The following is a 43,841-nucleotide window of genomic DNA, read 5'->3' as shown; positions in this document are numbered from 1 at the left end:
CAATGCCAATCCATAACTGGAATCTGACATTGTCGCAATTGGCCATCCACTTCGAAGGTAGATTAGATGGTGTGCTAGATATTTAGCAATTTAGGCTGACACAGAATTCTGAACGCCCTCTCGTAGAAAGATTGAAATACTTTGGATTATATTTACTTTTTTCATTTTTAGCGCTTAGTGTTTCAATTAGTAATCTTTATTTTTATTCTAATTCTACGTTATTTATTTCTTATTTGTTTTTTTCCTTAGTGATAGCAGTTATCTCTTTAGTTGTAGCATTTTATTGTTTAAATAAATCAACTAAGGTTGATAGTGCTGAGAAATTAGTTAAAGAAATCTTACCTGACAGGGTGAGTATCTTTTGATAACTTCGGCTATCCTACAACTCCTTCACTCGTAAGCCATTTAAGTTACTCAAATTATGTATAAATTTAATATACCTAACTCTAAGTCCATCGACAAATTTAGCTTAAACGCTACAGCTAAGACATCCCCCCGTGATCACATCCGAAATTTAATTAATGATGAGTAATTAACAGCATGGATGCTGTTAAAAGCGTAGTTTGGCCAAGGATGGCCTATCTACGATGGTTACGTTCATATCATTAATTTAAATTGAGGAAATAGTGTGCTCCTCGGGGCGTCGAGAGATTCCAAAGAGAAGTCGGCGGTTACTTCTCTTTGGTTGCCATCGTCAACGCGATATAAGTAAATTATTTTAAAAGCTACGCTTTTCGCGTGAGCAAGCTTTGCTCCTACAGCCAATTTTAAGAACGCTGCTAAGATAACTCCCCCTTCAACTTCACCTGCAAACACATAATTAATGAGTAATTACCTCGCATGGCGGAATTTTGTTCCCGACAAATTCCAAGTACCTAAATCCCTTTAGGCAATGCGAGGAAAACGATGCTTGCACATGGATGTGCTTTCATCGCGTTTTCGTTCATTTTAATTTAGTGTTTAAAGATAAGTGAAATTGAGGGTCGCCGTGGGGTTCCAAGGGGCGGTCGGCGGTATCCGCCCCTTGGTTGCCATCGCCAACGCGATATAAGTAAATTATTTTAAAAGCTACGCTTTTCGCGCGAGCAAGCTGAGCGCCTACAGGTGTTTAGCTTGGCTATTAAGCTCAAAATGTCATTAACTTTCCATAAGTGATTTATGTTTTACTTATGGGGTTGTGTTTTATTTTACTGCCTATAAGTAAAGTAGGATTTACTTATAGGCAGTAAATATACATTCAAACTTAAAAGTAAGTTATGTTTGACTTTTGGGTGGGCTACCCTAAAATAAATTGTATAAGTAAACTATAGTTGACCTTTAATGAGTGAATTACCAGCAAAAAAAACACTTGGAAGAGTTGTTAAACGCACTGAAATGCCTGATCTATCAAAGCCGTTTTCGTCGGTGCGGCTCGCTAAAGCGATTACTTCAAAGCGAACTGGCATGAAGCTTACATTGGTTGATGTATCGCAAGCACTTAATATTTCAAAGCCTACGCTGATAAAAATAGAAAAAGGTGATGTTAATGTGCAGTTTTTTAATGTACTCAAAGTGATGGAATACTTGGGGTTGTCGTTTAGCCTTGTCAGTGATGACGAGTCGCACCACAACAACAAGGATGAGGTGAGCGATGAGCAATGGTATTAAAAAAAATAGCTTAGATGTATTTATTGGGCATACGCAGAAGATAGGTGCGATAGCCCTTGATATAGGCTCTGAAAATGAAATTACATTTACCTATGAGCCTGAGTGGATTAATAAGGGTTTTGCTATTTCACCACACTTACCGCTCGATGGTGATTTTGACTCACGTGCTGTGCGTAATTATTTACAAAACTTATTACCCGAAGGCAAAGGTCTTGATGAAATTATAAGTAGTACTACTATCTCTAAAAATAATACGTTTGGTTTGATTAAAGTAATTGGCGAGGAAACGTCAGGCGCTTTGTCGTTTAGAGCAAGTAACAGTACTTTAAAGCAAACATCTTTTCGTGAAGTAACTAATGATGAGCTAAGCCAAAAACTTAAACGCTTTGTACAAGTTGGAGAGCCAATTACTCATTGGGATGGCCGAACTCGGCTCTCTGTTGCTGGCGTTCAAGACAAACTAAACCTACTCGAAATCGATAGTAAATTAGGATTTGGTGAAGGGGAACTATGTTCTAATAAAATTTTTAAATTTGAAACAGGTACCGCTCCTTTTATTGCAGTAAATGAACTTTTTACCATGCTTTTGGCAAAAGAGTCGGGGCTCAATGTTCCCCATGTTGAGTTGCGCACTTACGCAGATGTAAGAGTGTTTGTAATAGATCGCTTTGATAGGCGCGTTACACAAGATCAAAGCCGTGTATTACGTCGTCATATTATTGATGGTTGCCAAGCCACTAATTTACCTCCTTCTTATAAATATGAGCGTCAGCATGGTGATGATGGGGATGGTATTTATATTCGAGATGGCGTTTCTTTTGCAAAACTCTTTAATGTTAAAACAACGAATGTACAAGCGTATGAGGCTCAGCTTATTCGTTGGATGACATTTAATATTTTAGTACGTAATTACGATGCTCATGGCAAAAACATTAGTTTTTTTGTTGGTAAAAATGGTTTAGAGCTTACGCCGTTTTACGACTTGGTAAATATAGAGGCTATTATTGAGCAGGGAAGCATTGACCGTGATATGGGCTATTTACAGCCCAAAATATCAAGGTGTTATGCTATGTCAGTGGGTGAGCATAATTCGCAAAGTGCAGGCAATTTTACTAATGAGATTACAGCTTATATGTTAGCTGATTTTGCTGATGAATTTGCTATTTCACTACCACGGATGCAACTACTTATGAGTCAAACCGTTGACTCTGTATTAGCTGCAATTGATACAGCTAAAGTTTCTGCTGTTAAAAATAACTTGTCTACTGCTGAATTAGCACACATTGATTTGTGCATAAAAATAATTAATAAAGCTGCAAATAAGCTGAGTGAGCAAATAATACAACTACCAAATATGGATGCATTTATTTAAATTTCAGAAAATAAATACACGTATTTTGAGTAAGTAATTCATATTTTGGTTGTCAGCATCAACGCGATATTTACAAATTAAAATTAAAAGCGCGATATAAATTCCGGCTTACAATTTAAAAGCTTCGCTTTTCGCGCGAGCAAGCTGAGCGCCTACAGGTGTTTAGCTTGTCCTTATTTAAAAGCCAAAGCGCGATATGAAATCGCCCCTACGCTTTTGTTAAGAGTGGTGTTTACATTAATGTAGGTGAGGTTTTATACCTCGCTTAAAAATGGATTGTTTTTACCATTGAAAAATGAATTACTGTTCAATGTAGCGCTTAAAAGTAATGAGGCAATTAACTCTTATATTCGCCTCATTGCATGAGGCAAATAAATAACATAGACTGAAGCTAATTATCTTTAGGACTAAAGACTATGTGGATATGGCAACAGCAAAACTGGCCAAACTTTACGTGGGATGATGCGGCGCTTGCTCCTTTACTAAGGGAGCTTTCATATAATCAAGGTTTATTAGTAGGGCGTATGGGCGTGCAAACTGCTCATCAAAAGCAGCAGGCCCTTGATACCTTACTTGCAAATATTATTCACTCCAGTGCGATTGAGGGCGAAAAGCTTAATGCATTTTCGGTTCGCTCTTCTCTTGCTAAAAAGCTAAATATTAATGAGCAACCTTACCCAACAACAGTGCAAAGCGATAATCTTGCAGAGATTATGCTTGATGCAATAAATAACACAGACTCACCGCTTAATTTAGAGCGAGTGCTTAATTGGCATCGCTTATTGTTTGCAGGTGAGCAAAGCTTATTTACTAAAATTGAGGGCGGGCAATTGCGTGGTGAAGAGCCAATGCAAGTGGTGTCGGGGCGCTTAGATAAACCGGTATTACATTTTACGGCGCCTCCTAAAGAGCGAGTAAATAAAGAGCTTTCGCTATTTTTTAACTGGTTTAACAAAACGCAAAACGAACCTCAAATAGATCCTTTTATTCGGGCAGCTATTGCACACTTATGGTTTGTAACAATACATCCACTTGAGGATGGTAATGGGCGTATTACACGCCTTATAACCGACCTGGCATTAGCGCAAGAACATGCTGAGTCAATTCGGTTTTACGCTATGTCGGTGGCTATTTTAGAAGACAGAAAAAGCTACTACGAGGTGCTTGAAGCCACTCAACGTGGAGATCTTTGTATTACAAAGTGGGTTAAATGGTTTTTATGTACGCTTAATAATGCGATACACCATACGCTTAATAATATTGAGCAAACAATTTTTAAAACCAATTACTGGGCAAGTAAAGATCAAACAAAGCTAGGTGAGCAGCAAGTAAAAGTGCTTAATAAGTTACTTGATGGCCAATTTGAACAGGGTATCAGTGCGAGTCAGTATCAAAAGGTAGCTAAGGTTAGCCGTGCAACCGCAACACGCCATTTATCGGACTTGCAAACGCTTGGATTTTTAACAAAAACCGCCGCAGGTGGGCGTAGTACACGTTACAAAATTGCCTAATGAGGCAATTACACATGTTATTTGCCTCATTGTGTGAGGCGAATAGGTATTTGAATTGTTGTAGGGGAGGTTTTATACCTCGCGGGTGTTTTTATAAGAACAAAGCGCGATGTAAAATCGCACCTACGGTTTTGTTCAGTGCGGTGGTTTAATTATTGTAGGTGAGGTTTTATCTATGAATCTTTGTTTAGCTCTGTAATCGCTTTAATACTAAATGCGTGCATAGTTGTGTAGTGTTGCTTTTTAATGATTGTTTTAACGATACTTTGGTCTATATTTAAGTAATCGTGAACAAGAGCATTTCGTAAGCCTATAATTTTACGCCATGACAGTAGTTCTGCCTCGCTCAAAAAGCCCAAATTAGTAAGTTCGCTAAATGTTTGATAGGCGTTGCTACTGGTACTACTTTTGTGCTGCTTTAGCCAATGCTTTGATAAACCAATACACACCGCGGTCATTAACTGTAGTAATCGCTCTGCAGCTCGGTAGTCTCTACTATTAAGTGAATCGATTTGACTGAGTTCGTCGAGTTCTTGCATATATTCGTCAATATGGCGTGTTACTTCACTTAAATAAAGTGTAATTCCGGTATCAGTCATGTTTACTCGCTATGGTTTCAAATTCGAACTGGCTATATATACGCTGCTGCTCTTTCATCGCTCTAACACTATTATTGCTTATAATTATTTTTCCATATTCAATAACGTTGAAAGCTAAATAACTTGGAATAATATTTATATCAACAATCGAAATAAGTTGTTCGTTAAGATTAAGTGCATTACTTATTTCAAGCTCAAGCTCTTTTGGCCTAAGGCGCTTATCGAACGATTCCAGATCAAAGTTTTTAAATGCTATGGCTAAGTCAATGTCACTATGAGGCTGAGCTGTCCCTTTTGCATGGGAGCCATATAGCCAAACTACATCAATGTCGGTGTTTTGATGTAAATACTCAATTATTTTTTGTATAACTTCATTTGCCACGAAAAGTAACCATTGATAAAAACAGTAATAATAACCTGTCAGTTTTATAGTGAACATTAAAACTGATATTTGTTTTATTTAATTTAAAAGCTTCGCTTTTCGCGCGAGCAAGCTGTGCGCCTACAGGTGTTTAGGCGGGCTTTGTGGTGTTTGAATTATTGTAGGTGAGGTTTTATACCTCGCATGGTGTTTTTTATAATGCCAAAGCGCGATGTAAAATCGCACCTACGGGTTTGTTCAGTGCAGTGGTTTAATTGTTGTAGGTGAGGTTTTATACCTCGCATGGTGTTTTTATAAAGCCAAAGCGCGATGTAAAATCGCACCTACGGTTTAAAAGCTTCGCTTTTCGCGCGAGCAAGCTTTGCGCCTACAGGTGTTTAGGCGGGCTTTGTAGCGTTGATTGGGAGTTATGAGCCGTTACTAAAGAGCTAAGCGCGATGTAAAATCGCACCTACGGGTTTGTTGAGTGTGGTGTTTGAGTTGTTGTAGGTGAGGTTTTATACCTCGCATGGTGTTTTTATAAAGCCAAAGCGCGATGTAAATTCCAGCCTACAATTTAAAAGCTTCGGTTTCCTCTTATTCCAACCGCGTTACTTTCACTTTTATTTTACCGGCATTAGCGCCATAAAAGCGGCTTAGGTCGTTTGCAAATGGACAAAATTCGCCTGATTTATCTATTTTAATATCGGCGCCGTTAGCTATTTCAAAAAGGTGGTCGTCGTTTTTATTAATAGCACCAATGAGTGAAAACCATTGTGCGCGAGGGAATCGTCTAAATGGTTCGAGTACGGCCATTGGGATTTCTTTTACGCCAAGTTGTACGTTGTCGCGGTTCCAGCCTAATGGCGTGCACTTTATGCCATCGTCAAACCAGTATTGATTTGGATATGGGGTAAAGCGATACGTAGCGCCTTGCTCTAGCATGAGGCCTGTTGCGTTGTATTGCTCAGAGGCAAATACCATTACATCTTGGCTTTGGTTAATGCTCAGCACACTCATGTTTTGATTAGCCAGTTCTATATGTTGGCTTAAACCAATAAAGCTAAGTGTGGTGTTGTCGTTATAGCTAATTTTGTAATGCAGTTTTTTAAGCGATTCTGGGCGGTAACTGGTTAGCTTATTAATACGTTCGGCTACGCTGTAGTGTACTAAGGGCTCAAGGTTGCTGGCTTCGTCATCAATTAATACATAGCACTCTCTATCTACTAATTTAAAAAACGGGTTAAACCAAAAGTAATTTTGTTGGTGACTTAATGCGAGCGGATCGGGCGTTACGGTTACGTCATCTTGTGCTACTAAGTTGCTATCGGGGAGTAGGGTTTCGTAATCTATGTCGTGGCTAGTGAGTAACGATATATTAAGCGGTTGTTCTATTAACCACTCAAGTGCATAGCGCAAGCTAATATCGGCTAGGCCATCGCGGTAGTAACCACCGCCAATGTCTGAATGCGCACCTGCAAACCATAGCTCGGTAATATTGTTTTGATGGTTCATGAGTGTGGGTTCAAAGGCGCGGCGTTTTTCGTCAAGGGCTACGCAGTGCAGCGCGTGAGTAATGTTGTTGGCAATGGTGTGGTTTTCAAAAATAACGTGTTCTGCGCCGCGTGTAGCTTTACTTACTTTTGACAAGCCAATAGAGGCGACGGTATCAAACACACATACATACACGTTGTTGCTTATTAAGGGCTCTAAACATTTAGCAAAACGTCTGGCAAGCGCAGCGCCTCGGCTAAAGCCCGTTAGCAGTATGGTATCGCCTAATTGATAGTGAGCTTTAAAGTCGCTTAACGCTTGATTTAAAATACTGGCTACGTCGTCACCACGAGGTGCAAGGGTTTGGTTTAAAATGCGTTTAAGGCGGCTGCCTTTAGTGCCAATACCTTGATAATAAAAACTGAGTTGGTTAGCAAAAGGAGTAATGGGGGAGTCTTCTAATTTACCGCCAAGCAGTAAATGCAGTTTTAGAATGTTGGTAATATTAGAGTCTTCTTTAAAATGATCTGAGCTAAATTGTTCTGCGTCACGGGGCTCGTTTCCTGTGCCGTCAAAGTTAAAAATTAGCGTTTTACCCGTCATAACCCAATTCCCTTAGTTGTTTTAAATACTCTACACAGACAATGTTAAAAATTAAAGACAGTGATAACGCTCACTGTCTTTAATTTAGTATATATAGATTAGTGCAATTTCATTTTAGGACGCACTACACGCAACACTTTTTCGCTTATCCATAATGCAAAGGTTTTTGCGCTGCCATGTATGGCGCGTTGGTGCATACGGTATAAAGATATATACATAAAGCGGGCAATTTTACCTTCAATAAAAAAGGTATTGCTGGTTAGGTTACCCATTAAGTTACCCACAGTGCTGTAGCTCGATAAGTTAACTAGCGAGCCATGGTCGCTGTATTTAAAGCCGCGTAGTGGTTGCTGCTTTAATGTTGCTATGAGATTTTTTTCGACGCACAACGCCATTTGATGCGCCGATTGTGCACGAGGTGGTACTTGCTTGCCGTCGGCTTGGGTAAATGCGCAGCAATCGCCTAATACAAAAATGCTTTCGTCTACGGTGCTTTGTAAAAACTCGTTTACTTGAATTTGGTTGCTGCGCGTCAGCTCAAAAATACCTAAGTCTTTAATAAAATCAGGTGCTTTTACGCCTGCTGCCCACACCATAATATCGGCATCAATGTGTTCTTCGTCTTTGGTGATAAAGCCTTGTGCGGTGCCTTCTTTTACTTGTGTTTGCTCGCGCACGTTTACGCCAAGTTTTAATAGCTCGCGTTTAGCACTTACGGCAATACGCTCTGGTAATGCTGGTAAAATACGTGGTCCGGCTTCTATTAAATGTATATGCAAACGCTTAGACGACATATTTGTTAAGCCATAAAGCTTTAATAGCTCAGACACATGATAAAGCTCAGCTGAGAGCTCAACACCGGTAGCACCGCCGCCTACAATGGCAATATTAAGTGATTGCTGTTGGTTGTCGTCTTGGTGAAGGCGTGTAAAGCTATCTAGTAATGAATGCTGAAAGCGCTCTGCTTGTTGGTTTGAGTCTAAAAAGTAGCAGTGATCTTTTATACCTGGGGTATTAAAGTCGTTACTTACGCTGCCAATGGCAATTACTAGGTGGTCGTAGCGCACGGTGCGCTCGGGTAAAATTGTGTGGCCTAGCTCGTCTAAAAGTGGTGCAAGGGTAACTGTTTTATTGCTTTGATCTATATTGCAAAAAGTACCAAGTTGAAAGTTATAGTGGTGTTTTGCAGCATGGGCTGAATACACAACGCCATCTAAATCGGGGTCAATAGAGCCTGTCGCTACTTCGTGCAGTAACGGCTTCCATATGTGGGTACGGTTTTTATCTATTAGTAGAATTTCAGCTTGTTTTTTCTTTCCTAATTTATGACCTAATTGCGTTGCGAGTTCTAATCCGCCAGCACCACCGCCAATAACGACGATTTTAGGTGTAGTAATATTCATAACGTTGCCCTCAAAAATAATATACCCAAGTGATCTGTATTTTTATTAGTTTTTTAAGATGACTTGGGTATCAATAAATTATTTTGGCAACAAGCAGTTACTACTCATTTTATAGTGCTCTATTTTGCGCTTAAATAAAGGTGATGTCAGCAAAAAATGCTGAATAAAGGCATATAAGTTATACTCACTTTCTTATAGTTTAGCTGTGCAGTTAAATTGCTGTTAAATACACCGAAAAGGACATTTATGACCACGCCACTAATTCAATCACTTGAGCAGCACTTTGGTTTTAGTCAATTTAGAACAGGGCAACAACAAACTATAGAGCAGCTTTTAAATGGTCAATCGTCGTTGGCTATATTTCCGACCGGCTCTGGTAAATCGTTGTGCTATCAATTAACTGCATTGCATTTACCAAATTTAACCTTGGTGGTTTCGCCTTTGCTTGCATTGATGAAAGATCAAATTAGCTTTTTAAATAGCAAAGGTATTTACGCGGCAAGCCTTGATTCGAGCCAAGATCAAATGCAAAGCAGCACCGTAATGAATGATGTGCGAAATGGTAAAATTAAAGTATTAATGGTGTCGGTTGAGCGCTTTAAAAACGAGCGTTTTAGAGAGTTTATAAGCCAGGTTAAGCTTTCGATGTTAGTGGTAGACGAAGCGCACTGTATATCTGAATGGGGCCATAACTTTAGACCCGACTACCTTAAACTACCGCGTTACCGCGAAGAGCTTAATATTCCTTTAGTATTGCTGCTTACGGCAACGGCGACTAAAAAAGTTAAACGCGATATGGCAGAGCGATTTGCTATATCGCCTGAGTGTATTGTGCAAACGGGCTTTTATCGCGCCAATTTAGATTTAAGTGTGTTGAGCGTTAAAACCGCCGATAAAAATACCGAGCTTACCAACATTGTGCGCGCGCAAAATGGCCCTGGTATTGTGTATGTAACGCTACAGCAAAGCGCCGAGCAAGTTGCTAATGTGCTAAGTGCACAAGGTGTGCACGCGGTGGCGTATCATGCGGGGCTTGAAGATACGCTACGCTGGCAAATTCAAGATGACTTTATGGCGGGTAAAATTAACGTAGTGGTGGCAACCATAGCCTTTGGTATGGGTGTTGATAAGTCAGATATTCGTTTTGTTATACATTACGATTTACCAAAATCGATTGAAAACTATAGCCAAGAAATTGGCCGAGCAGGGCGCGATGGCAATTCATCAAACTGCTACACCCTTGCCAATTTGGATGGACTAAATACGGTTGAAAACTTTGTATATGGCGACACCCCTGAGCTTAGCGGTATTGAATACGTAATTAACGATATTCGCCAAAGCCACCAGCAATGGGAAATGCAAGAATACAGTCTTTCAAGCGAAAGTAATATTAGGCAACTGGCACTTAAAACCTTACTCGTACAGCTTGAAATGCAAGGCGCTATAACGCCGCAATATGCCTACTACGCTGATTTTAAGTACAAATTTTTGGTTGATAAAAACGAGCTACTAAGTCAGTTTGACCAGCAACGCCAAGCATTTTTAACACAAATATTTAGCCATACCGATTTTAAAAAAATATGGGGCACGCTAAATTTTGACTCCCTTACGCAAGCCGCGCAGGTTGATCGAAAACGCGTAGTGGCAGCCCTTGATTACCTAGCCGAAAAAAACCTAATAACGCTCGAAACCAAACGTATTACCCAAGTATACAAAGTGCATAGCGAGGTTATAAATAACCCAGAACTTGCCCAGCAACTACACGACTACTTTAGTGATAAAGAACAAGCCGAAATTAAACGTATTGCTGCACTTGTACGCTTTTTTAAGCTACAAAGTTGCTTAAGCTATAACTTAGCGCGCTATTTTGACGATCAAAATGCACCACAGCAATGTGGGCATTGTAGTGTGTGTAGAGGTCATGCGGTTAAGCTTGAATACTCTATAGAGCCTGCATATATTGACGAGCAACTTATTTATCAAAAGGTGGATGAGTTTTTAGCGCATATGGCAGATAAAGGTAATCACAATGTGGGTATTGAAACCCAATGCCGCTTTTTAGCGGGGATGAGTGTGCCATTATTTGCGCGTAATAAAGTGCGCCAATTGAGTGGTTTTGCACTGTGCGAGCAAATGCGTTACAGCGATATTAAAGCAAAACTACTAGCGCGTTAAATTAGTTACTGTATCCTAGTGGCTTATTCAAAAAAGTAAGCCACTATGCCTCATATTGTTATTCCTGTTGAAAATATTTCTACTACCCCAGAGCCTGTTACGTGTGCTAACTGCCAAGCCTGTTGTTGCCAATTAGAAGTGCGCATAGTAACCGACACCGGCGTGCCTTTTAACTACATTGAATACGATAAATGGGGCAGCGAAGTAATGAAACGCGCTGACGACGGTTGGTGCCAAGCACTCGACCGCAATACGCTTATGTGCTCTATTTACGAAAACCGCCCATTAGTTTGCCGCGAGTTTGAAATGGCCTCAGACGAGTGTATTACCGAGCGCGATTTAGCGGGTATATAGTCCGCTATTATTAATGTACATAAACATCAAAGGGGCTTAAAAGCCCCTTTGTTTATTGCTTACTATAAAAAATTAAACTTTAAAGTAGCTAATATACTTTTTAAGCGTGTTTGAAAGGTCAGCTAATGCAACAGCTTCTTGTGCGTTACTGTTAAGCGACATGCTGGTTTCTTTGGACATACTGGCAATTTCTTCTACGCCGGTACTAATTTGCGCCACGGTGGCTACTTGGTTTGATGTTGATTCAACAATTTCAAGCACGTTACTTAATGAGTCGTTAGCTTGTTGCTGTATTTGATGCAGTAACTCGTTTGCTTCGTGAGTAAGCGTTAGGCCATTTTCTACTTGCGGTACTGTGGTTTCCATAGCTGTTACCGACGCTTGCGTGTTTTCTTGTACTTGCAAAATCATCTTTTCAATATCGCCTGTTGCATCACCTGTACGCTGGGCAAGTTGCCTTACCTCGTCAGCTACAACAGCAAAACCTCGGCCTGTTTCGCCTGCTCTTGCAGCTTCTATTGCCGCATTTAGTGCAAGCAAGTTTGTTTGATCAGAAATACTGCGGATCACACTTAAAATATCGCCAATGTGTTTTACATGCTCTTGCAGCACGTTTACTTGGGTAACCGTGGCTTTTACGGTTACAGAAATTTGCTCAATTTCGGCCGCTACTTTTTGCACTGCAATACTACCTTGCTGCGATAGTTGTGCAGTTATTTTTGAGTTATCTTCTGTTTGTTTAACAGAGCCTGCAACAGCATTAATACTGCGGCTCATTTCTTCTAAGCTGCTTACTGCCGAGTTTGTATAGGTTACTTGTGCGTCAGCGGCACTAAGTGCTTGCTGCGAGCCAGACGCTACGCTTGCAGAGTGAGTAGAAAGCTCTTCAGATGAGTTAATAATGCTATCTACAATGGCTTTTAATTTAGATTGCATCACCCCTACAGAAGCCATCATGCTATTTGGGCAACACGACTGTACATCACCTCTTAAATCGCCTTGGGCAATAAGGGCAATTACTTCGGCGGCTTCTTGTGGTTCGCCACCTACTGACTTTCTGATCAGTTGGCTAATAACATACGCAACGCTTGCACCTATTAAAATTGCAAGCGTGGTGAGCGAAATCATCCAAATTTCAAATGAACTGGCAATATCGAGAGTATCAATAGTAGTGGTTTGATTTGCTTGCTCTTGCAGGTTTATAAATTGGTTTATAACATTTAGCCACTGAGTAAACGCAGGGCGCGCATCGGTTAATAAAATGCGTTTAGCTTCGTTTAGGTTTCCTGCATTTTTAGCGTTTATTACACCTTGAATGAAAGGCTGAGTGCGCTGCTCTATTTGATTTATTTTATTAATTAAAGCGCGCTCTTCACTATCCATATCACCCATTAGCTTAGCCATAGCGCGGCTTGACGTTTGGTAAAATGCGTTTAGCTCTCGTATGTTATTTAACACGGTACTTAAACTGCTTTGCTCGGTAATTAGCACTACGTCGCGCACAGCTATTGCTCTGTCGTGTACGCTGCCTCTGAAGTTAATTGCGTAACGTTGCTTTACCGAATTTACGTCGGTCATGTGGGTAATATTATTATTAATAAGGCTAACGCGCGAAATTCCAATAATGGTTAAAATAATCATCATTGATAAAATTACGCCAAAGCCGGTCGTTAAACGCATGTTTATGGTCATGGTTGATCCCAAGTGTGAGTCAATACGCGCAAGAGCAGCTTGTATTATTAGTGAAAATACTTAAACAATAGCAGCATTATGCCTTATTAATTAAAGTATTATTAGCAATAAGGTAGGTGATTGTTAATTTAGTTTACAAGCGTAACTTTGGCGGGACATATTTTACAGGTATTAAAAAAGGGGCTAAATGCCCCTAGTGTTATATAAAATATTATATAAAGGTTTAGTCGTACTTTGCTTCTAGCTCATTAGCTGTATGAAACTTCTCATGGCTTTGCAATTGCTCGTCGTATTTAACAAGGTTTTTAAAGTGCGCTAATTGACCTGAGTTTTTAACTATTTCAACAATAAACGACATCATAAAGTCAGCGCCCGTTAGGGTATCGCCCACTAAATAACGTTTACCTTCTAGGCGGTCGTTAAAGTAGCTAATTACTTTGGCTGTTTCAGCGTCGGCATAGCCTTCTAAAAACTGTGTTTTAGCGCCGTCTTTTAGTACAAACATTTTAAGTAAAAGCGGTAAAATTGCTGAGCTTTCTGCAAAGTGCAGCCATTGCTGGTAGTCAACATATTCAGCGGTATCTACTTTTGGAGCAAATTTACCGTTGCCGTATTTAGTAATAAGGTAGTCGGTAATAGCGCCTGATTCAGCAATAATTAAACCGCCATCTTCAATTACCGGTGACTTGCCAAGTTGATGAATATGCTTTAGTTCGTCAGGTGCTAGGAAGGTGTCTTTATTACGCTGATAAGCCACAATTTCGTAGTCAACATCTAGCTCTTCTAAAAGCCAAATTATACGTTTAGAACGGGATTTATTTAAATGGTGTAGTTTAATCATGTCAGTCCTTTTGTGGCTTGTAAGGGCTTTGCCTTACAAGCCGTATAAAATTAAAGTGGGTTATTAATTTTAACCACAGTTTTACCAAAGTTTTTACCGCATATCATATCGTTGAACGCGCCTACTGTATTTTCGATGCCTTCTACCATGTGCTCACGGTATTGAATTTTTCCGTCTTCTAGCCATTTTTGCATGTCTTGTGCAAACTCGTCGTAACGGTCGCCGTAATCATCAAAAATGATAAAACCTTGCATTTTAATACGCTTAGTAAGCAATTGACCCATTAGCATACCTAAACGGTCTGGGCCTTCTGGCAAGCTAGTTGCGTTATATTGCGATACTAAACCACACAATGGTACGCGCGCTGCGGTATTTAGTAATGGTAATACGGCGTCGAATACTTTACCGCCCACATTTTCGTAGTAAACATCAATGCCTTTATCACAGGCTTTTTCTAACTGCTCTGCAAAGTCATCAGCTTTGTGATCAATACAGGCATCAAACCCTAGTTTTTCAACGGCATGTGCACATTTTTCGCTACCACCAGCAACACCCACTACTTTACAGCCTTTAATTTTAGCTATTTGACCAACCGTTGCGCCCACTGGGCCTGTTGCTGCTGCAACAACTACGGTTTCGCCTTCTTTAGGTTGGCCAATATCAAGTAAACCCATGTAAGCAGTAAAGCCAGGCATACCCATAATACCTAATGCGTATGAAGGGTTTGCAGGCTCTTTACCTAACTGCATTAAGCCTTCGCCGTCGGTAATGGCGTAGTCTTGCCAACCTGTGTAGGCAAGTACCCATTCGCCTTCGTTAAACTTATCGTTTTTAGACTCTTCTACTTGGCACACTGTTGCGCCAACCATTACATCACCAATATTAACTGGGTCAGCGTACGACTTAGCATCGCTCATACGACCACGCATGTACGGGTCTAGCGATAGGTATATAGTACGTAGTAAAACTTCGCCGTCTTTTAATGCAGGAAGCTCTACCGTTTTTAATTTAAAGTTTTCATCTGTTGGAGCGCCATTAGGGCGTGATTCAAGAGTAAGTTGGCGACTAGTCGTAGACATAAAAGATCTCCTATTAATATAAATAAACTACTTACCGAATGTTTACGCTTTAAAAATCGTGTTCAGCTAAACAATAATGCGCGGCTAAGCAGTATGAATATGTACAATGCGTACCTTAATAAAGGAGTTTTGGGCGGGTGGTTGATAATTCAACCTTTGCGCAAATTTAATTAGAGTAATTAGTCTGCTTTGAGCTTACTAAATATATGATTGTTGTAAAATACCCCGTTTTTATAAATGGCCTGTTTAAGCACAGCCTCTTGCTCAAAGCCGCTCTTAGTAAGTGCTTTCATAGAGCCGGTATTACCAGCAAACACGGCACCAAAAATTCTGTTTAAGTGTGAGCTTGCAAACGCTTCATTGCATATAAGTTCAATAGCGAGAGTAATAATACCTTGCCCCCAATAGGCTTTATTAAGCCAATAACCAATTTCGCCATTGTGGCTGTATTCAAATTCGCCGGGAGTTATACCAATACAGCCCGCAAATTGCCCATTTACAACAATGGCCTTAATAATGCCGTTTTTTGAGCCTTGGCTTATCCACCACTCAGCATCGGCTTGCGTATACGGAAACGGAATTTTTGACGATAAATAACGCGTTACCTGTTCATCATTTAAGGTGTTAATAATAAAAGGCGCGTCTTGGGCTTTAAACTCTCTGAGGGTGATCATATTTTTTCATAAATTTTTAGTATGCACACTAACTTAACAATCATTTAAGAGTTAAACAATCAGAACCTAAATTAAACGCTTTACGGCTATTACTTTGTTTTAAAGTCCTCTAATATAAGCAAAATATTACACCTATTTTAGATGCCACTATGCACCCTCACATTAAAGCGCTTTATAACAGCGCCCATAAACCAAGCCGTTTAATTATTGGTTTAATGAGCGGCACCTCGTTGGACGGGCTTGATGTTGCACTGTGTAAAGTAACGGGCGCAGGCTTAAATACACACATTGAGGTTTTAAATTTTACCACCGTTGACTACAACGACGATTATAAAACTAAAATAAAGCAGGTATTTGCCAAAAGAGAGTGTGATTTAGAGCTTGTAACTTTACTGCACCCGTGGGTAGGTAAACTCCATGGCAATATGGTTAATCAGTGCTTAGCTAAGTGGAATATAAACCCAGCAAGTATTGATGTAATAGCAAGCCACGGGCAAACCATTTACCACTGCCCGCAGTCGCAGCATAACCACAAAAGCTTTACTAATGGCACCTTACAAATTGGCGATAGCGACCAAATAGCCGTTACTACCGGCATTACTACCATTGGTGATTTTAGACAAAAACACATAGCCGCAGGAGGCGAGGGTGCACCACTTGCTGTGTATGGCGATTATTTGTATTTTTCGAGCGCTGCTGAGAGTCGGGTTTTGCTAAATATGGGCGGCATAGCTAACCTAACATTTTTACCCAAAAGCGGCGATGCCAGCGTCGTATTTAGCTCCGATATTGGCCCAGGTAATACCATTATGGATGCCTACGTACAGCAATATTTTAAAGATATGCATTATGACGATGACGCAAAAATAGCAAAAGCAGGCAAGGTAAATACATCATTATTGAATGCATTGTGTAATAACGCATTTTTTAAACTTCAAATGCCTAAAACTACAGGGCCTGAGGTATTTAACTTAGCGTATTTAAACGCCGCACAGCAGCTTACAAATACACACCATTTAAGCCATGAAGATGTAATGGCCACCTTAAATACCTTTACTGCAACAGCTATAGCAAATGCATTAAACGAGTGTGCAGAGCGCGAACAAAATTGTGTGGTGTATGCAAGTGGTGGGGGTATTCATAATCCATTACTAATGGCGCAACTTACAGCGCTTTGCCCACGTATTAAGGCTTTTAAAAATACCGACGATTTAGGTATAAATCCCGATGCAAAAGAGGCTGTGTTATTTGCTATTTTAGCAAACGAATGCCTAGCAGGTGAGCAGCAGCACCTAAATAATACTGCGCAGGGTATTGCTGGGGTCACTATGGGTAAAGTGAGTTTTGCAGACTAATAACTTCTAAGTCGCGTAATTCAAGTGCTGTCAGTACTAAAACAGCGATAAAAACGTAGAGCCCATACTTGCAAAGTAGCTACGAACGCCCTGTGACTTGGTATGTTCAGTTTTTATTTGCTCAGGAATATAGCCTTGCTCAAATGCTTTAATGTACACATCGAGTTGCTGGCTTTCTTTTAAAGTCGTGTTTTTTCCGTGCAGCATCATTTGCACTACAAAACATTGGCTTTGTGTAATGTTACTTAAAGTAAGATTTACAGTACCAGATTCAAGGTCCGCATTGCTCAGCGTTTTTTCAGTAAAATACTGCGCTCCACGGGCACTGGGCTGCGTTGCACTTAGTGAAATAACATCGCTCTCATTTGCGCCATCAGGCAACACACACTGCAGCGTAATGTTATGCGCAGCATTGGCTTTTAGCGATAGCTTTTCATATTCCATAGCGTGGCTCATCGCCGCAGACATAGAATCATCAAATGATTGCTGTGCAAATGTTAGTTGCACTAAAGGTGTACTCATCTTACTTAATCTTCTTGAGTGTATTCATTTATCGGATAGAGATTATCGCGGATCAAAGTTACAGAATTATGACTCTTATGGTATAAAAAATACGCGTTAAGTTGGTTTGATCAAAAATGATCTTTTTGTTCTAGGTTTGGGATTACATGGTCAGCTCTAGAACAAGAGATAGAACTCAAGTCTGAATGTAGTTTAAAGTTTGGATTAAAGTCATCGCCAAAAAAATAGCAACACCGATAAATGAGAACCTACTGATTATTAACAACAGAAGTATTTAATTTATTAGGGGCGTTTACAAGACAGAGAATAAGAATGAACGTTAGCGATTAGCCAGTTTGATAAGTGCTATTTAGTAAAAGTCATAGAAATCCACGATTGTAATTTATTAGCCAAAGTAAATACTCCGAGCTCGCTTTTACAACGACCAAATAAAAAAGCAGATACCTAATTAGCATCTGCTTTTATATTTAAAAACCACAGTGCTTAGCGCTGCGGTCTTTAATACTTACTTAAACCTATTTAATTAAGCTTGAGGTTTAATCAAGTACTTTTCGCCTGTTGCTTGTTTGGAATAAGCCGCAATTGACTGTAAATGTAATACCTCAGTTAGTGACACTTCGTGCGTGTAGTTACTCGCAAATGTTGTGGTGATTTCGTCTGCAATACGTTTGCGCATTTTTATTACTGTATCTGTGCCTAATTTACCTAAGGCATTAAATAATAAGAACCCGTTTACACCCCACGCAAAACCAAAGTTACGGTTTAATGTAATAGGGCCGCGGTCTAGTGCGCCATAAATGTACACTTGTTTGAATGTATCAGAGCCATAAATTGTGTGCTCTTTCATATCGCGCGCAGCTGCAACTTCCATACAGTTAAGAATGTCACTTGTAAGTTGGCCGCCACCAATAGGGTCGAACGCTATAGTTGCACCGGTTTCGATTATTGCAGCTGTTAGGTCAGCAAGAAAAGTGTCGCTGCTTGAGTTAATAATGTATTTTGCACCCATATCGCGCAGTAATTTTTCTTGTTCTGGTTTACGAACAATATTAATTAAATCAACGCCATCAGCAATACAAATACGGTTTAGCATTTGGCCAAGGTTAGAAGCTGCAGCCGCGTGAATAATAGCTTTATGACCTTCAGCGTGCATGGTTTCTACCATTGCTAGTGCGGTAAGTGGGTTAACAAAAGATGATGCACCTTCTTTAGCGGTAGTCCCTTCTTTTAGCTCTAAGCAACTTTGTACATTGGCACATATAAATTGACGATACGTACCGCCGCCAATTACTGCAACGGTTTTACCCATTAATGCTTGTGCGGCTTGTGATGAGCCTGCTGCTACTACGGTGCCTGCACCTTCATTACCTACTTGTGTTGCTTTACCAACACGTGTTTTAAGTGATGGCATAAATTGAGCTGGAACATCAGCAGTAATTACTGGGTTTTCATCAGTACCCGATTGTTTTGCAGTAGACATATCAGCTGCGCTGAATAAAACGCCTAAGTCTGATGGATTTAATGGTGCAGCTTCAATACGAATAACTACTTCATCGGCATTTGGCTTTGGCATCTCGATGTTTTTTAAGGCAAGTGTTAGTTTATTGTCTTCGCTGATAGTTGAAGTAAGTTGGATGTTTTTATCTGTCATAGGTGTCTCCTGCAAGGAATTAAATTTGTTAAGCCAATAACATTATTGTATTGGCGATACTGAGTTAGTAATTGAAATTTAGAATAGATACTTTTATAGCTACGCGTTATTTAGCGTTTGCTGCTTGAATTTGCGCTTTCACTTTTTGCATAAATTCAGCCATATTTGATTGGCGATCGGCCTCTATGCCTTGGGTAATGGCTAATTGGCTCATTGATTCGTTCCACTCTTTCATGCCGGGTACTTGTGCAAGTACATCCCAATCAAGCTGGCTTGAGCCAAAGGCGCTAACTATGGTGTTTACGTAATAAACGTAAATGTCTGCCATTGTAAATTGCTCGCCTGCAATCCAAGGTGAAAACTTACACACGCTACTCAAAGCGGTTACACCACGCGTTAATACTTGGCGTACTTCGGCTTTAGTTGTGTCGGTTACTTCAGCGCCTGAAAATACATAAGGGATAAACCGCCTGCTTGGCAGTTCAAAATAAAGCTCACTTATTTTCATAATTTGGCGAACAAAAGCACGCTCGGCTGAATCTTCAGGGTATAGCGTGTTGCTTGGGTAAGTTTCTTCAAGGTAGTCGCAGATAACGCTCGACTCTGCAATATTTAGCCCATCAGCGGTGGTAATAGCCGGTACTTTTCCCATAGGGTTTATAGCTAGTAACTCTTCACTACCGCCGTAAACAAGGTGTTCTTTAAATGGCAGTTGTTTGTGTAAAAGTACATGTTTAACTAGGTTGTAATAGTTGCTAGCAGCAAAACCGTGCAAAGTAATCATAAGTCAGCTTTCCATTATTAACGTGAGGATACTCATTGCCAAATAATGCAATTTTGGTCACCGTGTTTAAGTTGAACCTATTATTACTTGTTTTAATTTGCTTATATATAAGGGAAAATGCGAATCACTTTTGTCTTTAAGACAATAAAGGATTTTATTTAGTGGAGAAGCGACTTGGATCAACTAAAAGCCATACGGTATTTTATTAAAGTGGTTGAAACGGGCAGTTTTACCAAAGCCGCAAAAGCATTTGGTGTGCCGCCTTCGTCTTTGTCGAGGCGAGTTGCCGATTTAGAAAAAAGCCTAGGGGCTACGCTTTTAAAACGCTCAACCCGCATAGTTAAGCTGACCGAAGTAGGGCAAATTTACTACAGTGATGTACAAAAAATAGTGAGCCAGCTTGAGCAAAGCCACGAAACTGTACGCAGTTACCAAACAACCCCAAAGGGGCGTTTATCTATAAGTTGCATGGTAGGTTTTGGCGACAAAATACTCATGCCGCTGCTTGATGAGCTTAGCGCGTTATACCCCGAAATAATACTCGATGTAAGCTTAAGCGATGAGCTGTCGACACTTGGCCGTGACGATGTTGATATTGCTATTCGTGGTGGTTATGCACCCAATGAGCGCGTGATAGCAATAAAACTTATGGATAATGGTTTTATCCCTGTGGCGTCGCCCTGCTATTTACAAAAACACGGAGTGCCAAGTAACGCCATGGAATTAAAGCACCATAATGGGCTTTATTTTAAAACGCCTTCAGGGCCAACGCCGTGGTTATGTAAAGTAGATGATCAATGGCATGAAGTTTCTGGGCCTGCGGTCGCTATTTCAAATAACGGGTCGTGGCTTGCCAAAAAAGCATGTAACGGGGAAGGTATTTTAATGTCAACTCGATGGGCACTGGCTTCATATCTTGAGTCTGGCCAGTTGCAAGAGCTTAAGTTTGAGCATGAATTAGCTATAAGCCAAAATGCGACTATGGCGGTTTATTTGTTGTATCAAAAGCAGCGCTATTTAGTACCAAAGGTAAAAGCGGCGGTCGACTTTTTAGTAAAAAGAATTAAAGAAACAGATGGAAGTGTTAAGCGAATAGAATAGTGAATTGTCGCATGGCGCTGCGCTTATCCGACCTACGCTTATTCGATTTAGATTTATGCTTATTTAATTTATTAATGGGTTGTTTGTATAAATAATAGGTAAAAAACGTTTCCTTAAGCTAAAGCTTTTAATGCTGCGTCCGATAAATTACTTAATAGGGTTTAGCGATTAAGGATAATCATGGTTAATAATGCACTTGGCAGCCACGCTAATTTAAGCACTTTACTTGCCCAATCAGTTAATAACGCTAACCAAACCTCTGTGAGTCCTTCACTACTAACCGGTAGCGACCTTCAAGCTATTAATGATTTACAAACTAACGAGTCAAAAATAACCGATGGGTTATTAAGCCAGTTAAATAATAAAACTCTTGATGAAGAACTAGCTAGTAATCAAAAGGTAGAGAACGTTTTAAAGCAGCAACTTACCTCGTTATTTACTATTTCAAGCACGCCCAGCATGCTTAACTATAAACTCTCCGATGAAGAACTCGCCCTGCGCACCGTAATAAGCTCTCAGCATGAGGGGTTATTAAAAAACGAAAATAGCACCCAATTAATTGAGCGATTAAATACGTCGGTTAAAAATATTCAGGGTGCTTATGCTAATACCAGCGATATTTTATCGAGTTTAGGTCAGCTTGGGCATGAGCAAAAAACGTTTTTAGCCTCAAGCCAGCAACGTGTTGAGCGTTCACTTAATCCATACATGGAAAGCCTTAATCGCACAAAATACGAGGATGACGATAACTACCTGTTTGAGCTCTCGGTAAAAACTAAAGAGGGTGATGTTATAAACATTACCTTTAACTCATCGCAAGGTTATGACGAAAAAACAGGTGAAGCGATAGATGGCTTTGGCATAAGTTACGAAGTTAATGGTAATTTATCTGAGGCTGAACATGGCGCTTTAACGCAGGTTATGGCGGGTGTTGGCGAAATGGCCGATGAATTTTTTAAAGTGAGCGAAAACTCATTTAACCCTCTTATAGTGCCAAATCAAACAGACATGAGCTTAGATTTTTTAGCGGACTTTAATAGTGAACAGTTAGCCGGTTTTAATGTGTCGTTTTCAACAACGCAAAATGATGCGCTTGATACTGCCCAGAACACGCTTGATTTAAGTTATTCCATTGATGAAGCATCAAACCAGCAAGCACTTGTGTTTAAAGCCGTAGGTGGGCAAAACGACATTGATTTTGCACTTGATATGTCAACCATTGGCGCTAAAGACACGCAGCAAATGCAGCAGTATTTAGCGTCGCTCGATCAAAGCCTAGAAGATAGCCGAGTAAACAGTACTGAAGATGATAAAGAGTCGGCATTTGGGCGCAAAGGCGACGAGGCAATGCAGCAAGGTTTTGCATTGTTTAAAGGCGCTTTTGCGAGTATGTCGTCGGCTGCTGAGCGTTATAGCAATTTGGAGTCACTTGCAGAACAGCACTTTAATGACGGGCGCGCCATGGTTGCCGATTTGGTTGATAACATGATTACAAACGATGCCCGTTACCAAGGGCTTGGTAATAAAGCCCCAAATACATTGGGTGCGAGTATTTCTAAGCTCGCTGATTTTTATGCCACTTTTTCATATGCGCTGGATAACGGCGACTATCAGCCTAAAAGTACTATTGAGCTAAGCCAAGTAACTGAACAAGCCCAATTAGGGGATCTTAGCGGTGTAACGCAAAGTAAAAATGTAAGCAGCCACTTTGATTATCAATACAGTCGCCCTGATTACTACAACAAAGAAGAGAGTTATAACGTAAACACCGCCGTTAAAAATAAAGAACTTGTGGGGCTCGATCAGTCTCACGAGGTTGATGTTGATACAAAAATGTTTGAGTTTAATCCGCAAACCAATCAATACGAGCTGCAAATGGCGATGCAAGAACAAACCGTTAGTAAAAGCAACATTCGCTTAATTGACGATATTTGGCTTGAAGAAAACGAAAACAGCTACAACATGAATAAAAAAGAGCGTGTTGAGAGTGACGAAAAGCAAGACGAGTTTAAAAAAACAAGCAGCCATTCTCATAATAAACTAGTTACCCTAATTGGTGATTTAGACAAGCTAGCTGAGAATAAAGACGTAAGGCGAGAATATTTAACTAACTTATCGCAAGTTAACTTTTTTATGGATAAAAAGTAACGGTTTTGAGTTGTTCACTCCACACTCAATATTGGGTATAGTCGTTTAATACCTAAATTAATACCTAAATTAAGAGCAACCTTATGTTTAAACAATTAATTTTACTGTGCGCTTTAAGCATGCCGCTTGTAAGCTATGCTACAGCGCCATTTTCGGGCGAGATAAGTACGCAAGCACTGCTAAGCGACTACGACAAGTTTAACGAGCAATACAAAGCGTATACACCAACAGCACAAGATATAGCCCTAATGCAAAAGCTAGAAGGCAAAGAGCTTATTGTATTATTTGGAACGTGGTGCCACGATAGTGAGCGCGAAGTGCCAAAACTCATTAAGTTAATTGATGCATCGAAAGTACAAATTGCAAGCATTGACTATGTGGCCGTAGGTTACAACAAGCAAGACGATGCAGGCATTGCACAGGCTCACGACTTACAATACACACCAACGTTTATTGTTAAACAAAATGGCAAAGAGTTGGTACGCGTAATTGAAAAGCCAACGGGTACGTTAGCGCAAGACTTAACTCAGGGTTTGTAAGGTCTATTCTTATGTTATGGCAATTCAATTAAAAGGATGTATAAAGGTTGGTTTTCTGTGATTTGTTGCTAATTATAGCCTGTCATTTAACGTCAATTAAGTAAGCGTTTTGTGAGCATCAACCCGCGATTTTATTTATAATTAATATGGATATTTATGAAGTGCGAAAAGTGTAAATCAGGAATTACCTCCCCAATTGTTAAAACGACAAATATTAACGGGACTCCAATCGCGTCATCATTTTGCCCAGTCTGCGGTGAAAATTTAGATGATTCAAAAAGGTATTGGGTTTTATTAATTATTTTACTTATCGGCATTGGTGTAGCATCAAGATATTTTTCTTAACCCTAGTTATATTACCCACACATGTGAATGAGCAAGACTTTGGTTTTGATTATTAGTCTTTTACTTAAAAGTTATGTGACTTAGGAAATTAATGCGAACTGAAAAAGTTCAATTGTGGTTTATGATAAATGCCAACAAATTGTATGTATCTGCAGCTGTTTTTGGTGCTATTTTTGTCTTGATCTGGGGGGATGCTTCTCAATGGGAATACGAGGAAGATAAAAACCACTTCAGCACTTTTTTTTCATCAATTGATAGCCGAATTAGTTTTGTAAGGCATGGTTATTCAGGTACCAGTTTAAGAGTTGTTGTGAATTTTGATGCCGAAGGGCTCACTCTGGATGAAATAAAAAATATAACGCCAAAATATAAACATCTGATTCTTGAGCGCATTTGCAATGATTTAGAGAGTTTGAAAGTTTTAGAAGACGGCTACTATTTTGATGTGGATTTAAGGATACCAGCTTTGAACACATGTTTAAAAATTATTTTAATTTAATAGTAAAGCATGAAAGGTGTATCACGTGACACAAGTGAGTTTTAACTTAGCTAATAGGCATTAGAAAGACTAAAGGGCTCAAATTTTGACTTAAAAGATTAAACTTTATGTAAATTTGCTACTAGTGCCTTACTACTTACAGATTGCGATCACTAAACAGGCTTTTTTCAAACGCTTGTGCAGCGTGTGAAGAGGGTCTGTCCTTATAGTGTAATTGATAAAGTGGCCGAGAGAGTTGCTCGTTATTTTTTTGGCTCAAGCGTGTTAATTTGCCTAGTTGCACTAAATCCTCAGTAACTACATTTGGCAATAAAGCGACCCCCATACCTTGAGCGACGGCCCTTGCTATGGCTTCGTTGCTGCCTAATTGCATACTTTGCTCTGCTTGCACGCCATGCTCTGCTAATAACTTAACCGACACATCTAAAGTGCCAGAGCCTGGCTCGCGCAGTAGCCAAAACTGCTCGTTTAACCATGCTTTTAAGTTTTTAGTGGGCTTAAAGTTACTAGGTATAACAACACTCATTAAATCGTTTTGCCAGTGCTTACTTATAATATGCGGCTCGGTTGGTGTGCCTTCAACCAGTGCTAAATCTATAGTGCATTCTAGTAAGGCAAGCTCAATTTGCGCGGTATTGGCAACTTGTACTTCTACTTTTATATCTGGGTACTGCGCGCAAAATTTAGCTAAATAGGGCGGTAGCCAATAGCTGGCAATGGTTGTACTAGTGCCTATAACGAGCGTGCCACGCTTAAGCCCTGTACGCGATTTAATATCTTCAATGGCGGCTTTTTCAATGGCAAAAATGCTACGTGCATGATCATACAAGGCTTGGCCGCCCTCGCTTAAGGTAAGTTTTTTGCCTTTAGATGCACGCTCTATAAGTTGAATATTTAATTGGTGCTCAAGCTCTTTTAGCGCTTTAGATACAGCCGGTTGGCTTATAAAAAGCGCCTCGGCTGCGCCTGAAAAACTACCAAGCTTTGCTACCGTATAAAACACCCGAAGTGCATGCAAGTTCATCGTGCCTCTCAAATTACATAACCTTAAGTTATCGAATCATGATTTTAATGTATTGGAGTTATATTTTGCGCTTTCTTAAAATGAAGTCAACAGTTTAACGTTGTTCAATTGAGAGAATATTATGCTTAGCGCTATTAAAAATTTGGGTATTAATACTAAGCAATACGGCGATACGCGCTGGTGGTTAGGTATGCTGCTGGTGGTTGTTTTGGCGGGAGCATCTGTTGCATTAAGTAAGTTACCCATAATGCAAAGTGCGCAATTTAGCTCTTTAACGATTGGTATAGTGCTTGGCATTATTGTGGGTAACAGTGTGTTTTCGCGTATTGCTACGCAAACCGATATAGGTGTTGATTACGCTAAAAGTATATTGCTTAAAGCGGGGGTTGTGTTGTTTGGGTTTAGAATTACCTTTGCGCAAGTAGCGGGTGTAGGCTGGGAAGGCTTATTAATCGATGTTGTAATGCTGTTAGGCACATTTATTTTGGCAGTGCAGCTAGGTAAGCGCGTATTTAAGCTTGATGAACAAACAACCATATTAATTGGCGCGGGTAGTTCTATTTGTGGTGCCGCTGCGGTTATGGCAACTGAGCCTGTAATAAAAGCACAGGCGCATAAAGTATCGGTAGCGGTGGCAACGGTGGTGGTGTTTGGCACGTTAAGCATGTTCGCCTACCCAATTATGTTTGATTACATGGGGCTGAGTGAACACGCTTACGGTATTTTTGTAGGCTCAACTATTCATGAAGTAGCGCAAGTGGTTGCAGCGGGCACTGCTGTAAGCGCCAATGCTGCAGATACCGCCGTTATAGAAAAAATGCTAAGGGTGATGATGCTTGCACCATTTTTAGTGGGCTTATCGTTTTGGCAAAGTAAAAAGCATGCTAAAACAAACAATAACGAGCATGGCGGCGAGCAAAAAGCAGGTATTACGATCCCTTGGTTTGCGGTGTTATTTATTGTGGCAAGTGGTGTACATTCGCTATCAGTTATTCCTCAAGTGGCTACAAGCGCAGTTGTTTGGTTTGATAATATATTACTCACCATTGCGATGGTGGCTTTAGGCTTACGCACACATGTAGGGGCAATTCGCCAAGCGGGTATTAAACCGCTGTTACTGGCGCTGTGTTTATTTTTGTTTTTAACATTGGGTGGTTACGCTATTAATATAGGCATTGCTGAGCTGTTTTAAACGTTACTTTGTAAAAGTTGATTGGCGGTTTAAATTGGCCAATCAACTTCGTTTAAGGTATCCAGCTGCGTGCTGGTATTTTCATTGCCTTGCCATTTATTAGTGTAAACAGCGTGCGGGTCAAACTGTAACGTTTGTTTTTCAATATTGAAGTGCCTACCACCACGCGGATCAACGCCTACACCTACTATATATTGCCAATTACCCCAATTAGCGGCTACATCGTAATCAATCAATTGTTGTTCAAAATAAGCTGCCCCATAGCGCCAATCAAGGCCAAGCTCGTTCACTAAGCAGCTTGCTGCAATTTGCCTTGCTCTATTTGATATATAACCCGTAGCGTTTAGCTCGTTCATAATGGCATTGACTAATGGGTAGGGTGTTGAGCCATTACACCATGCAGCAAAGCGGTTTGGCATAAATGTAGTAAGGGGTTTTGTTTGTTTTTGGCCTTTAAAATTAAACAGGCTTTTACCTGCCTTAAGTGCATGCCATTTAAAATATTCTCGCCATAGCAATTCAAATTTAATCCAGTAAGTAGACTCGTTTGTTATTTGGTTATGTTCGTACGCCTCAACTGCTTTATAAACTTGCCGCGCACTTACACAGCCAAAAGCAAGCCAGGTACTAAATTTTGTGGTGTTATTAAAGCCATCAAGCTCGTTTCGAGTTATTTTATAAGTACTTGGTAGTAAACCTGAAAAGTATTGCTTTAAGTGTGTTTGCGCACTTTTAAACCCGCCATGCATTACACCATTATTTGCTATACGCTCTAAAGGTTTTTTAGCGCACAGGGTTATTGGCTGAGGGAGCAAACCGTTTGGTAATGTTGAAAGTGAAATGGGGCTAGTGGCGGCCTCTACCTTTTTACGAAACGGGGTAAAGTGTTTAGGTAATTCGCTTAAATCAAAGGGGAGGTCACTTTGCTTAAAGAGCGTGTCTTGCTGCGCCCCTGTAAACTGTACATTGGGGCAATGTGCTTTGAGTAAGTTTATTTGGCGTTGCTCGTACAGGCCAAATTGCTCGCTGTATACAACTTCATCAATATTTTGCTTATTAATACGCGCTTTCAAAAGCGATACAGGTTCCCCTTCAAGCACATGCAGGGTTTGCCCGCGCTCAATAAGTGCTTGTTGGAGTTCGTACAAGCTTTGCATTAAAAACTGCTGTTTATGCACGCCATACGGCTTTTGTTGATAGTTATTATTTTTAAACCAGTGCGGGTTTATTACAAATACAATATCGAGCGCACATTGCTTAGTAGCAAGTTCGCTTAAAATAGGGTTGTCGTCTATTCGTAAATCGTTTTGTAGCCAATATAAAATGCGTTTGCTCATAGGTTTACTCAGGTTTTTGTAATCATTAACTTTACGAAGCAAAAGCGGGTAGGGATTAGTTTTGAGGTGTTTAAGAGGGTTTTAAAAAGAGGCGGCAAATAATACCGCCTCCTTTAATGTTAAATAGCCGATTTTTGTTTTGCTATCCAATCGTTTATTACGTCTTCTAATACTTCCATAGGCAGCGAGCCTTGGCCGATAACGGTGTCGTGAAAGCTGCGAATATCAAACTTAGCCCCGAGTTCTTTTTCGGCTTTTGCACGCAGTTCGCGTATTTTTATTTCGCCCATTTTGTACGAAAGCGCTTGGCCTGGCCATGATATATAACGATCTATTTGATCCTCCACCGCGCTTTGTGGCAAAGCAGTGTGATCTGCCAAGTAGTCAATTGCCTTTTGGCGGCTCCAGCCAAATGCATGAATACCGGTATCAACAACGAGTCTCACGGCGCGCCACATTTCGTAACCTAAACGACCAAAGTCGCTGTATGGGTCTTGATAAAAGCCGGCTTCTTTACCTAAGCGTTCGGTGTAAAGTGCCCAGCCTTCGCCAAATGCTGAGTGGCTAAGTGTGCGTCTAAATTCGGGTACATTTAACTCCATTGCAATAGCGTTTTGTAAATGGTGCCCTGGTATTGCCTCGTGCAGGCTTAGCGCTTCTAAATTATACAAAGGTTGCAACTTAGGTGTTGAGGCTAAAAAGTAAGTGCCAGGGGAGCGGTTATCAGCAGGTGGCATATAAAACGCGCCGCGACTCGCTGAGCCTTTTATAGTAAAGGTGTTTCGCGGTAAATGATTAAAGTAGGTGGGTAACTTGCCATACATTTTTTGCGTAATAAAGGCTGTTTTTTCAAGCAGGTCTTGCGCGTCTGTTGCGTAAAATTGCTCATCGGTCGCTAAAAATTCTAAAAACTCAGCATACGTGCTATCAAAACCTACTTTATCAATGATGTTTTGCATTTGCGTTTTTATACGCGCCACTTCTTTTAAGCCAAGCTCATGAATTTGCTTTGGTGTGGCATTGGTTGTGGTGTAGTAATTAACTGCATATTTGTAATACTCAAGCCCGCCTTTAACGCTTGAAATACCTGGCTGCGCTCTACAGTTAGGCATGTAGTCGTTTTCAAAAAAGTCGTAAAAGTGCTGATAAGCCGGTACTACTTTTGAGCTAATTAAGGCTTTTGCTTTGTTTTGGTATGTGGCCTTTTGCTCTGCTGTAAACGTATTTGGTATACGTGTAAAGGGCTCGTATAAGGCACTGTTTTCAGGTTGCTTAACAATATGAGCGTTAATGCTCTGGCTGTAATTTTTAAATGTTTTGCAGTAGTGCGTATACCCCAGTTCAATTCCTTCCTTCATCAAGTTAATGTTTTCTTGATTAAAGCGAGGGTAGTCGGCAAGGCTTACTAAAAATGCGTTGTAATCATCAGGTGTTAAAAATGCCATATTAGCCGGTGCTTCGGCAAAGTAGGTATGCCAGCCACTTAAAAAGTTAACCTGAAAATACTTATCTTGAAAAAGGTAACTTTGCTGCTCTGTTTCTCGCTCGTATTTAAATAAACGGTAGTTCATTAATTGCGAGCTGCTCAGCGTTTTAGGATCTATTTTACTTAAGCTTTTTAATACATTGTTATTATAAGCTTGGCGCTTTGCAATGGCTTGTTCGGTCCAATTTGGTAATGTACCACTGGGTTTCCAACCATCAGGGTCGGTACGAAAGAATATTTTTTCGGCTTTTGCATTTTGCCAATGGTTATCAATAATGGTTTTTAAATCTGCATTGCTATCGGCTGCGCTCGGCAGTGATGCTACAGCTAAGCAAATAGCTAAAATTGTTTTTTTAAACATATTATTCTCATTTTTAGCGCGTTAATTTTTATTAGTTTACGCACATGTGTCATTTTTGTTTTTAATATAGTACCAAGTTAACCTTATCAATGCGCTTACTTTTATAACCAGTATCAATCGGTTTTACTTTTGATTGAACAAATTTCACCGCTGAAATGAGTGGGCCACTAGTTTATTGTTTTATCAGCGTTTAGAATGACTAAAACTAATTACAATAAAAGACTGTCATGTTTAATAAAGTAATAGCGCTGATTGATGAAGCTAATAACCTAGACCCTAATACTGAGCAGTACAATGGGCAAAGCTTTCCAAAAGAGTATTTATACGCCTTGCGTATGAGCGAAATGTTAACTCGCTTTAAACCTAACGCCGATGCACTCATGCAAGTTGCAGTGCGCGCACAGCATATTCAGCGTTGGAAGTCGCCACGTAGCGACTTTGAAATGAACAAGCAGGGTTATCATCAATGGCGCAGCGCACTTTATATTTTTCATGCGTCACTAGCCGTTGAATTAATGAAACAGGCTGGGTTTAACGATACGGACCAAAACCGTGTTTATAACGCTGTTGCTAAAAAAGATATTAAGCGCAATCCAGATAGCCAACTAGTTGAAGATGTAGCAAGTTTGGTATTTATTGAGCACTACATGCTTGGGTTTGCCAATGCAAAACCAGATTACAATGAAGAAAAATGGATTGGTATTATTCGTCGTACATGGCAAAAAATGTCAGATGAAGCCCATGAGTTTGTACTTGCAGGTAATATTACGTTACCGGCGCCGCTTGTTGGGCTTATTCACAAAGCACTTGAGTAAAAGAAAATAAATAAAAAGGAATTTTAAATGTATTGTCCTCGTAGTAATACGCCACTTGAACCTTTACTTGTTGGCGGGATTACTGTTTTTACGTCAGCGCAAGGCGGCGTATTTTTTGATAACAGCCAAATTTTTAAGTTTAGCTCGCCGGAGTTAAAGCATGCTCAGGTTTTACTTAAGTATTTGAGTAATTATACCGAAGGTGAGGGCGAAGTCTCATCGCGAGTAAATTGCCCTAAATGTTTAAGTATTGTGATGATGCGCCGGTATTTTTCGCCGCTTAAAGTGGTTGAAATAGACGAATGCCCAGGTTGTGCAGGCATATGGCTTGATAGCGGCGAGCTGGCAAAAATACACGAAAACCATTTAACCCCCCGAGAGCGAAAGCTGTTAGCCCACGAAATGGCAACCAATCATGGGTTTATAACTATTAAGCCGCCAAAATCAAAGTATTACCCCAGAGCGCCTAAAAATGTTCAAGACACGACAGTTGAACGGCTGGTGCAATTAGCATTACTTAATTTTTAGTAATAAAAAACAGCGTACTAAAAAGTACGCCGTTTTTTTGTAATAAATTAACGCTTATGCAGTTTATTTATTACGGTTTTCTTTTGCAAATGCACGTATTTTACGTTTTTGCGAAAGCGTTACTTTGTTAGTACGCCCTGCAAATGGGTTATCACCTTCTCTAAATTCAATTTTGATTGGGGTGCCCATAATTTTCAGTGCTTTACGGTAATAGTTCATCAGGTAGCGTTTGTAGCTATCTGGTAAATCGTGAACTTGGTTACCATGAATTACAATACGTGGCGGGTTATAACCACCGGCATGCGCATATTTAAGCTTAACACGACGACCACGAACAAGCGGCGGCTGGTGATCGGCCTGTGCCATGTCCATAATACGGCGAAGCATTGCGGTGCTAATACGCTTAGTTGCTGACTCGTACGCTTCATCAACCGATTCAAATAAATGACCAACACCTGTACCGTGAAGTGCAGATATAAAGTGTAAGCGTGCAAAGTCAATAAAGCCTAAACGGCGATCAAGCTCTGTTTTAATACGATCTTTAACGTAGTCGTCAAGGCCATCCCATTTATTAACGGCAATAACCAGCGAACGACCTGAGTTAAGAGCAAAACCTAATAAGCTTAAGTCTTGATCAGAAATACCATCGCGCGCATCCACAACAAGTAAAACCACGTTACAATCTTCGATTGCTTGTAATGTTTTAATTACTGAGAACTTTTCAACTACGTCACTTACTTTTTTACGCTTACGAACACCGGCTGTGTCAATTAACACATACTCTTTGTCGTTACGCGTCATTGGAATATAAATAGAATCGCGCGTTGTACCTGGCATATCATATACAATTACACGATCTTCACCCAATATACGGTTTGTAAGTGTTGACTTACCAACGTTAGGGCGACCAATAATAGCAAGCTTTACAGGTTTGTCTGCAAACGCTTGATGATCGGTATCATCACCTTCGCCTTCTTCGTAAAGATCGATTAATTCTTCGTCATCACCTGTTACTTCTTCATCTTGAGCAGCTAGTTCAGCAATAAGCGGCTGAAGTGTTTGTTCAAGTAATAGGGTAATACCACGGCCATGTGCAGCTGCAATGTGATGTATTTCACCTAATGATAATTGGTAAAATTCAGCACAGTTTGAATCTGCATCAATGCCATCGGTTTTATTGGCAACAACAAAGCACTTTTTCTCTTGTTTACGCAAGTGATTAGCAATGGCTTGGTCAGCTACGGTCATACCTACACGAGCATCTACTAAAAACAGAACAATGTCGGCTTCTTCAATGGCTAGCAGAGATTGATCTGCCATTTCGATTTCGATGCCTTCTTCTGAGCCATCAATACCGCCCGTGTCTACCACGATAAATTCATAGCCATCGTAACTAGCTTGGCCATATTTTCTATCTCGTGTTAAACCTGGAAAATCGGCTACGAGTGCATCACGAGTACGTGTTAAACGGTTAAATAATGTGGACTTGCCCACATTGGGTCGCCCAACTAGAGCGATCACGGGAAGCATAAACTACCTCTTTAAAAAACAACAAAAGGCTTCGCAGTGCGAAGCCTTACAAAAAACAATTAACTATTAGCAGGTTATACTAATAGCAGTCAGTTAGTTTGGTATTTTTACCATACTAACTTCACCATCGCGGGTGTATAAAATTAGCTTATCGTCGGCAACAACTGGCTCAACAAAAAAGCCCGAGCTGTCAAAGTCTTCTCGAGATACTAGCTCGCCAGTTTCTTTATTTAGCCAATGTAGGTTACCTTCTTGGTCGCCTAAAGCTAAGTGGCTACCTGCAACTGCAGGGCCTGTTAGGTACCAACCACGTAGAGCGGGTTGGCTCCAACGTTCAATACCTGAATTTTTATCTAATGCGTAAATAACACCATCGCTATCTACTAAATAAATTGTTTGTGCATCCATCGCAATTTCGCGGTAGCTGCTGTACTCACGTTTCCATACTACGTTGCCAGAGCGAATATCTACAGCAGCTAAGTTGCCGTTGTAAGCTATAGCGTAAGCGTATGGACCGCTAATAAGTGGTTGAGTGTCTACGTCAACTAGGCGTTCAAATTCTGATGCGCCTTTAGCAACCGCAATTTCTGCGCTCCATGCTGAGTAACCACTGTCTGAAATTAAAACGCTTAGCTTGCCTGTTTCAAGGCCTACTAATACACCACCGTTAGCAACAGTTGGCGAGCTTTGTCCGCGTAATGTTAGTGGTGGAACTTCTTGTTCAAAACTCCAACGCTCTTCGCCCGTATCTGGGTGAAGGGCTAACAATTTACCAGAGCCTAAATTTACAAATATTAAGCCATCGCCTGCTGTTGGTTTAGACAGTGATTCGCCTGGTACATTTTTACGCCAAACTTCTTCACCGGTTTCGCGATCTAGGGCAATAATAAAGCCGTGTTCAGAACCTATATAAATTTTACCATAGGCTTGCAAAATACCACCTGATAATTTTGCATTACCGTTGTCAGCCCATGGCCAAAACGATAAATCTTGGCGTACATCGGTTTCCCACTTCGTATCGCCGTTAGTAAGCGAAAACGCTTCTACTTGGCCTTCGCGGCTAGCAACATATACAGTATCTTTGTAAACAGCTGGTGTTAAACGAGAAAAGTAATGCTCTACGCCATCACCTACAGATTCTTGCCAAACAACGTCAGTTTCAAATTGGTTTACAATTTCAGGAAGTACTAGTTCATCTTCATCATCACTTGATGAACAACCCATCAGTGTTGCCATACATAGGGCAAGGGCTGCTGTTGTAAATTTTTTCATACCTAAAACCTTATGCCGCTGGGCTAGTTACTGCTAGGTCATCTAACTTAATTTGTAATAGTGGGTTACTTGTTAATCCACCCGCATCTATTGCTGCTTGGTATGCAGTACGTGCTTGATCTTTGTTACCTTGCTGTGTGTAAATGTCGCCTTTAAGCTCGGCAACGTTTGCATTGAATGCTTCAGGTAATGGTGCATTTAATGTAGTTAATGCATCGTCATAGTTAGTTTGTGCAATTTGAATTCGCGCTAAACGTGTAATCGCAATTGCTTTTAATTCTGTATTTTCAGTATTAGACACTATCCAGCTTAGCTTTTCGCTTGCTACATCTAATTTTTTTGCTTCTACAGCGTCTTTTGCAGCAACAAATGCAGCAAGTGTTGCGTAGTTTGTATCTTTATTTTCGCTAATAAACGCATCAGCTGAAGATAATACATCATCACTTTCAACAAGCGCTGTATATGAATCTGATGCTTTTTCAGCGGTAGTAATTTGGTTTTGGTTATATGCTTTCCAGCCATATAAGCCACCAAGGCCAACAAGTATGCCTAGTGCAAGTGAAATGCCGTTTTCACGGAAAAAGCGTTTAATGGCTTCTGCTTGTTGTTCTTCTGTTGAATAAATATCCATTCTTACCTCTAATGTTCGCTTAGCCGTTAATAAGCTCAGCTAATAGCGCTTTAGCTTGTTCTAATTCTAATGTGACTTGTTCTTTACGCTCGCGTAAATACTTGATGGTCACAACGCCTTTTTCTAATTCATCTTCACCAATAATCACTGCAACAAGTGCATCGCTTTTATCAGCACGTTTTAATTGTTTTTTAAAGTTGCCGCCGCCCGCATGCACCATAACGCGTAAACCCGGTACGTCTTTACGTAGTTGCGCTGCAATTGCAGGAGCTTGAATGCTTGCTTTGTCGCCCATTGCTGCTAAATATACATCAGCATTACGACGAATGTCACCTACACACTCAAGCGCTTGTAGTAATAACACTAAGCGCTCTAGACCCATTGCAAAACCAACAGCTGGGGTTGCTTTGCCGCCAAGCTGTTCAACTAAGCCGTCGTAACGACCGCCAGCACATACAGTGCCTTGTGCGCCTAAGCTGTCGGTTACCCATTCAAATACGGTACGGTTGTAGTAGTCTAAACCACGTACTAACTTTTCATTAACCGTATATGAGACGCCAGCAGCGTCTAAACGTTCACATAAATTTTCAAAATGTTCTTTTGATTCAGCGTCTAAGTTTTCAGACAATTTAGGCGCATCAGTTAAAATTGCTTGTACGTCTGGGTTTTTGCTATCAAGTACGCGTAATGGATTTGAATACATACGTCGTTTTGAGTCTTCATCAAGCACATCAATGTGTTGCTCAAGGTAGGCTACTAACGCATCACGGTAATCTGCACGCGCTTCGTTAGAGCCTAAAGAATTTAGCTCTAAACGAACGTGGTCAGTAATACCAAAGGCTTCCCATAGTTGCGCTGTTAATAAAATAACTTCTGCGTCTATGTCGGCTGTGGCAATACCAAATGTTTCTAAACCAAATTGGTGAAACTGACGGTAACGACCTTTTTGCGGACGCTCGTGACGAAACATTGGACCCATGTACCAAAGGCGTTGTTCTTGGTTATATAGTAAGCCATTTTGATTGCCAGCACGTACGCATACTGCGGTGCCTTCTGGACGAAGTGTTAATAAGTCGCCATTGCGATCGGCAAAGGTGTACATTTCTTTTTCTACTATATCGGTAACTTCACCAATAGAGCGTTTAAATAAGTCGGTTGATTCTACAATAGGAAAACGAATTTCTTGATAACCGAACGATGCTACTGTCTCGCGTAAAATGCTTTCTACTTTCTGCCAAACTTGTGTATCGCCCGGCAGACAATCGTTCATACCGCGAACTGCCTGAATTTGTTTTGCCACTGATAAATCCTAAATGCTGTTTATGTGTAATAAAAAATGCTTACACAACAAGAATGCTAAAAATTGACCCGCTATTATAGCGTTCTGGTCATAAAGGTAAACGCCAAACACCGCTGTTTGGCGCTTTATACGGTATTTATTCGACTATTTTAATATCGATAGGTGTTTGCTGCTCTTTTTGAGCAATAAAGTCGCGCACGTAGCCTTCGAGCTGGTCAACAATGTTGTTGTTGTCAATACGCGCTTTTTGGCGCTCACCATTAATGTATAAACCTGAGCGACGGTTTGCACCGGCAAGGCCAATATCACTCACAAGGGCTTCACCTGGGCCGTTTACAACACAGCCAATTACCGAAACCGATACAGGCTCAATAATATCTTCAAGGCGCTCTTCTAGCTGGTTCATGGTGCTTACTACATCAAACTCTTGACGAGAACAGCTTGGGCAGGCAATAAAGTTAATACCGCGCGAACGTATGCGCAGCGATTTTAAAATATCAAAACCTACTTTAATTTCTTGAACAGGGTCAGCTGCAAGCGACACTCGCAGTGTATCGCCAATACCTTCGGCAAGTAGCATACCTAAACCTACGGCTGATTTAACCGAGCCAGATCGCATGCCGCCCGCTTCGGTAATACCTAAATGCAGTGGTTGGTCTATTTCTTTAGCGAGTAAGCGATAGGCGCCTATCGCTAAAAATACGTCTGATGCTTTTACCGATATTTTAAATTGGTCAAAATCAAGGCGGCGTAATATATCTACATGGCGCATTGCTGATTCTAATAAGGCTTCAGGTGTAGGCTCGCCATATTTTTCTTGTAAGTCGCGCTCAAGTGAGCCGCCATTTACACCAATACGAATAGGAATGTTATGCTCGCGAGCCGAATCGACCACAGCTCTTATACGCTCTTCGCTACCTATATTACCTGGGTTTATGCGCAGACAATCTACGCCGTACTTTGCCACTTTTAAGGCTATACGGTAATCAAAGTGAATATCGGCTACTAGCGGAATAGTCACTTGTTCTTTAATACTTTTAAACGCTTCAGCTGCGTCCATAGTCGGTACTGATACACGCACTATGTCGGCACCTGCATCTTGTATTGCCTGAATTTGTGCAACGGTTGCATCAACATCCATGGTGTCGGTATTGGTCATTGATTGCACAGCAATAGGGGCGCCGTCACCAATAGGGACGTTACCTACATTGATACGGGTGGATTTTCTGCGTTTAATTGGGGATTCTGAAAACATAGCGACTACTCTGCTAGTGGTAATGTAAATTTGGCTAAACGGTTTTTAGGAAATGCAGAAACATCTACAGGTTCGCCGTTTAAAGTAATGTCTACAGCGTCATGCTTACCAAGCACAACTGAAAAAGGAGGCGTTCCGATTACGGTCATAATGTAGCCTGCTTTTTTAACGCCGAATGCTATTTTTTCGCCTTCGCCATCGTAAATTTCAACCCAACTTTCGCCGTTAAAGTTCATAACAATTGTACTGCTAGCATCTTCTTGGCTTTCGTTGTTAGATGTAATAGGAGCCGTTTCTGTAACGGCTTCTGAGCTTGTTGATGTTTCAAGCGTATCTTTTGATTCTAATAGTGATTCGTCGTTAATTTCGGCTTGTTGCTGTTGCTGTAAAATACTGGGTTGAGCTGCTTGTCGTTCACTCATTATTGAGTTGGCAACGTTTATTTTACTGGTTTGCTCTTCAATGGGGGTAGCGTTTTGCCAAAACCATAAAGCAGATGAGCCAATAACAATCGCTAAAATTAAATAACTAAAAAACATTAAACGGTTGTCGCTTGCTTCTTTTTCTGTTCGGCGCGAAAAGCTTTGCATATTAGCGGGCTTGGTCGGCTCTGGTGGGGCCGGCATCATTGCTAATATAGGTGCGCTATCGACTTTTAATTCACGGCAATAATTTTTTATATAGCCTTTAACAAAAGTGATAGGGCCTAGTAACGCAAATTCATCATTTTCAAGGCGTTTAATTTGAAGTTCAGACAGCTTTAACGGTGCAGCGATAGTTGCGATGCTAACGTTTGCTTGCTCTCTATGATTTTTTAGTATTTGTCCTACAGTTGGCTGTTCGCTCTGTGTTTGCGTATTTTCTTCATTCATAATGTGTATGAGTCTGGATCCACTAGTAAAAGTCTGTGCCCTGGTTTTAATGCTATATCAGGACTTAATTTATTCCATCGCATTAATTCATCAATTAATACATGCCGCTGGGTAGCTATATCGTAAAGGGAATCACCAGCTTTAATTTCGTAATAAATATTAGGATCGTTTAGGTATATTTTACTTCCATTCATTACCCGATCCGACTCTTTTAAACCATTCCATTGCAGGAGTTTTTGTAGTTTAACATTGTATCGCACCGAAATGCTAAATAGGTTTTCGCCAACAGCAATTACATGAAATGGCACGCGTAAAGGCGATACTTTAGGATTAAGCATTGGAAGCTCAGTTTTTTGCACTGCTTCGTAGCTTTTAAATTCAATATCAGCATTATTTTGATAGTTGCTGTTTTCAAAAACGGTTGTATTTTTAGTCGCTTCGTAGAATACCACGTCACTACTGTTTTTTTGATTCGTAACTGCAGGTGCAGAATTACTGTAGTTACTAGTTTGCTGCGAATTAAACTGGCCTGTTTTAGGTGCGCCAAACGAGATTATTGTTACCTCGTCATCGGCTTTAGCCGGTTGTTTTGTCGCTATAACTTCTTTTTGAGGTTCTAAAACGGGTTGCGCTTTTTCAGGCGCTGCTACTATAGAATCTGCAGAGTCGTGCTCAGTAGTAAGTGCAAGCATAACAGCCGATGTATCGGTAGGGTTGCTTGGCGCGACGACTTTAGGAGCTTCTTCTTTTTGGGTCGTTACTTGTTTTGCTATTACGGTTGCTTCGTCGGCTTGCGTAATGAGCGTATTTGGCAATGCTTGAGCTTGCTTTTCTCTTGCTATAACTGGATTTACATCTTGGTTATTTGCTGTTGCGAGCTTTTTATCTGTTTTTTGTTCGTTGTTTGTTACCAAGCTTGTTGAACCGTCCTGTGGCGAACGTTTCTTTCTAATAACTTTTATTTTTGGTTTTGAACTAACGTGTGCGCCGCTTGCGTCATTTTTTAGTTCTTTTAACTGCGCTTTACGGTATTTTTCTCGCAGTATTTCAAACTCATTAAAGCGTGTTCTTTTCTCTTTTAACGCATAGGCTTCGTTGCTGGTAGAGTAAGTTTGCAAAATAGTGTTGGAAATTTTTTCAGCTTCTTCAATTCTGCCCATTCGGTTTTTTACAAGGTAGCTAAGCATTAATGCGCGAGAAGATACTCGGCCCGTACTTTCATAGCGTTTTATAAGTTCACTGGCTTTGTACAAGTCACTTTTAGCGTAATACAGTGCGGCTAAGCTAATTAATGTAGATGTTCGCTGAGAGCTGTGATTAAGTGCCTGTTGAAAGTAGCTTTCTGCATTTTCAAAATCATCAAATTCAATAGCACACAAGGCTAAATTTTCGTAGCTTTCGGCAACGCGAATATAACTTGGTACTTCAATAGCTTTTAAAAATTGATCAGTTGCACGATCGTATTCATCAATACCACATAAAAACACACCGTAGTTATTGAGGGTGTTAGGATCGTCTGGCTTGATTTCAAGTGCTTTTTGGTAGGCTTTATCAGCTAGCGGGTTTTCGCCCACTTGTTGGTAGTAATAAGCAAGAGAGTAATGTACTTCAGGTAGGTCAGGAGCAAATGCTGCTGCACGTTCTAAATTGTATTTGGCTTGAGAATTATTACCCGTTTTTAAATACTGTAGGGCTAAAGCAATTCGTGTTCGTGCTGCGCCAGTATTATTAACTTTATTTTCGACGACGGGTTTATTACTGCCGTTATAACTACTTTCGCTCACACAGCCACTTAGGGCAAGTGTTGATAGTGTTATAGCAAGTATAGATCGCATTACCTTATCTCTTTATTTTTAGTCCATGTCGCCTATCTTACCTAAAAGCTTTACTCTTGCATCATTTATTTAAAAATAAACAACTTAACAGCCTTATATGGTTTATTCATATAAGGCTGTTACAGATTATGCTTGGTGGATATTAACGGCAATCGCGTTATCGTCGCGGATTTTCTTTTTAGCTAAGCGTTTAGTACGGTCAACTACGTCACCGACTAACTGACCGCAAGCTGCGTCAATATCATCGCCGCGAGTACGGCGCACAATACAGGTTACACCTGCAGCTTGTAGTACTTTTGAAAAGCGGTCGATACGGCTATTACTTGAGCGTGTGTACTCGTTACCCGGGAACGGGTTAAACGGAATAAGGTTTACCTTAGACGGTGTGCCTTTTAACGTTTGTACTAATGCATGCGCTTGGTCAGTGCTGTCGTTAATGCCATTAAGCATAACGTATTCAACAGTCACGTCTTTATTAGCCTTTGAACCGTCGATATAACGACGACACGCCGCTAAAAACTCTTCAATAGGGTACTTTTTATTAACAGGTACTAAAATATCACGCAGTGCGTTATCTGGTGCGTGAAGTGATATAGCCAGTGCTACGTCAATTTTTTCTTTTAGTAAATCAAGAGCAGGTACAACGCCTGAAGTACTTAATGTTACGCGGCGCTTAGATAAACCAAAGCCCCAATCGTCCATCATTAGTTCCATTGCTGGCACTACGTTTTTAAGATTAAGTAAAGGCTCGCCCATACCCATCATTACAACATTAGTCACTGGGCGCTTTTCGCTATGACCATCAAGGCCTATATCTTTAGCTACACGCCAAACTTGGCCAATAATTTCAGATACTTTTAAGTTACGGTTAAAGCCTTGTTGAGCAGTAGAACAAAAAGTACATTCAAGCGCACAACCCACTTGTGATGATACACATAACGTAGCGCGCTCTTTTTCAGGGATCCAAACGGCTTCTACTTCTTGGCCGCCTTCAAGAATAAGCGCGTACTTAATAGTGCCGTCGCTTGCTTGCTGGCGAACGGTGATCTCTGGCGCTACAATTTCGCATTCAGCTTTAAGTTTTTCTTTAAGCTTTTTATTTACGTTGCTCATATCGTCGAAGTTATCTACGCCAAAATGATAAATCCATTTCATCACCTGGTCACTACGAAACGGCTTTTCACCGAACGATGCAAATAGCTCGCGCATTGCTTCTCGGTTTAAATCTAATAAGTTAATCTTTTTTTGCTCGGTCATGAAACAACCTCAATCGGTGACGGTGGAGATAAAATTTACGAGGACGAATTGTACACAATTCACTCACTTTAATCATTAAGTAAAACATCATGAGTTTCTGATTAATACTTTACGTAATGACTAAAAAAGGGCCCGAAAGCCCTTTTCAATATGTTAACGAATTCGAATTAACGAGTACGTGAACAAAGCTCTTCGTCAGCGAAGAAGTACGCGATTTCGCGAGCAGCAGATTCAACAGCGTCAGAACCGTGAACAGCATTTTCGTCGATGCTATCAGCGTAGTCTGCACGTAAAGTACCAGCTAGTGCTTCAGCAGGGTTAGTAGCACCCATGATTTCACGGTTTTTAAGAACAGCGTTTTCGCCTTCAAGAACTGTAACCATTACTGGACCAGATGTCATGAAAGATACTAAAGCGCCAAAGAAAGGACGTTCGCTATGTTCTGCGTAGAAACCTTCAGCTTTCTCTTGTGAAAGGTGAACCATTTTAGCTGCAACGATTTTAAGGCCAGCAGTTTCGAAACGGTTGTAGATAGCGCCAATGTGGTTTTTAGCAACTGCATCAGGTTTTACGATTGAGAAAGTACGCTCTAAAGCCATCTTTATGCTCCAATAATTTTAAGTAAAAGTGTGAATATTAACGGGCGCGAATTATACGCGTTTTAAGTGAAAAATCCTAATTTTATTAAAAACCAGTTTGATTGCTGTTTTATGATCTCGATCAAATTTAAATTATTAGCCATATTTATACTGCTGCGCTTGTGTTTATGTATTTTTCAATAACACCAATTTCACTGGATTAATGCTTAATTTTTCAATCAAATTGGTAAAACTCATGCAACTGGTTTAAACCCAGTTCGATGTATGGAGCGCACATGTTACCCGTTATTTCTTCAATGCCTTTTATTCCTGAATTATTATGCCCCGCAGGCAGTTTAAAAAACATGCGCTACGCGTTTGCTTATGGCGCAGATGCGGTTTATGCGGGGCAGCCTCGTTATAGCTTGCGTGTGCGTAATAATGAGTTTGACCTAGACACTCTGCAAGTCGGCATTAGTGAAGCCCATGCGCAAAATAAAAAGTTTTATGTGGTGTCTAATATTGCGCCGCATAATGCCAAAGTTAAATCGTATTTACGTGACATTGAACCTGTTATTGCTATGGGGCCTGATGCGCTGATTATGTCAGACCCTGGTTTGATTATGCTTGTTCGTGAAAAATGGCCAGCCATGCCTATTCACTTATCAGTACAGGCGAATGCGGTAAATTACGCAAGTGTACAATTTTGGGCAAAACAGGGGATTGAACGTGTTATTTTATCACGGGAGTTGTCGCTCGAAGAAATAACCGAAATACGCACACTCTGCCCAGACACCGAACTTGAAGTGTTTGTACATGGTGCGCTTTGTATGGCGTATTCGGGGCGTTGTTTGCTCTCTGGTTACATAAATAAGCGCGATCCAAATCAAGGCACGTGTACTAATGCATGTAGATGGGATTATGATGTAAAACCAGGGGTTGAAAACGAAACCGGCGAAATGGTGCATAAAATTGACCCCAAACAGGTGATTCCTACTCTGGGTGAAGGCGCGCCAAGTAACGATGTATTTATGCTAGAGGAACAAGGTCGCCCTGGTGAGTATATGCCTGCGTTTGAGGATGAACACGGCACGTATATTATGAACTCAAAAGATTTACGCGCAGTACAATACGTAGAGCAGTTAACAGAAATGGGTGTACATAGTTTAAAAATAGAAGGGCGTACTAAGTCATTTTATTATGTAGCGCGCACAGCACAAGTTTATCGCAAAGCAATAGACGATGCTGTTGCGGGTAAACCATTTGATAATAACTTATTTAAAACTCTCGAAAATCTAGCGCATCGTGGTTATACAGAAGGCTTTTTAAAACGCCATGCCCATCAAGATTATCAAAACTATGAGTACGGTCATTCTGTATCAACTAAACAGCAATTTGTGGGTGAAGTACTTGGGCGCTGCGAAAATGGATTAGTTGAAATAGACGTTAAAAATAAATTTTGTACAGGTCACTCCTTAGAGCTTATGACACCACAAGGTAACTTTACTTTTAAGCTTGAATATATGGAAAACAAAAAGGGCGAAAGTATTAGCGATGCTAAAGGCTCTGGTCACATTGTAAAAATACCGCTAAATGAAGGCATTAACTTAGCGCATGCTATTTTAATGCGTAATCTTGAGGAACACCAAGATACTCGTAATCCATTTAAACAAGCTGTTTAGCTACAGCTGAATATAGTTTTTGGTAGTGTTTAGAAATCTGTGTCATTTCAGTATTATTAAGAAAACAGGAGTGACACATGACTCAATCTTTCGATTTCAACAAAGCATTAGCTGAACTTCAGGCTGGTAAAGGTCTT

The 43,841-nt window shown here is 40.4% G+C and carries 37 protein-coding genes; 14 read left to right on the top strand and 23 right to left on the bottom strand.

What is annotated here, in order from left to right; all coding sequences use genetic code 11:
* Window positions 1-1,320: 1,320 nt before the first annotated feature.
* The 3 genes from I6F10_RS15245 to I6F10_RS15235 all read left to right on the top strand — a co-directional run bounded on the left by I6F10_RS15245 (window position 1,321) and on the right by I6F10_RS15235 (window position 4,530).
* Complete coding sequence (locus tag I6F10_RS15245) at window positions 1,321-1,647, top strand: helix-turn-helix domain-containing protein (RefSeq protein WP_029753647.1); 327 nt, start codon at window positions 1,321-1,323, stop codon at window positions 1,645-1,647.
* A complete protein-coding gene (locus I6F10_RS15240; RefSeq protein ID WP_197099088.1) occupies window positions 1,631-3,019 on the top strand; it encodes a HipA domain-containing protein in 1,389 nt (462 codons plus the stop codon). The genes I6F10_RS15245 and I6F10_RS15240 overlap by 17 nt, the downstream gene beginning before the upstream one ends.
* Window positions 3,020-3,435: 416 nt before the next feature.
* On the top strand, window positions 3,436-4,530 hold the full coding sequence (locus I6F10_RS15235) for a Fic family protein (protein WP_197099087.1): 1,095 nt from the start codon (window positions 3,436-3,438) through the stop codon (window positions 4,528-4,530).
* A 173-nt stretch (window positions 4,531-4,703) separates the two neighbouring features.
* Here the strand turns inward: I6F10_RS15235 and hepT are convergent, their stop codons facing one another.
* The 4 genes from hepT to I6F10_RS15215 all read right to left on the bottom strand — a co-directional run bounded on the left by hepT (window position 4,704) and on the right by I6F10_RS15215 (window position 8,990).
* The gene (hepT, locus tag I6F10_RS15230) at window positions 4,704-5,129 is read right to left on the bottom strand and encodes a type VII toxin-antitoxin system HepT family RNase toxin (RefSeq protein ID WP_182754223.1); all 426 of its coding nucleotides are present in this window, start codon (window positions 5,127-5,129) and stop codon (window positions 4,704-4,706) included.
* Window positions 5,122-5,511: a type VII toxin-antitoxin system MntA family adenylyltransferase antitoxin gene (mntA, locus tag I6F10_RS15225; RefSeq protein ID WP_002962075.1), complete on the bottom strand. Its 390-nt coding sequence runs from the start codon at window positions 5,509-5,511 to the stop codon at window positions 5,122-5,124. Before mntA ends, hepT begins: the two co-directional genes overlap by 8 nt.
* A gap of 576 nt (window positions 5,512-6,087) precedes the next feature.
* Window positions 6,088-7,587 carry a phospholipase effector Tle1 domain-containing protein gene (locus I6F10_RS15220; RefSeq protein WP_197099086.1) on the bottom strand — a complete coding sequence of 500 codons (1,500 nt, stop codon included), beginning with the start codon at window positions 7,585-7,587 and terminating at the stop codon, window positions 6,088-6,090.
* A 98-nt stretch (window positions 7,588-7,685) separates the two neighbouring features.
* Complete coding sequence (locus I6F10_RS15215; RefSeq protein WP_182711912.1) at window positions 7,686-8,990, bottom strand: NAD(P)/FAD-dependent oxidoreductase; 1,305 nt, start codon at window positions 8,988-8,990, stop codon at window positions 7,686-7,688.
* Window positions 8,991-9,236: 246 nt separating this feature from the next.
* Between I6F10_RS15215 and I6F10_RS15210 the strand changes: the two genes are divergently transcribed.
* Complete coding sequence (locus I6F10_RS15210; protein ID WP_197099085.1) at window positions 9,237-11,165, top strand: RecQ family ATP-dependent DNA helicase; 1,929 nt, start codon at window positions 9,237-9,239, stop codon at window positions 11,163-11,165.
* Between the two features lie 45 nt (window positions 11,166-11,210).
* Window positions 11,211-11,519 (top strand): YkgJ family cysteine cluster protein, encoded by a 309-nt coding sequence (locus I6F10_RS15205; RefSeq protein ID WP_002962790.1) that lies wholly within the window; start codon window positions 11,211-11,213, stop codon window positions 11,517-11,519.
* 72 nt (window positions 11,520-11,591) lie between these two features.
* On the opposite strand, the gene I6F10_RS15200 is transcribed toward I6F10_RS15205, so the two are convergent.
* From I6F10_RS15200 to I6F10_RS15185, 4 genes are all read right to left on the bottom strand, one after another.
* Entirely contained in the window at window positions 11,592-13,211 is a 1,620-nt protein-coding gene (locus I6F10_RS15200) for a methyl-accepting chemotaxis protein (protein ID WP_197099084.1), read from the bottom strand.
* Window positions 13,212-13,434: 223 nt separating this feature from the next.
* A complete protein-coding gene (locus I6F10_RS15195; RefSeq protein ID WP_024597791.1) occupies window positions 13,435-14,052 on the bottom strand; it encodes a glutathione S-transferase family protein in 618 nt (205 codons plus the stop codon).
* Between the two features lie 50 nt (window positions 14,053-14,102).
* The gene (locus I6F10_RS15190) at window positions 14,103-15,131 is read right to left on the bottom strand and encodes an NADP-dependent oxidoreductase (RefSeq protein WP_039488777.1); all 1,029 of its coding nucleotides are present in this window, start codon (window positions 15,129-15,131) and stop codon (window positions 14,103-14,105) included.
* Window positions 15,132-15,310: 179 nt separating this feature from the next.
* Window positions 15,311-15,805 (bottom strand): GNAT family N-acetyltransferase, encoded by a 495-nt coding sequence (locus tag I6F10_RS15185; RefSeq protein WP_197099083.1) that lies wholly within the window; start codon window positions 15,803-15,805, stop codon window positions 15,311-15,313.
* A gap of 149 nt (window positions 15,806-15,954) precedes the next feature.
* On the opposite strand from I6F10_RS15185, the gene I6F10_RS15180 reads away from it, so the two are divergent.
* Window positions 15,955-17,160, top strand: coding sequence for an anhydro-N-acetylmuramic acid kinase (locus tag I6F10_RS15180; protein ID WP_197099082.1), 1,206 nt, complete (start codon window positions 15,955-15,957; stop codon window positions 17,158-17,160).
* 36 nt (window positions 17,161-17,196) lie between these two features.
* Here the strand turns inward: I6F10_RS15180 and I6F10_RS15175 are convergent, their stop codons facing one another.
* The 3 genes from I6F10_RS15175 to I6F10_RS15165 form a co-directional block, all read right to left on the bottom strand.
* Window positions 17,197-17,682 carry a hypothetical protein gene (locus tag I6F10_RS15175; RefSeq protein WP_165722883.1) on the bottom strand — a complete coding sequence of 162 codons (486 nt, stop codon included), beginning with the start codon at window positions 17,680-17,682 and terminating at the stop codon, window positions 17,197-17,199.
* Between the two features lie 523 nt (window positions 17,683-18,205).
* Window positions 18,206-19,333 (bottom strand): zinc-binding dehydrogenase, encoded by a 1,128-nt coding sequence (locus I6F10_RS15170; protein ID WP_165744175.1) that lies wholly within the window; start codon window positions 19,331-19,333, stop codon window positions 18,206-18,208.
* Between the two features lie 106 nt (window positions 19,334-19,439).
* Window positions 19,440-20,117: a glutathione S-transferase family protein gene (locus tag I6F10_RS15165; protein WP_165744174.1), complete on the bottom strand. Its 678-nt coding sequence runs from the start codon at window positions 20,115-20,117 to the stop codon at window positions 19,440-19,442.
* A gap of 174 nt (window positions 20,118-20,291) precedes the next feature.
* On the opposite strand from I6F10_RS15165, the gene I6F10_RS15160 reads away from it, so the two are divergent.
* The 4 genes from I6F10_RS15160 (at window position 20,292) to I6F10_RS15145 (ending at window position 24,749) form a co-directional block, all read left to right on the top strand.
* Window positions 20,292-21,218, top strand: coding sequence for a LysR family transcriptional regulator (locus I6F10_RS15160; protein ID WP_165744173.1), 927 nt, complete (start codon window positions 20,292-20,294; stop codon window positions 21,216-21,218).
* Between the two features lie 180 nt (window positions 21,219-21,398).
* Complete coding sequence (locus I6F10_RS15155) at window positions 21,399-23,366, top strand: hypothetical protein (RefSeq protein ID WP_165744172.1); 1,968 nt, start codon at window positions 21,399-21,401, stop codon at window positions 23,364-23,366.
* Window positions 23,367-23,449: 83 nt separating this feature from the next.
* Window positions 23,450-23,905, top strand: a complete 456-nt coding sequence (locus tag I6F10_RS15150; RefSeq protein WP_165744171.1) for a thioredoxin family protein — start codon at window positions 23,450-23,452, stop codon at window positions 23,903-23,905.
* Between the two features lie 436 nt (window positions 23,906-24,341).
* Window positions 24,342-24,749 carry a hypothetical protein gene (locus I6F10_RS15145; RefSeq protein WP_231619979.1) on the top strand — a complete coding sequence of 136 codons (408 nt, stop codon included), beginning with the start codon at window positions 24,342-24,344 and terminating at the stop codon, window positions 24,747-24,749.
* 136 nt (window positions 24,750-24,885) lie between these two features.
* On the opposite strand, the gene I6F10_RS15140 is transcribed toward I6F10_RS15145, so the two are convergent.
* A complete protein-coding gene (locus tag I6F10_RS15140; protein ID WP_165744170.1) occupies window positions 24,886-25,773 on the bottom strand; it encodes a LysR family transcriptional regulator in 888 nt (295 codons plus the stop codon).
* Window positions 25,774-25,894: 121 nt separating this feature from the next.
* On the opposite strand from I6F10_RS15140, the gene I6F10_RS15135 reads away from it, so the two are divergent.
* Window positions 25,895-26,965, top strand: a complete 1,071-nt coding sequence (locus I6F10_RS15135) for a YeiH family protein (protein ID WP_165744169.1) — start codon at window positions 25,895-25,897, stop codon at window positions 26,963-26,965.
* A 29-nt stretch (window positions 26,966-26,994) separates the two neighbouring features.
* On the opposite strand, the gene I6F10_RS15130 is transcribed toward I6F10_RS15135, so the two are convergent.
* The gene (locus I6F10_RS15130) at window positions 26,995-28,302 is read right to left on the bottom strand and encodes a DASH family cryptochrome (protein ID WP_165744168.1); all 1,308 of its coding nucleotides are present in this window, start codon (window positions 28,300-28,302) and stop codon (window positions 26,995-26,997) included.
* A 119-nt stretch (window positions 28,303-28,421) separates the two neighbouring features.
* Window positions 28,422-30,149 (bottom strand): DUF885 domain-containing protein, encoded by a 1,728-nt coding sequence (locus I6F10_RS15125; RefSeq protein ID WP_165744167.1) that lies wholly within the window; start codon window positions 30,147-30,149, stop codon window positions 28,422-28,424.
* A 227-nt stretch (window positions 30,150-30,376) separates the two neighbouring features.
* Here I6F10_RS15125 and I6F10_RS15120 point away from each other — a divergent pair, with 227 nt between their 5' ends.
* The gene (locus I6F10_RS15120; protein WP_197099081.1) at window positions 30,377-30,964 is read left to right on the top strand and encodes a DUF4202 domain-containing protein; all 588 of its coding nucleotides are present in this window, start codon (window positions 30,377-30,379) and stop codon (window positions 30,962-30,964) included.
* 27 nt (window positions 30,965-30,991) lie between these two features.
* A complete protein-coding gene (locus I6F10_RS15115) occupies window positions 30,992-31,492 on the top strand; it encodes a TFIIB-type zinc ribbon-containing protein (protein ID WP_165744165.1) in 501 nt (166 codons plus the stop codon).
* Between the two features lie 63 nt (window positions 31,493-31,555).
* Here the strand turns inward: I6F10_RS15115 and der are convergent, their stop codons facing one another.
* The 9 genes from der to ndk all read right to left on the bottom strand — a co-directional run bounded on the left by der (window position 31,556) and on the right by ndk (window position 42,043).
* On the bottom strand, window positions 31,556-33,022 hold the full coding sequence (der, locus tag I6F10_RS15110) for a ribosome biogenesis GTPase Der (protein WP_024597862.1): 1,467 nt from the start codon (window positions 33,020-33,022) through the stop codon (window positions 31,556-31,558).
* Between the two features lie 93 nt (window positions 33,023-33,115).
* A complete protein-coding gene (bamB, locus tag I6F10_RS15105) occupies window positions 33,116-34,294 on the bottom strand; it encodes an outer membrane protein assembly factor BamB (RefSeq protein WP_165744164.1) in 1,179 nt (392 codons plus the stop codon).
* A 10-nt stretch (window positions 34,295-34,304) separates the two neighbouring features.
* Window positions 34,305-34,925, bottom strand: coding sequence for a YfgM family protein (locus tag I6F10_RS15100; RefSeq protein WP_002961300.1), 621 nt, complete (start codon window positions 34,923-34,925; stop codon window positions 34,305-34,307).
* A gap of 19 nt (window positions 34,926-34,944) precedes the next feature.
* Entirely contained in the window at window positions 34,945-36,225 is a 1,281-nt protein-coding gene (gene hisS, locus I6F10_RS15095) for a histidine--tRNA ligase (RefSeq protein ID WP_008168943.1), read from the bottom strand.
* Between the two features lie 136 nt (window positions 36,226-36,361).
* Entirely contained in the window at window positions 36,362-37,480 is a 1,119-nt protein-coding gene (gene ispG / locus I6F10_RS15090; protein WP_165744163.1) for a flavodoxin-dependent (E)-4-hydroxy-3-methylbut-2-enyl-diphosphate synthase, read from the bottom strand.
* Between the two features lie 5 nt (window positions 37,481-37,485).
* On the bottom strand, window positions 37,486-38,352 hold the full coding sequence (locus tag I6F10_RS15085) for a RodZ domain-containing protein (RefSeq protein WP_165744162.1): 867 nt from the start codon (window positions 38,350-38,352) through the stop codon (window positions 37,486-37,488).
* On the bottom strand, window positions 38,349-40,187 hold the full coding sequence (gene pilW, locus I6F10_RS15080; protein WP_165744161.1) for a type IV pilus biogenesis/stability protein PilW: 1,839 nt from the start codon (window positions 40,185-40,187) through the stop codon (window positions 38,349-38,351). Before pilW ends, I6F10_RS15085 begins: the two co-directional genes overlap by 4 nt.
* Window positions 40,188-40,313: 126 nt before the next feature.
* Entirely contained in the window at window positions 40,314-41,444 is a 1,131-nt protein-coding gene (locus tag I6F10_RS15075) for a bifunctional tRNA (adenosine(37)-C2)-methyltransferase TrmG/ribosomal RNA large subunit methyltransferase RlmN (RefSeq protein ID WP_165744160.1), read from the bottom strand.
* Window positions 41,445-41,611: 167 nt separating this feature from the next.
* Window positions 41,612-42,043, bottom strand: coding sequence for a nucleoside-diphosphate kinase (gene ndk, locus I6F10_RS15070; protein ID WP_002961288.1), 432 nt, complete (start codon window positions 42,041-42,043; stop codon window positions 41,612-41,614).
* Between the two features lie 275 nt (window positions 42,044-42,318).
* On the opposite strand from ndk, the gene trhP reads away from it, so the two are divergent.
* A complete protein-coding gene (gene trhP / locus I6F10_RS15065) occupies window positions 42,319-43,704 on the top strand; it encodes a prephenate-dependent tRNA uridine(34) hydroxylase TrhP (RefSeq protein WP_165744159.1) in 1,386 nt (461 codons plus the stop codon).
* Window positions 43,705-43,841 lie beyond the last annotated feature (137 nt).

The organism is Pseudoalteromonas sp. SWYJZ98, from assembly GCF_015864495.1.
In the GTDB taxonomy this organism is placed as follows: domain Bacteria; phylum Pseudomonadota; class Gammaproteobacteria; order Enterobacterales; family Alteromonadaceae; genus Pseudoalteromonas; species Pseudoalteromonas distincta.
The sequence above is the reverse complement of the archived record's forward strand: the minus strand, read 5'-3'. Positions and strand labels throughout refer to the sequence as shown.

What these genes read in the sequence shown, in the direction of transcription:
- I6F10_RS15135 (WP_165744169.1), top strand. Translation starts at nt 25,895, where the DNA reads ATGCTTAGCGCTATTAAAAATTTGGGTATTAATACTAAGCAATACGGC.
- I6F10_RS15195 (WP_024597791.1), bottom strand. Translation starts at nt 14,052, where the DNA reads ATGATTAAACTACACCATTTAAATAAATCCCGTTCTAAACGTATAATT.
- I6F10_RS15215 (WP_182711912.1), bottom strand. Translation starts at nt 8,990, where the DNA reads ATGAATATTACTACACCTAAAATCGTCGTTATTGGCGGTGGTGCTGGC.
- pilW (WP_165744161.1), bottom strand. Translation starts at nt 40,187, where the DNA reads ATGCGATCTATACTTGCTATAACACTATCAACACTTGCCCTAAGTGGC.
- I6F10_RS15165 (WP_165744174.1), bottom strand. Translation starts at nt 20,117, where the DNA reads ATGATTACTTTGCACGGTTTTGCTGCTAGCAACTATTACAACCTAGTT.
- I6F10_RS15085 (WP_165744162.1), bottom strand. Translation starts at nt 38,352, where the DNA reads ATGAATGAAGAAAATACGCAAACACAGAGCGAACAGCCAACTGTAGGA.
- I6F10_RS15115 (WP_165744165.1), top strand. Translation starts at nt 30,992, where the DNA reads ATGTATTGTCCTCGTAGTAATACGCCACTTGAACCTTTACTTGTTGGC.
- ndk (WP_002961288.1), bottom strand. Translation starts at nt 42,043, where the DNA reads ATGGCTTTAGAGCGTACTTTCTCAATCGTAAAACCTGATGCAGTTGCT.
- I6F10_RS15220 (WP_197099086.1), bottom strand. Translation starts at nt 7,587, where the DNA reads ATGACGGGTAAAACGCTAATTTTTAACTTTGACGGCACAGGAAACGAG.
- hepT (WP_182754223.1), bottom strand. Translation starts at nt 5,129, where the DNA reads ATGACTGATACCGGAATTACACTTTATTTAAGTGAAGTAACACGCCAT.
- I6F10_RS15185 (WP_197099083.1), bottom strand. Translation starts at nt 15,805, where the DNA reads ATGATCACCCTCAGAGAGTTTAAAGCCCAAGACGCGCCTTTTATTATT.
- I6F10_RS15170 (WP_165744175.1), bottom strand. Translation starts at nt 19,333, where the DNA reads ATGACAGATAAAAACATCCAACTTACTTCAACTATCAGCGAAGACAAT.
- I6F10_RS15245 (WP_029753647.1), top strand. Translation starts at nt 1,321, where the DNA reads ATGAGTGAATTACCAGCAAAAAAAACACTTGGAAGAGTTGTTAAACGC.
- I6F10_RS15235 (WP_197099087.1), top strand. Translation starts at nt 3,436, where the DNA reads ATGTGGATATGGCAACAGCAAAACTGGCCAAACTTTACGTGGGATGAT.
- I6F10_RS15100 (WP_002961300.1), bottom strand. Translation starts at nt 34,925, where the DNA reads ATGGATATTTATTCAACAGAAGAACAACAAGCAGAAGCCATTAAACGC.
- I6F10_RS15125 (WP_165744167.1), bottom strand. Translation starts at nt 30,149, where the DNA reads ATGTTTAAAAAAACAATTTTAGCTATTTGCTTAGCTGTAGCATCACTG.
- der (WP_024597862.1), bottom strand. Translation starts at nt 33,022, where the DNA reads ATGCTTCCCGTGATCGCTCTAGTTGGGCGACCCAATGTGGGCAAGTCC.
- I6F10_RS15240 (WP_197099088.1), top strand. Translation starts at nt 1,631, where the DNA reads ATGAGCAATGGTATTAAAAAAAATAGCTTAGATGTATTTATTGGGCAT.
- bamB (WP_165744164.1), bottom strand. Translation starts at nt 34,294, where the DNA reads ATGAAAAAATTTACAACAGCAGCCCTTGCCCTATGTATGGCAACACTG.
- I6F10_RS15140 (WP_165744170.1), bottom strand. Translation starts at nt 25,773, where the DNA reads ATGAACTTGCATGCACTTCGGGTGTTTTATACGGTAGCAAAGCTTGGT.
- I6F10_RS15155 (WP_165744172.1), top strand. Translation starts at nt 21,399, where the DNA reads ATGGTTAATAATGCACTTGGCAGCCACGCTAATTTAAGCACTTTACTT.
- I6F10_RS15075 (WP_165744160.1), bottom strand. Translation starts at nt 41,444, where the DNA reads ATGACCGAGCAAAAAAAGATTAACTTATTAGATTTAAACCGAGAAGCA.
- I6F10_RS15130 (WP_165744168.1), bottom strand. Translation starts at nt 28,302, where the DNA reads ATGAGCAAACGCATTTTATATTGGCTACAAAACGATTTACGAATAGAC.
- I6F10_RS15210 (WP_197099085.1), top strand. Translation starts at nt 9,237, where the DNA reads ATGACCACGCCACTAATTCAATCACTTGAGCAGCACTTTGGTTTTAGT.
- I6F10_RS15205 (WP_002962790.1), top strand. Translation starts at nt 11,211, where the DNA reads ATGCCTCATATTGTTATTCCTGTTGAAAATATTTCTACTACCCCAGAG.
- ispG (WP_165744163.1), bottom strand. Translation starts at nt 37,480, where the DNA reads ATGTTTTCAGAATCCCCAATTAAACGCAGAAAATCCACCCGTATCAAT.
- trhP (WP_165744159.1), top strand. Translation starts at nt 42,319, where the DNA reads ATGTTACCCGTTATTTCTTCAATGCCTTTTATTCCTGAATTATTATGC.
- I6F10_RS15145 (WP_231619979.1), top strand. Translation starts at nt 24,342, where the DNA reads ATGCGAACTGAAAAAGTTCAATTGTGGTTTATGATAAATGCCAACAAA.
- I6F10_RS15200 (WP_197099084.1), bottom strand. Translation starts at nt 13,211, where the DNA reads ATGACCATAAACATGCGTTTAACGACCGGCTTTGGCGTAATTTTATCA.
- I6F10_RS15190 (WP_039488777.1), bottom strand. Translation starts at nt 15,131, where the DNA reads ATGTCTACGACTAGTCGCCAACTTACTCTTGAATCACGCCCTAATGGC.
- I6F10_RS15180 (WP_197099082.1), top strand. Translation starts at nt 15,955, where the DNA reads ATGCACCCTCACATTAAAGCGCTTTATAACAGCGCCCATAAACCAAGC.
- I6F10_RS15150 (WP_165744171.1), top strand. Translation starts at nt 23,450, where the DNA reads ATGTTTAAACAATTAATTTTACTGTGCGCTTTAAGCATGCCGCTTGTA.
- I6F10_RS15120 (WP_197099081.1), top strand. Translation starts at nt 30,377, where the DNA reads ATGTTTAATAAAGTAATAGCGCTGATTGATGAAGCTAATAACCTAGAC.
- I6F10_RS15175 (WP_165722883.1), bottom strand. Translation starts at nt 17,682, where the DNA reads ATGAGTACACCTTTAGTGCAACTAACATTTGCACAGCAATCATTTGAT.